Source organism: Planomicrobium okeanokoites (assembly GCF_003428875.1).
Classification (GTDB): domain Bacteria; phylum Bacillota; class Bacilli; order Bacillales_A; family Planococcaceae; genus Planococcus; species Planococcus okeanokoites.
Window position 1 is genome coordinate 1 of record NZ_QQRS01000013.1, and the last position, 45,785, is coordinate 45,785.

Annotated in this window: 22 protein-coding genes; 4 read left to right on the forward strand and 18 right to left on the reverse strand. The window is 46.4% G+C overall.

What is annotated here, in order from left to right; translation table 11 throughout:
- Positions 1–91: 91 nt before the first annotated feature.
- From D2910_RS15490 to D2910_RS15500, 3 genes are all read right to left on the reverse strand, one after another.
- Entirely contained in the window at positions 92–1,111 is a 1,020-nt protein-coding gene (locus D2910_RS15490; RefSeq protein WP_117314114.1) for an acyltransferase, read from the reverse strand.
- Positions 1,112–1,233: 122 nt separating this feature from the next.
- Entirely contained in the window at positions 1,234–2,619 is a 1,386-nt protein-coding gene (locus D2910_RS15495; protein WP_165850196.1) for a S1C family serine protease, read from the reverse strand.
- Positions 2,620–3,184: 565 nt separating this feature from the next.
- Positions 3,185–7,456, reverse strand: a complete 4,272-nt coding sequence (locus D2910_RS15500) for a S8 family serine peptidase (RefSeq protein WP_377280284.1) — start codon at positions 7,454–7,456, stop codon at positions 3,185–3,187.
- 2,041 nt (positions 7,457–9,497) lie between these two features.
- On the opposite strand from D2910_RS15500, the gene D2910_RS15505 reads away from it, so the two are divergent.
- Positions 9,498–11,378 (forward strand): LTA synthase family protein, encoded by a 1,881-nt coding sequence (locus tag D2910_RS15505; protein WP_165850197.1) that lies wholly within the window; start codon positions 9,498–9,500, stop codon positions 11,376–11,378.
- Positions 11,379–11,856: 478 nt separating this feature from the next.
- Here the strand turns inward: D2910_RS15505 and D2910_RS15510 are convergent, their stop codons facing one another.
- On the reverse strand, positions 11,857–15,393 hold the full coding sequence (locus D2910_RS15510) for a DUF6359 domain-containing protein (protein WP_165850198.1): 3,537 nt from the start codon (positions 15,391–15,393) through the stop codon (positions 11,857–11,859).
- A 138-nt stretch (positions 15,394–15,531) separates the two neighbouring features.
- Positions 15,532–17,724: a 5'-nucleotidase C-terminal domain-containing protein gene (locus tag D2910_RS15515; RefSeq protein WP_117314118.1), complete on the reverse strand. Its 2,193-nt coding sequence runs from the start codon at positions 17,722–17,724 to the stop codon at positions 15,532–15,534.
- Positions 17,725–18,084: 360 nt separating this feature from the next.
- Between D2910_RS15515 and D2910_RS15520 the strand changes: the two genes are divergently transcribed.
- Positions 18,085–19,248 carry an acyltransferase gene (locus D2910_RS15520; protein WP_117314119.1) on the forward strand — a complete coding sequence of 388 codons (1,164 nt, stop codon included), beginning with the start codon at positions 18,085–18,087 and terminating at the stop codon, positions 19,246–19,248.
- 270 nt (positions 19,249–19,518) lie between these two features.
- On the opposite strand, the gene csaB is transcribed toward D2910_RS15520, so the two are convergent.
- The 5 genes from csaB to D2910_RS15545 form a co-directional block, all read right to left on the reverse strand.
- On the reverse strand, positions 19,519–20,655 hold the full coding sequence (gene csaB / locus D2910_RS15525) for a polysaccharide pyruvyl transferase CsaB (protein WP_117314120.1): 1,137 nt from the start codon (positions 20,653–20,655) through the stop codon (positions 19,519–19,521).
- On the reverse strand, positions 20,652–22,520 hold the full coding sequence (locus D2910_RS15530) for a DUF5693 family protein (RefSeq protein WP_117314121.1): 1,869 nt from the start codon (positions 22,518–22,520) through the stop codon (positions 20,652–20,654). Before D2910_RS15530 ends, csaB begins: the two co-directional genes overlap by 4 nt.
- A gap of 525 nt (positions 22,521–23,045) precedes the next feature.
- The gene (locus tag D2910_RS15535) at positions 23,046–24,599 is read right to left on the reverse strand and encodes a putative polysaccharide biosynthesis protein (RefSeq protein WP_117314122.1); all 1,554 of its coding nucleotides are present in this window, start codon (positions 24,597–24,599) and stop codon (positions 23,046–23,048) included.
- Entirely contained in the window at positions 24,596–25,333 is a 738-nt protein-coding gene (locus D2910_RS15540) for a WecB/TagA/CpsF family glycosyltransferase (RefSeq protein ID WP_117314123.1), read from the reverse strand. Before D2910_RS15540 ends, D2910_RS15535 begins: the two co-directional genes overlap by 4 nt.
- 113 nt (positions 25,334–25,446) lie before the next feature.
- The gene (locus D2910_RS15545) at positions 25,447–27,423 is read right to left on the reverse strand and encodes an S-layer homology domain-containing protein (protein WP_117314124.1); all 1,977 of its coding nucleotides are present in this window, start codon (positions 27,421–27,423) and stop codon (positions 25,447–25,449) included.
- 456 nt (positions 27,424–27,879) lie between these two features.
- Here D2910_RS15545 and D2910_RS15550 point away from each other — a divergent pair, with 456 nt between their 5' ends.
- On the forward strand, positions 27,880–29,259 hold the full coding sequence (locus D2910_RS15550; protein WP_117314125.1) for an N-acetylmuramoyl-L-alanine amidase: 1,380 nt from the start codon (positions 27,880–27,882) through the stop codon (positions 29,257–29,259).
- Between the two features lie 97 nt (positions 29,260–29,356).
- Positions 29,357–31,036: a S8 family peptidase gene (locus D2910_RS15555; protein WP_117314126.1), complete on the forward strand. Its 1,680-nt coding sequence runs from the start codon at positions 29,357–29,359 to the stop codon at positions 31,034–31,036.
- Positions 31,037–32,506: 1,470 nt separating this feature from the next.
- Here the strand turns inward: D2910_RS15555 and ltrA are convergent.
- The 8 genes from ltrA to D2910_RS15605 all read right to left on the reverse strand — a co-directional run bounded on the left by ltrA (position 32,507) and on the right by D2910_RS15605 (position 44,866).
- A complete protein-coding gene (gene ltrA, locus D2910_RS15570; protein WP_117314129.1) occupies positions 32,507–33,769 on the reverse strand; it encodes a group II intron reverse transcriptase/maturase in 1,263 nt (420 codons plus the stop codon).
- Positions 33,770–34,365: 596 nt separating this feature from the next.
- Positions 34,366–35,424, reverse strand: a complete 1,059-nt coding sequence (locus D2910_RS15575; protein ID WP_240633634.1) for a C40 family peptidase — start codon at positions 35,422–35,424, stop codon at positions 34,366–34,368.
- Positions 35,425–35,718: 294 nt separating this feature from the next.
- The gene (locus D2910_RS15580) at positions 35,719–37,128 is read right to left on the reverse strand and encodes an alanine/glycine:cation symporter family protein (protein WP_101802380.1); all 1,410 of its coding nucleotides are present in this window, start codon (positions 37,126–37,128) and stop codon (positions 35,719–35,721) included.
- Positions 37,129–37,375: 247 nt separating this feature from the next.
- A complete protein-coding gene (locus tag D2910_RS15585) occupies positions 37,376–38,467 on the reverse strand; it encodes an amidohydrolase (RefSeq protein ID WP_117314130.1) in 1,092 nt (363 codons plus the stop codon).
- 5 nt (positions 38,468–38,472) lie between these two features.
- Positions 38,473–39,588 (reverse strand): mandelate racemase/muconate lactonizing enzyme family protein, encoded by a 1,116-nt coding sequence (locus tag D2910_RS15590; RefSeq protein WP_117314131.1) that lies wholly within the window; start codon positions 39,586–39,588, stop codon positions 38,473–38,475.
- A 742-nt stretch (positions 39,589–40,330) separates the two neighbouring features.
- Positions 40,331–41,305, reverse strand: a complete 975-nt coding sequence (locus tag D2910_RS15595; RefSeq protein WP_117314132.1) for a nuclease-related domain-containing protein — start codon at positions 41,303–41,305, stop codon at positions 40,331–40,333.
- Between the two features lie 771 nt (positions 41,306–42,076).
- Entirely contained in the window at positions 42,077–43,690 is a 1,614-nt protein-coding gene (locus D2910_RS15600) for a M20/M25/M40 family metallo-hydrolase (RefSeq protein ID WP_084244306.1), read from the reverse strand.
- A 3-nt stretch (positions 43,691–43,693) separates the two neighbouring features.
- Positions 43,694–44,866, reverse strand: coding sequence for an aminotransferase class I/II-fold pyridoxal phosphate-dependent enzyme (locus tag D2910_RS15605; RefSeq protein ID WP_117314135.1), 1,173 nt, complete (start codon positions 44,864–44,866; stop codon positions 43,694–43,696).
- Positions 44,867–45,785: the final 919 nt, after the last annotated feature.

Below are 45,785 nucleotides of genomic sequence, written 5' to 3' on the forward strand. Positions count from 1 at the left end.
TCCGTCTTTTAAAAGATAAGAACTCACGGAAAAACCTCTTTGAAAATGATTAAAAACTATTGACTAATCGTAAGAAAACACACCACCCCTCTCAAGGAATGATGTGCTTCGCGCCAGGCACTTTCTTGAGTGTCCAGACGATCAGGAATGAGATTGTAAAGATCAGCACCCAGACGACTGGCACGCCCACTATCGGATTCACCATGGTTTCATTGATGCCAAAGAATTTATTGAGATAGAACTGCACTAATGGGTGGATCACGTAGATGCCGAGGGTGGCGAGGCTCAGCTGGGTGATGAGCGGGTTCGGCTTGATGCGCGGCCCGAGATGCTGGAATAAGGCGAATACGAAGATGCTGATAACGATTTGGGTCGGGCGGTAATGTTCGTAATAGAATTCATCGAGTTCGCCGTTTTTGACGGTCAGGTTATGCGTGCCGTAGACGGTCGCCAGGTAGGCGATGAATGACAGGCCGAGCAGCGGCCAGATCGCTTTTTTCGGGAGCGGATAGCGCACGAGATAAGCCCCTAACAGGAAGTAGCCGATATAAGGCTGGAACAGGCCGGCGACGAGGGCCGGTTCAAAGCCGTACATTTTCTGCACGAATGGCAGGATGCCGGAGAAAAAGAACCAGATGCCGAGAAAATAGAGAAAGGTTTTCTGGTCCATGTTCTTGACGAGTATTTTCAGGAACGGCGCCATGATGTAGAGGCCGATGATGACGTACATGAACCATAAATGGTAGTAGACATCGTCTGTCAGAAACAGCACGACCATTTCCCACGCCGTGAACGATTCACCTTGCTCAAATACTTTATAGGCGATGTAGACGCCGCTCCAGAACAGGAGCGGGATGATGACTTTGGTCAGCCGCCGTTTGAGGAATTCGCCGATGGGATCTTCCCGTTTCAGGTTGAGCAGCAGCGCGCCGCTCAGCATGAAGAAGACCGGCACACACCAGCGCAGGGCCGAATCGATCCAGTTGGCGAGCTGCCATTCCCATTCGCTGGCGTCGCCGGTATTGATGATTTTAGAAACCACGTGGACGCCGACTACCGTGAAAATCGCCAGCACCCGCAGCCAGTCCATATAATCGTAACGTTTTGCCATAGTGGACTCCTTCAATGTGATTAAAATTTTTATTCGAGTTTATTGCAATATTCCCTCAGCAATAAAACCTGAAACTCCGCATAAAAAGAAGCGCCGGAAGGCATTGAGCCCCGGCGCTGGTTTTATTGTTCCTGATTGTTGATCGCTGAGATCTGGTAATCGCCGAAACGGTCGATGACGATGGTGTAGATGACCGCGTGGCTGATGGAGACGAGTTTATCGTCTTCCTGGTCGTGGAACGTGAAAGTCGCGTTGGCCGTGATGTAGGCTTCTTTTTCACCAATTTCAACATCCGTGATGATCGGCTCAACCGCCTGGAACACACGCTGCTCGCCCTTCAACCCTTCAACCATTTCGGTGCCGGCCATTTCGCCTTGGCTGCCTGGCAGCAGGAAGAATTGATAGAACGTGACTTCGTCGTCGTTGAGTGAATATGGAACCAGTTCATAGAAATCCGAGATGAATCCGCGCAGTGCTTCTTCTTCAAAGCTGACATCCGGAACTTCCGGCTGCCACGCATCGCTGTCGGCCGGCAGCGGATTTGCCGCCCATTCCTGCAACTGGTCGTTGACTGTGTAAATCGGAATCGAGTAGCCGATATCCGGATTGTCAGTCAAAACGATCGAGTTGATGCCGAGGATCTTGCCGGTTTCCGCTGAAATCAATGGTCCACCGCTCGATCCCTGTTTGATCTTCGCAGTCATTTCATATAGATCGTCGTATTTATAGCCATCGAAGAAGTCCATCCCTGTAGCGGTGATTTCGCCTTCTGTCGATGTATTATTGATGTTTTCCGGACTGCCGAGCGCGAACACTTTCGTTCCCGCCGATACCGGTGACATTTCCATTTCCATCGGCGCTTTGCCTGCAATTTCCGGCACGCGGATCAAAGCGATGTCCGCCGTTCTGGAAAAGCCGATGACCTGGCCATTGAATTCCTGGCCGTTGCTGTTTTTAACGGTTACGTATTGTGAGTCTTTGACGACATGCGCATTGGTAAGGATGTCGCCTTTATTGTTGAATAAAAATCCTGATCCCTGATCAAGATCGGTGTATAACGTGTAAACGTACGATTTGGCATTAGCGATCATCGATGAAAGGTCGGGCTCCGGAACCACTACCATACTGTCGTCCGGCTGCTCCACTTCTTCCACTGTTTCGTTCTTGATCGCGTCGCTGCTTTCTTCTGTATCCGGGGCTTCTTCTTCCACTTCTGCTGTTTCTTCATCTTGTTCGGTCTGGTCCGTGACTGTGCCCGGTTCGATTGTCTCCGGTTCTTCTTCTTCTTCTTTATCTATCGCGACACTGACGCCGCCTCCACCTTGGTATTCACGCTCTGAGAAAGAGGTCTTTTCCAGTGATTCTGTTGCCTGCTGCTCTTCCGGACCGGCGATCATCAAGTAGACGCCTGCGCCGACTGCCGCCAAAAACAGAATTGTGACCAGCGTAATCAGCCAGTTCTTTTTCTTGGGTGTATTATTATTTCTATTGTCCATTCGTCTGTTCAATAAAATCAGCTCACTTTTTTTGATTCATTGCATCACTGCTCATTATATAGACGGATGAACCCTATGTATAGTTTCATTAAGATTGCAGAAATATTACCATTCTTACCTTTGACAGATATTATAGTATAGAAAGCCTATCACCTCTCTTTAGTCATTTCGCTCTAGCCGGACGCTTTCCGCAGGGAGCGGCCTAAGCCTCCTCATCCGCTGCGCTCCTTGCGGGGTCTCAGGACTCGCTCTAGGTCCTGCAGGAGTCGCCGGCTGACGCTGCATTTAAGCTATTCGAGAAATTTATATATCTGCCTTCTCAATTGAACAAAACTAAAATGTACCATCCTATTACAGAAAGCAATCTGAGATATGAAGCAAAACTGCTGAGACTCCCAGGCGACCAAGCGAAGTGCTGAGATCCACTCGGGCGAAGTGGAACGAGCACGAGTTAGCTCAGCGCAAGCAGCCAGGAAAGCGAAGCAGTTTTGCGTAATATAGTTTAAAACATTTCTAAACACATCTAAACATAAGAAAAAAGCCGAGAGCATCCGCTCCCGGCTTTCCTCATTTTATTCTATTCCAGTTCCCCGTACATCAACTCAAGAGCACGGTAAACAACTACTGCTGTTTCGCCGCGTTTGATGTCATCTTTCGGAGCAAAGACGTTGTTGTTGCGTCCTGTCATCAAGCCAAGTGCGTAAGCTTGTGAAACTGCTTCTTTTGCATAAGATGAAACTTTGCTTTGATCTGCATATTTGTGCGAAAGATCAAGGCCTTCAAGAAGTGAAGCATCTTCGTATTCAACTGCGCGGATTACCATAACCGCAGTGTCCTGGCGAGAGATGTCAGTGTTCGGTTTGAACGTGCCATCCGGGTTGCCAAGTACGATTCCAGCGCGTGCAGCCGCTTCGATGTATTGTGCAGCCCAATGTTTAGCTGATACATCTGTGAATGTTCCTTCGTAGTCCTCAACCGGAAGGTCAAGTGTACGAACTAGAAGCGTTGCATACTCAGCGCGAGTAAGGTCTGCTTCTGGAGCGAATAGGTCAGCTGTTTTACCTTGGATGATGCCAAGTGTTGCAAGAGCTTCAATTTGTTCTTGAGCCCAGTGTCCTTGGATATCAGCAAATGTTACAACTTCCGCTTCGCCTTTGAAGATTGAGAATTCAGCTGCTGCTTCGTTTCCAGCTACATCGACTACTGTTACGACATAGTCGTTTTGGCCTTCATCAAGAACAGGCACAGTGAATGTGATGTCTTTGTCGAACGCATACATGCCGTATGGCTCTGTGATTACTTTACGGAATACTTCAGAACCGTCAACATAAACTGCGATTTCGTCGAAGTTATCTTGTACGTTTACTGTTACTTCCGCTTCTTCTGTTGCAAGGTCTACAGATTCAGGAGCTTCTGTAACTTCAACTGTTGGAGCTGTTGTATCAACCAGAACCTGGCGTTGGATTTCCATTTCGTTGTTGAACTCATCAACCGCTTTGACTTTGATCGGGTGAACGCCATCTGCCAAAGTGATTGTGTGTTCGAAGTTCACGCCATCGAATGTGTCAACTTCTTCACCGTTTACTGTTACAGAGACAACGTTTGAAGCGTCTTCAACTGTACCAGCAACTGTTACTTCATTCGAATCAAGGTATTCCATAACTTCAGGTGTTTCGATGAAGATTACTGGATGTGTTGATTCTTCAGCTGTAACACGCAATTCAACTTCAGTTGCGTTGCCTGCTACATCGTAGAATACAGCAACCAATTCATCTGTTTTCTTAACATCTGCAGTTACTGCAAATTGAGTTGTTGAAGGAGCCAATGACTCATCTTCATCTTCAGTTGTTGCATCTTCAGTGATTTCTTCGCCGTTCAAGTAAACTTCCCAGCGGTCTGCGCCAGTGTTGTCAGTGAACGATGAAACTTCAACTGTTTTCGTTGCAGCATTGTAAGTTGCTGCTGCTTCAGGAGCTACCGTATCCACCGTGATCGGGAATTCGATTGACTGCCATTCAGCATCAGGGAAATCAATTACAGCGCGAAGCTGGATTTGATAGTCGCCGTCTGCAACCACTTTACCGCGGGCTTTACCGTCCCAAGCGAAATCAGGGTTGTATGTGTACGAAGCTGTACCATCATAATGCTTAACGAGGTTGTCAGCTGTACGGATCGTGCGGATTACTGTACCCGCTTCGTTCAGGATATTCACTTCGAATTCCTTCGCGTTACGGATTAATGAATAAACAGGGATTACTGAGTCAACCGATCCGTCACCGTTTGGTGAGAATGCGAATTTCTCTGGGTCATAACCATCAAGGTGTGTTCCGCCGTTAAGGATGTTGCCATCGCCATCAGCAAGAAGAGTCATACCGTAATAAGTCATAACTTCGTCCCATGCAAAGTAGTCAAAGATTCTTGCATCGTCCCACTCGCCGTTAAAGCCGAAGTAAGGAACTACTAGAGAAGTATTGCCAGTGATTTCTTCATTTACGTCAGTCAAAGTGACAAAGCCGTCAACGAAGAATCCGTTTTTGAAGTATGCGTCAAGTTCAGCGCTGACATCAGAGATATCAACAGTTACCGGGATTTCAACAGAACCGTTAGCAGGAACTGTTACAGTTTCCGGAGCTGCAATTGAAGCATCTTCCGTAATTACAAGTGAACCGTAATCGTTTGGAATTGTTACGAAGTAATCGCCAGCGTTAACTGGAGTATCAACTTGTACTGCTACGTCAACCACGTATTCAGCTGCTTCATCAGAGAAGTTCTCTGCTGTCAATGTGAATGTGTATTGATCGTTCGCGATTTCTTTCAAAGCAACCTTCGCTTCGCCAGTCGCTTTATTCGTTACCATTACATCAGTTGAAAGTGCATCGTGCAATTGCATCAGACCAGCACCTTGACGGCGTGGAGATACGAATTCACCTTCAGCAAGTTCAACAGGGTTAGCTGTGTTCATCATCAAGTTTTTCGCGAATTGAACGCGGTCAGCGCCTGACAATCCGAATTCTGCGTCAACTCGTTGGTAAACAAGTGCAGTACCGCCGGCTACGTGTGGAGCCGCCATAGACGTTCCGCTCATCAAGCCGTACTCATCGTTGTTCAATGTAGAGAAGATGTTTCCGCCCGGAGCAGTGATTTCAGGTTTGAAATCAAGGTTCGGAGTTGGACCCCATGAAGTGAAATCACTCATAAGACCTGCGTTCGGGTTTGGTGTTTCAACATTATCGCCTTCGAACGATACAGTAACATTGTTTCCTGCATCGATTTCCGCTTTCATCGCCAATCCATCAGCCTGCAATGTAGACATGTATGGAATTTTGATAGCCGCGTCAGAAGCCATGTTGATCGTGCCAGTTGTGTTGTTGTATACGATAACACCAGCAGCGCCAGCCGCTTGTGCATTCAAGCCTTTTTCAACGAAAGCAATTTCGCCGCGTGAAATAAGAGCGAATTTACCAGTGAAATCTTTTCCTTCAAAATCAGCCGGGTTACCGAAGCCTGCGAACTCAACTTCATACGAAGCGTTCGGCAATTCGATCGGGTCAGCGTCATTTGCAAGAAGGTACATTACTTGTCCAGCTTCTTCACCATTTACATGGTAATTAAAGCCGTAGCCAGTAACGATCGTGTTTTCGAATGATGCTACACCGAATGAATCTTCAGATACACTTGGTGCGCCAGTCAAACCGTAATCCTGGTTCTCTGCGTACGGATACCAAGTACCAGATCCGAACATATCAGAGTTACCAGCAGAGATTGCTACAAGGATTCCGTTTTCAGTTGAACGTTCAACTGCCATTTGTTCAGGGTTAGTTGAATCAACATAGCCAGCAGTGGATCCCAGAGACATATTGATGACATCTGCGCCAAGTTTGATGGAATCATCAATTGCTTTAACATAGATATCGCCGTAAGTTGAAGCAAAGTTCGGGTCGTTGCCGAAAACTTTCAAAGCCAATAATTGTGTTTCAGGAGCTACACCTTTAAGGCCAGGGTTTTCAGCATCCTCATCACCATTAGCGCCTACTGTACCGGCAACGTGCATACCGTGCATAGAAGCATCTGGTCCAAGGTCAAGGATCTGGTTGTTATTGTCCATGTAGTTCCAACCGAATGGAACTTTTGCAGTGAAGTATTCACCGTGTTCAATAGAACCGTCAGCAAGCAATGCCTGCACTTCGTCTTTCGTGATGTCTCCAGTAGAGTCATCAGTCAAAACCATGTCTTTGTGGGAAGGATCGATACCAGTGTCGATGACACCAACAACCATTCCTTCACCTTTGTAGCCGTAATCGCCCCAAGCTTGCTGCGCTTGAACCAATTCTTTAGAGTATTTCATTTCAGGCTGTACAGAAGGACGTGTGTATTCAGTCGCTTCGTATACTTTCTTAACGCCTGCAGTGTTCGCGATTTTTTCAACTTGTCCAGCTGCTACATTAGCAGAGAAACCGTTGAAAACAGTCGTGAAGTTTTCAAGATATGTAACGCTTGGCGCAGCCATTTTCACAGCCGACTGGACAGACGCCTGATCAGATTCTACAGCCGCTTCCAGACTTGCTTTTTCTGACTCAGGAAGATCTTTGTAAAGAACTCCTTTTTGAGTCGCCGTTTCGATTGTTGGAGCTTTTTCAAGTTCCACAATCACACGGACTGTTTTGGATGGATCTTCCGGGTTCACGAATTTTTCCGGTACTTTGACAGCTGGTTTTTCAGCATTCAAAGTCGGAAGGTCCGATACGGACTTGGTCGTCGCCGCGGATACGCCGGTCAAACCGAAGACAGCAGAGCTGAGCGTCATCATTACGACTAACATCGTAACTAACGCTGTTTTAAACTTCTTCAATGTTTTTCCCCCTTTTATTGGTTTAGAATTGTGCAATTATTCCTAATTGCATAACACTATTAATTTACCATAAATTTTCAATATTGCAAACGTATTCTTAATATTTTTTTGAATATTTGGCGATTTTGTTGTGAAATTGGGTTTAGGGATGGGTGGTGGTACGGGGTATTTGGAGTTGCAAGAAATTTAGGATGGTAGGTGATAATTGGAAACTCTTTTGAAGGTATTGAGTGGATTTTCGTTTTTCCTAGTGTAAAGCAATTGTATAAGAAGTTCTTAATAATTGATATTCCGCAAAACAGCTTCGCTTTCCTGGCTGCTTGCACTGAGCTAACTCGTGCTCGTTCCACTTCGCCCGAGTGGATCTCAGCACTTCGCCTAGTCGCCTGGGAGTCTCAGCTGTTTTGCTCCATATCTCAGATAGTTCAGTAATAAGATAAGTGTGGAGTGACGCAGTTCGAAATTTGCGTCGCTCTTTTTTGGTGGATGGTTTCAGGAGAGGGATTGGGATAGGTGGCTAGTGGGTTGAATTTGTTAGATGAAGGTTTGGTGACGTATGAACGGGAGATGGTGTCGTATAGATAGTTTTTGTTGTCCTATAGATGTGAGTTGGTGTCGTATAGCGAGTTTTACTTAACGTGACGATTTTTGATGCGGGTTTTTCCGAAAGAAAAGTGCATAGAGATGGAAAGCAGTCCGCTGCTGGAGGACTGCCCAGTGGGCGGCGGTTGCCGCCCGTTCTTGACTAATAGTTGGTTGACTCGCATGGTCTAGTTCTATCTTATGGTTTTGGCTGAGTGTCTTATGATTTAGCATTTCTATCTTTCAGTTTTCGAGTTTTATCTTACGGCTTTCCGTTTTCATCTCACGAACGCACCTCTCCTCCGTCTCTCACCCAAGAGAAAAGTGCATTCATATGGAAAGCAGTCCGCCTGCGGACTGCCCAGTGGGCGGCCGTTGCCGCCCGATCTATTCATGAAGTGGTTTAACTCTCATAGGTGGAGTTCTATCTTATGATTTTGGGCGTCTATCTTATAATTTCACATTTCTATCTTACGGTTTTCGAGTTTTATCTTACGGTTTTCGGTTTTCATCTCACGAACGCACCTCTCCTCCGGCTCTCACCCAAGAGAAAAGTGCATTCATATGGAAAGCAGTCCGCCTGCGGACTGCCCAGTGGGCGGCAAGTGCCGCCCGATCCATTCTTGAAGTGGGTTAATTCTTATAGGTGAAGTTCTATCTTATGACTTTGGCCCGCTATCTTATGATTTCGCATTTCTATCTTACGTTTTTCGAGTTCTATCTTACGGTTTTCGATTTCCATCTCACGAACGCATCTCTCCTCCGGCTCTCATCCAAGAGAAAAGTGCATTCATATGGAAAGCAGTCCGCCCGCGGACTGCCCAGTGGGCGGCAACCGCCGCCCGATCCAATCATGAAGTGGGTTTACTCTCATAGGTGGAGTTCTATCTTATGATTTTGGCCCGCTATCTTATGTTTTAGCATTTCTTTCTTTCGGTTTTCGAATTCTATCTTACAGTTTTCGGTTTTCATCTCACGAACACATCTCTCCTCCGCCTCTCACCATAAGAAAAGTGCATTCATATGGAAAGCAGTCCGCCCGCGGACTGACCAGTGGGCGGCACTCGCCGCCCGATCCATTCATGAAGTGGGTTTACTCTCATAGGTGGAGTTCTATCTTATGATTTTGGGCGTCTATCTTATGATTTAGCATTTCTATCTTACGGTTTTCGGTTCTCATCTCACGAATGCACCTCTCCTCCGCCTCTCACCCAAGAGAACTTAACATTTATAAGGAAAGCTATCCCATAACCACGCCACACCCCAAATTTCTCTTCTATATAAATAGATACTTCCCCACCTTAAAACTCTCTTCATAATCAAACTCCCCGAAACTGAAAATATTTCCCGGGAAATAAGATGCCAACTAAATCTTCACCCCATCTTTACCTTGACTTTACATATTATTTACAGAAGAATATAAATAGATAAAAATAATGAGATTCCTAGGTGGGTAATGATGAAAAAAGAGCATATTACAAAGTTTTTGACGAGTCACTTGTTTATTGTCACGGCAATTCTGATATTGAAAATCATCTTCCTTCGCTACCTGCTGTTCGGCGAGGCGGATATTACGCGGGCGCTCGTGCTCGAGTTGAGTTATATTCTTATTTTCACCACGCTGATTGAGCTGATTGCCGGCAAGTGGAAGCCCGGCGCTTTTCTTTTGCTTAATCTGATTTTCTCGACACTGTTTCTGGCGGTTGTCATGTACCATGCGTTCTTTGGCCGTATCGTTACATATTTCGCGCTGTTCCAATTGGGGCAGGTCGGCACAATCAACGAAAGTGTAAGCGCGCTGATCAAGCCGATTTATTTCCTGTTCTTCGCGGAGATTGTGGTGCTGATCATTCTCTTGCTGGTCCGCAAGTATCCGATTGGCAATTATTCGCTGAACAAGAAATTCCTTGTGCTTCCACTTCTTTTATTAGCGGTTATCGTTTCATTCGTTAATTTCCAGGCGCATAAAGATGAAGCCATTTCGAATAATGTGCTGGCGGCGCAGGAAAAAGGCATTTTGAATTATGAGGCGCTGGAGATTTATCTTGGGCCTGAGGGGCAGACGGCAATCGAGACGGATATATCGGTCGAGAATTCCGCTGAGTTGATGGAAGAAGTCCGCAGCCTGAAGGGCTTGGAATACATCCCGCCGAAAGAGCGGAAGTTTTTCGGCGCCGCTGAAGGCCGCAACCTGATTGTGATTCAAGTCGAATCGATGCAGAGTTTCCCGATTGGGCTTGAACTGGACGGCAAAGAAGTTACGCCGAACTTCAACAAATTGATAGAAGACAGTTTCTATTTCCCGAATACCGCGCAGCAAACGGGACCGGGCAACACGTCCGACGCTGAATTCATCGTCAATACGTCGCTTTATCCGACCGCTTTCAATCCGACTTCCCAGACGTTCGCCGACCGGGCGTTTCCGAGTCTGCCTCGCCTGCTGAAAGGCGAAGGTTATACGACTTCGACATTCCACGCCGACGATATCAGTTTCTGGAACCGCAACGAATTGTATCCGGCGCTCGGCATCGAGAAATATTATTACGGTGAATTTTTCGGCAATGAAGATGTGATCGGCATCGGGCCATCCGATGAAGTCATGTTCAACAAGGCGATGCCGGTTCTGCGGGAATCGCATATGAAGAACGAGCCATTTTATGCTCAGCTTATCGGCTTGACTAGCCATCACCCATTCCACTTGCCGAAAGAGCATCAGGAATACGAACTTCCTGAAGAGTTCGAAGGCTCATTGACTGGCGAGTATCTGGTTTCCATCAATTATATGGACCGCGTCATCAATGATTTTATTGAACAATTGAAAAAAGAAGGCATTTATGAGAACTCGGTCATTGCGATCTACGGGGACCATTTCGGTCTCCAGCAAAGCGCCATTGAACAGCGCGATGTGGATCTGGTAACTGAACTTCTCGGCAATGAATACCAGACTATCGACCGCCTGAAGGTTCCGTTCATCCTTCATGCACCGGGCATCACCGATGAAGGCGAGACTTTCGAACAGCAGATTGGCCAGCTTGATATGATGCCGACCATCGCCAACTTGTTGGGCTTGCCGCTCGATGATATGGTCATTTTCGGGCAGGATGTACTGAACCATCAGGAAACGCTTCTCGGCGCGCGTTATTACCTGCCGGTCGGCTCATTCTGGAATGAAGAAATCCTTTTCATCCCGGAAAAAGGCTTTGAAGACGGAACGGCGTATGATCTCGAAACCGAAGAAGTCATTCCTGATTTCGAACAATACCGTGAAGATTACGACCGCGTGCTGCATCTTGAATACTTGTCGGATGCGTATATGAAGACGTTGCCTGTAAGAGATTGATGTGAAAACCCGCTCCCCGCCTAGTTTGGCTGGAAGCGGGTTTTTGCTTTATGTGACGTAACGTCATAGTTTCTCACTTGCTATACACACCATGCTAATTAAAGGTGCCCTCTCTGCTTATCTAGGTTTTCTTGTCGGTTTTTCGCTTTTCGCCTGCGAAAAGCATCCATCTAAGCGGTTTTTTTATAGAAGGAAACTTATGAAGGGTGTTGTTTTGCCTAGCAATTAAAGAATATCAGGCAGATCCGCGATTGAGGCATGCCTCTTTTGGCAGATATCGGCGCTCAGGAGAATATATCGGCGCTCAAGAATTTATATCGGCGTTCAAAAGTTTATATCGGCGCTCAAGGAAATATATCGGCGTTCGCTCAATTTGTCTTCATTCTCCCCCCTCAGATCGTATAAGAACCTAAAATAACCCATAAAAAAGCGAGGCCCCCATCTCCCGGGAGCCTCGCTTTTTATTTAGCTTATATTATTACTTAGATGCGTATGGCAGGAACAGCGAGAACATTTTCGCTGCTTCTTGGCGTGATGTTGAACGGAACGGGTTGAATTTGCCGTTGTATCCTTCAACGATTTTTTTGTCGTGCAGCAATGTGATTGCCAGTTTCTCATCGTTAGTCAGGTTCTTGATGTCGCTGTACGGAGCCAGTTTGGCAATTCTGTAATCGCCATTGACTTTCGTATAGACGCGGTCAAGCAGCAACGCGAAGTGGGCGCGTGAGATATACTCGTTCGGCTTGAATTCAGTTGCTGTTTTACCTGTGATCAATCCTGCAGCGTATGCAGCATTGATTTCGTTTTGACGATCCTGATGAAGTCTTGAGATATCCGTGAATGGAGATTTTGGTGCGTTAGCAGTATCCATTTCAAGGATGCGAGTCAAGATTGTAACTGCCTGGTAGCGAGTCAGGCTGCTCTCCGGCGAATACAAAGTTTCCGACGTACCGTTTACAATTCCTCTGTCGAACAGGTCTTTGATGTAAACGTATGACCAGTCCGTCACTTTAACATCAGTGAACGGCATTTCTTTAACTGGTACTTCAGGAGTGAAATCAACTTGGATCAATAACGGATCATGGTCGGATGCACGGCCGTGCTCTTCCATGAACATCGCATTGATGTGCAGCATATCGATTTCTGTCTGATCAGCGATGTTGTTTGTTACAAGCGCATGATCAAGAACCTGCGAGTTGCCTTGGTAGTAATAAGAATAACGGTCTTCCAACGGCACATCTTCGACTTTATTTGTCAGAATATCGCCTTTCAATGCTGCAAGAGCCGGTGTGAATTCGAAATCGTTCATGTCGCCATTAACGATGACTTTCAAATCCGGATCCTGTTTCTGGCCTTCTGCAATAAAGTTATTGATCATTTTCGCCAATTCGATGCGCTCTGCTTCCGACTTAAGGAATGGAGGCTGATTCTGTCCGAATAAAGGCTGGTCGCCGCCTTTCGAGTTCAAGTGAGCTGCGATGACAACGAATTTCTCACCTTGGAATTCAAACTGAGCGGCAAGCGGTTTGCGTGTGCCCGGCTGATTTTCAGGTTCAATACGTCCTGGGTTCAACGCCAATTCGCCTTCCACCCACGTGTTCGCTTCATTGAATGCACCTTTGGTACCTTCAGCAAGTGTTACACGCTCAGGGTTGTAAAGGAATCCAACGCGGATGTTGCCGTCCGGCTGTCCGCCGTCTTTATTGTTTTCTGGTGCAATGTCTGTCCATTTATAAGTCGGTCCACCTGCAGCTTCGATTGCTGCAATCAGACGCTCATAGCTCTGTGAGGCATCCGTATTGCCTGAAGCAATCGGACCATCGTTGTCCTGAACTTCCACTAATGAAACTACATCTGGAGAGTTCAAGTTTTCTACAAACGATTCACCAAGACGAGCTGCTTTTTCGTTTGAAGTGTGAGCTGGATCAGCTGAGAAGTTTTCCATGTTATATGCAGCAACTGTCAATTTATCTTCAGCAGCCGTAATCCATGTTTCTTCAGGAACTGTGTCTCCAATTACGAATGCCGGAAGATTTTCTTCCTTAGTCCAAAGTTTGTAATTACCGAAACCAAAGCCCATAACACCAGTGATTGTGCCGTTGAAAGAATCGCCCGCTTTTGCGACGAAGTTTTCATTGTCAAAATCTACGATGATGCGTTCCGGATTGTAATCATTTTCAGAAATCAGAATTCCGCCTTGCTTGTTGAAAACTGTGTTTGGAGAATTTCCAGCGACTACAACCACTTCGCCGTATTTCTGTGGCCCAACAACTTTCGCGTTCGGCACTGCCAGATGCATCAATTCAAGGGATTCCCAGAAATCAATTCCATCTTCAGCCGGGTCGAATGAAGTCAAACCATCATTGTCGATGATTTGGGATGGCGGCATCACGTCTTCACCAATTACGATCGGTGCAGGCAAGTCAGCTGTGCCACCTTTTACTACCTCAGTCGCACGGATGCGTGTGATCGGCATATCATTGTCGCGCATATCCGAATAGCCTTCCTGGAAATGCTCTTCAACCGTACCAGCAACAGTGACAAGATCACCAACAACTACTCCATTTGAAGACATGTTGACCATGATTGCTTCAGAAGTCGTCAGATCTTCATCCGGATTGATATCCTGGATGACAAAGTTTGAAGAGTTGTACGTGTGTGTTACTACGCCAACGATTTCGTTGACAACAACACCTTCATAATCCGAATAATGGCCATCGCCTTGGATGTCGCGGATTTTCAGGTCAGCAGTTTTCAATACTGTGTATTCAAATGAAAACACATCAGATGTTTCAGTTCCTACAGCGATCGCTTTGATCGTTGTATCAGCTGTAAGCGTGATTGGAGCAGTGTATTCTGTGCTTGAAGCTGTCGGCATGCTGCCGTCAACTGTGTAATAGATTTTTGCAGATTCCCAGCCGGACTGAAGTGCGATTTCTGTGCCTTCAGAAACGATTCCTGGGAAAGTCGTTGTGTAAACTTCAGGTTTGTTCACAAGGTCAAAACTATCAAGACCCAATGTTTTCACCTGGAAAGCATCGTAATATTTTGAAGCGATCCCTGTTACGTTGATCAGGTCGCCCTCTTTGTACTGTTGCGTAAAACGTTCGAACGTCAGGCCATTGCGGTTGTCGTTGCGGACAACGACAGCGTTGCCGTCTGCATCAGTTGCAGTAAATTCGAAAGTTCCGTAATCATTTACAGATTCCAAACCTGTGATTGTAACATTATTCATTTCGATTAATTCGCCTTGCGCGTCCATATCGACACCTGCAGGCGTGATTGATTGAACAGCCGGCAATGCGTTTCCAGAAGACACGACTTCAATCGTATTCGGCTGCAATTGCAATTCGCCGTTATACTCGGAAACCGAACCTGTCAGACTGACGATATCGCCAGGCGCTACGTCAGCGTTGCTTGTGTAAACGTAAAGTCCGGCAGTTTCGTCTTGGACGTAGAAAGCTTTGCCGCCCCAGAATCCTGTTCCTGTCGTAACTGTCGCTTCCACTTGGATCAATTCACCGACAGAATTGCGTGCTTCCAATACAGAATTGACGACAGTCGCTTCTGGTGGGGCTTCGCCCTCGGAAAGGATTTCAAAAGCAGTTGGTGATTTAAGGCCTGGTGTTGAAAAATATGCAGTCAATGTTCCTGTAATAGTAACTTCGCCTTTGAACATATGTGGGTTATCCACTAAGTTCAATGCTTTTCTTGTGTCAGAACCTGAAGTTAACTGGACCGGAATAATTTTAGCCGGATCTGTTTCATCAGCAGAATCTGCTAGCCCAAGATTACTTGGCGCTGTAAAAGGTGCTTCCTGATCGTAGTTTGTGCCTGAAATTGCTACGCCAACAATAAACCCTTTAACTGTTGCAGTACCACTGTTATTCGCGATTGCTTCAGCAACCGAAATAGTTGTTGTTTCAGCACTTGCCTGCGTCGCCGCATATGGCAGAACCGCGGAAATAACTAATAGAAAACTTAAGAATAATTTACCAAAAGAACTTTTCGTCAATGAATTCCACTCCTCAATAGTTGGGACAGATAAAAACATTTAACTAATAACTAACAAAAAAGTAATAAAATGCTGTAAAGCCAGTAAAAGGCAGCCTCTCCTTATCGAAGAGGCTGCTATTCACTTGATTTGATTAGATTATTGAGCTGTGTAAGGCATGAACAATGAGAACATCTTAGCCGCTTCAGCGCGAGTCGCGTTTTTGCTTGGCATGAAGTTGCCATTGTAGCCAGTTGCAATGCTGTGGTAGTAAAGCATTGTAACAGCTTCCTGCTCTTCAGCAGTCAATTTAGCTGTGTCTTTGTACGGAGCATTTTCATCATATTCGAAATCACCATTGATGTTTTCGAATACACGGTTGATCAACAATGCGAAATGCTTACGTGAGATGTTAGCATTCGGGTTGAATTTCGTTGCACTTGCACCTTGGATCAATCCTGCTGCATAAGCTGCATGGATTTCATCCTGGCGAACTTGCGGCAAGTGTGAGATATCAGTGAACGGTGAATCTTCAATAACCATTTCTTCGTCGATCAATCCTGGAATACGCGTCAGGATTGTAACAGCCTGCCAGCGAGTCAGGTTCTGGTCTGGAGAGAATGTATCCAATTCAGTTCCGTTCATGATTCCGCGGTAGTACAAATCTTTAACGTATGGGTATTCCCAGTCTTTCATGTTGATATCTTTGAATGGAATTGTCGGGTTGATGCGGTTTTCAAGCATCGGTGAGATGACTTCCAATTCAGAGATATAGTCGATGAACATTTCATAGTCGATTGTTCCAGGCTCACTTACACGCCCGTCAGCATACACGTCAGCGAATACTTTATAGCCGTCACCGCCAGCAGCAGTGAATGTGTTTGTCGCAACTTTATAACGTGTTGTGTTTTCGATCTTCGTGCGTACACCGTCTTCAGAAATCAAGTTTGCTGAAGTTACACGGCTGCCTACTGGCTGAGATGGATCAAACGAGAATTCCATTCCAGCTACGTGAAGGAACCCGCCGCTTTCTTTCGGGAATTCTTTTACGCTGTGTTCAAGTGCAGTTTTAAGCTCTGCACCAGTCAAGTCCATGATTGCCAAAGAGTTACCGAATGGCATAACTGTCAATACTTCACCGATCGTGATTTCACCCACATCGATTGAAGAACGGATACCGCCGCCATTTTGCAAAGCGATTACAGTATCAGGATCGATTTGTTTCGCTGCATTCAGCATACCGTCAGTGATGACGTTCCCAAGGTTTGTTTCAGAAGTACGGACTCCGCCTTCATTGCGTCCACCGTTAAGGAATACTTCAGTGTAAGCGCCAGCTGATTCGTTTTTCACTTCGTCAACTTCCGCTTTAAAAGGTGCAAGCAATGCTGCCGCTTCAGTGTCAACTGCCGCGTCAGAAACTTTGTGCAATGTTACAGGGTGTGTTTCACCTACAGTTGATGTGATGACACCTTCAGCGTTGAAAGTTACGTCAAGTTGACCAAGGTTGCTGTTGTATTGGCCAGTCTGTACGATGACAACCGGCTCGCCGTTGTTATCAATAACTTGGCCTTCAGTTAATGCTGTATGTGTGTGGCCGCCAACGATTACGTCGATGCCAGCAACGCCTTCAGCCAACAAACGGTCGTTGTCGAATTGTGCAGAATCGTTATAGCCGATGTGTGTCAAAGCAATAATTTTGTTTACGCCTTCCGCTTCAAAAGCAGCAACCGCTTCTTCTGCAGCAGCAAGGTAATTAGTGAATTCAATTGCATCCGGGCTGGAGATTTGCGCTGTTTCTTCAGTCGTCAAACCAAAGATACCAACTTTTTCGCCGTTGATTGTTTTGATGATGCCATCGTAGATTTCGCCCTTGCCGAAATCAGCTGTGTAAACATTCTTTTGTAAATCAGTGAACAACGGATCGCCAGAAAAATCAACGTTTGATGATACGAACGGGAATTCAGCGTTTGTTACGAAATCAGCCAATGACTGATGTCCAAATTCACTGCTTCCAAGGTCAAACTCGTGGTTACCGAAAGTCATTGCATCGTAACCCATATAATTCATAAGTTCCAAGTCAGCCATACCTTCAAACAAGTTGAAGTACAGGCTTCCAGAGAAAACGTCACCAGCGTCAAGCAACAGGCTATTCGGGTTTGCGGCACGAAGCTGTTTGACGAGCGTCGCACGTTTTGGAGCGTTCTCCAAGTTTGCATGCGTGTCATTCGTGTGCATGATCGTTAAATTGAAATCCCCTTCAGCTGCTTCTGCAGCCAGCGGCGCTTGCAAGCCTACCATACTCACTGTCATTGCAGCGGCAATTGAGGCTTTAAACATCTTATTACCTTTCATTCGGCACCATCCTTTGGTTTATTGGTTAGACTGCTTTTTCATTTTATGGGAATAAATTATGTAATCTTATGCTGTGGGTGATCTTTTGTTCCCATTTGTGAAAGCGCAATCATACGTTTTAAGTTTAGCATGGATGGAATATTTCAACAATATATTATTCGGAAAATTAACAAATTAACAAAGCTTTTACAAACCAAAGTCCCATCAGAGTCCTTCTACCCACGAACTCCTGGTTCGCAATTCCTTATTTCAGTAAAGTAAACTGCGTTATTGTTCGTGTTTTGTAAATTCTGCAGGCTGAGGGTTTAACTCTTGGCGAGTTAGTATATATGATAGTAGAAGAAAGTAAGGTGAATTTCATTGAACATCAACAGAAAACATTTGGATGAGATTCAATTTGCACGCGCAATCGCCATTTTCGCCGTGCTTGCCGTCCATGCATCCTCAACCGGAGTCGGCTTTACCGAACATTCATCTCCGGCATTCAGCATTTATACATTTTTCAATTACGCAGGAAAGCTCGGTACGCCGACCTTCATTTTCCTGAGCAGCTTCATCTTGTTCTATACGTATTACCCCCGCAAACTGACGCTGGATCTGTTCAAGAAGTTCTATAAAAAACGCATGCTTTATATCCTGGTCCCTTATCTTGTCTTTTCAATTTTCTATTTCGGAATTGCGAGTTATATGAACACGACCGTCGGCGTCCCTTTTGTGCCCGCCGAAGCTTTGCCGAATTTCCTGAAAGATTTCTTTACGGGTGATGCGTATTTCCATCTGTATTTTGTCTTCGTCAGCGTGCAATTGTATCTCATGTTCCCGCTGATCCTTTATCTATTCCAAAAATCAGCATTCATCCGGCGCTTCGCCATCCCGATCGGTATCGTGATCCAGTGGACATGGGTCTTCGCCAATTCGGAAATCTTCCAGGTGGCCAATAAAGGATCAGTCTCGCTGTCGTATTTCATGTTTTATTTCTTCGGAGCATTCCTGGGCGTCTATTACGAAAAAATCACTGCCTGGATACTCAATTGGCGTAAGAGCTGGCCGGGGCTTGCTGCGGTATTTGCCGCTTACCTGTCAATGGTCGCCTTATATGTCAGCATCAATTACCTGACACTGACCAGCCAGGCCAGCTTCCACAGCAAGCTGCACGAATTCGCCTGGAGCACGCACGCGTTCACGGCTGCGGCAACGCTGTTCATCCTGGTGCATCTGATGCGATTCTGGAACATGCCGCGCATCAAAAACTTCCTGACGGAAATCGGAACAGTGTCTTTCGGATTCTACCTGATCCATCCCTTGTTCCTGCTCATACTCAGACAGATGCTCCCAAGCGGCGACGGCATGCTGTTCCATGCGTGGCAGTTAGCCACTATGGTCATCACCTTCTTCGGCAGCTGGTTCATCGTCCGCTTCTTCTTCGACTTCGTCCCGCACAGCTGGATCGTCTTCGGGAAGGGCAATAAAATATTCGGTCAGGTGAAGACGGGTAAGGTGTATAACAATAACAAAGGTTATTAATGTGTTAAGCGGCTGATAAGCAGCACAGAAATTTCTTCCATAAATTTCCTCCTGGCAGTATTTTCCGTCTGCGGATAGTATTTTCCGTCTGCGGACAGTATTTTCATTCTCCGGACAGTATTTTGGCTGTTCCGGACAGTATATCCAAATAATTGGAAATTAACACTTCTCTAAATTAAATAAATACCAGAAATAAAGCGAATTGAACCCTTAAATCCACCTATATTAAAAAACCGGCAGACGATGCACGCATCGTCTGCCGGTTTTCGTTTATCTGTTTTTCGTTTTCGGTGAAGCTACAATGTATTCGCGCTGTTTCTCAACTTTAGCGCCTGTCAGCAAAAAATCGATTACTTGTTTTGCCGTGTCATTCGCTTTTTGCTGCAGCGGGATGACGCTTTCTTCAAGTTTCTTGATTTCCTTCGGGTAATTCGCAAGGATCTCTTCGATGGAAGACACGATGTCATCCGCGCTCCAATCGTCTGAGCTGACATTGCCGAGCACTTTCTGGTCAACAATTTCCGCGAACGAATCAATCTTCGGATCGTATGACAACGCCACAAATGGCGTATTGCCGACGCTTGCGAAAATTAATGCATGCAGGCGCATGCCCAACAGGACATCCGACTCTTTGACTGCTGCCATTTTTTCTTCTATTGAACTGTCGTACGGGAAGATTTCAACTTTATTCGTCATCATGCCCGCGACATTCTTGGATGTGTCATGATCATACTTGCCGTGCATCGGAACCATCAAGATTTCATGTCCATTGTCAGCGAGCTGATCGAGCCCCGCCGCCACCTTATTCAAATAGGACAAATCTTCAGTCCAGTTGCGTATGGAAACGGAAATCACGCGTTTATTCGAATCAGTACCGGTCGTCAAACCGCTTGAGAAGCCGGTCGCATCAATGCCCATGACCGGATCTGGTACCAACTGGATCGGTTTTGAAACGCCGATCGACTGAAGAAAGCTTTTCGAATGCTTATCGCGCACCGTGATCATTTCCGAACGCTGCAGCACATGTTTCATGATTTGGCGGTTGATCTTACTCTTAACAGGACCCATCCCCTGCGCATAGATGAACACGGGTTTCTTCAGAAACTGGGCGATTTTCATGACGCCCGAGTAATAAGAGATGCTCTTCATGCCGGTCTCATCCTGCAGCAGGCTGCCGCCTCCGCTGATCAGGCAATCCGATTCTTTCAACGCTTTCCTGACTTCATTGATATTCCATCTATTCACTGCATCGACCTTATAGGAAGCTGCTGTTTTTTCAGGGTTATTGGACAGGACTGTGAGATTCACTCCTGGATGATACTCTTTCAATGACTGGATGATGGCAAAAAGGATAGCTTCGTCCCCTACATTGTCAAAGCCGTAATATCCGGATAAAACGATTCTCATCTCTGCCACCTCCTGTTCAGCTCTGTGATAATTTTTTGACTTGCCCATCTATACAAGAATACCAGAATCAGCCCGATTAACAAGCCCAAAACTACGCTGTATCCTGTACGCAATAAAGAAATGGACAGTGGAATATGGAAATGCGTGAATGTATTGACCATCGACAGGAAGCCGATGACGGCTGGGATCAGTAAATAATAGCTGATGGTTTTGTACTTTTTAGCCATTTCCAATGCCAGCAAGAAAATCGGCAAGCCAATCAGAAACTCTTTGGTCCGTGGGCGCACATATAAAACCTCTTCCAGGAACATGCGGAATTGCAATTCATATGGAAGTACTGAGCCTTCATTGCCGGTCCGGCCAAGATAGAATACCACAATAACCCCTACCAGTCCGATGACGATCAAATGGCCAAAAGTGACATTCGCTTTTATGAATTTCTCCATATTCCCCCACAACGCATACAGCACAAGAAAAGCGATTGGAAGGAAATAAACCAATTTAACACCTTTGAAGGCATCTATTCCGAGAATAAAAGCATTTCCGTTCAATAGTACGACAATCAGCCATATGCCGATTAATGTTATGCCCACTGCCTTGAAATAAGAAGAAATAAGGTAATATTTTGATTCTGTATCTTTTTTCAAAAGTACGGCGAAAACTGGTGTCGTTACAGCCAAACCGAGTGCAAATGCTTTAAGGATCAGCGTCATGTCTGTAACCAGATAAGCAAGTGCCAACAGTGTCAGTCCGCCAATTGCAGCATAGGTAAGTTTGCGGTTACCGAAAACAGTTTGGGCAGCCCAGGCAAGAAATGCGATGGAACCAATCAGTCCCACGGCAATCTGCCATAAAGGCACACCGATTTCCTCATATAATTTAGATTGTCCGCGCTGGAATGACGCCGGCAATTGCTTCTCAATTTCTTTATTCAATTCCTCAAAGGCAAGTTCTGCATCTGCATATTCACTAATATTTGCATTGACGAAAAATGCACGGATATTCCGCTCTTTTGCACCTCTTGTAAATTTATCGGCAATATCAAAAGCATTATCTGCAGTCAGTGACTGGCTGTGCAAACGGACAACATCCATATCCATCGTATAGGCAGCTGTCTCAAAACCTTTCAGGTCTGCAAACTCCACATTGAATATCGAATAGCCTGCATCAGCGAGGCGTGTACTGAATTCCTTCAGTCTTTCCGGTTCAGTACTGAAAGGTGCCGCTGTTCCTGAGAACAGGACTTTTTCAATTCCAGGCTGTTTCAACTCAAGCAATTCTTCAGCCATTCTCTCAGTATCTTCGATGTTTTTCGAATCAGCCATTCTTGGCACCAGATCCATTCCGGAATCCAATACGGCATCTACGACATTCAAATCATATCCGACTGGAATCTCCAAAATATCATCTGGCGGCCCCGGTACAAATGTGTAGTCGACACCTTCAACAGTAATTTGTCTGGTTTCTTCAAATACATTCCTGGTTAAATCATCAAAAGAAGAGTCTCCATAAGAATGGATGAAAACTCCTTGTTTATCAAAAGGATGCCTTAATGGTTCCATCTGATTGAATATCAGCAATTCACTCATCCGGGGAACACTGATGACTGTAAGTTCCCCTTTTTGTTGAAGGCTGCGTAAAGTATCAGGCTCCATGCTGATCGTATCGATGCCATAGTCCTGCAATTGGCTCAAAATACGTTCCTGGTCCAATTCCGGATCTTTGATCATCCATTCCATTATATATTTATAAGGCACGATTGTTTCGACTGTCTTGTTCGATTCCTCCACCTGTACACGGTTATATATAGAAGGAATCGTTAAAATCATCGCGGCCAGGATTATTCCGATTAACACTTTCTGCACTTGCCTACACACCCTTACAATTACTTTGAATTCTTACGTCCAGTGGCGATGCTGTTGGGATGTAAATATAAATAATATTAATTAACTTTATATATTCGATATTCCGCAAAACAGCTTCGAAGACATTAGCCGAAGCATGCGAGGCTAAGTCTTTGCGACGAAGCAGCGCAGCGATGCAGGAGCACGTTTTTACCCTGTTCCTCTGGGAGTCTTCGCTGTTTTGCTCCATATCTTTAGAGATTTCTCTCAGCAAAGGCGCGGTTCAGGAGCAGGCGAATGCCGATGGAGCATAAAACGAGTGCTCTTCTCGGCTTATTGCGGGAGCTAAGGTGCGCCATGAACTTGCGGCGCCTCCTTTGCGACGAGCAGTGCGCAGGAGCATAATCTTCGCACTGCCCATAGCGCCGAAGCGATTTATAAACAATGTTTTATTGATTAAACTTAAATATATTTACTAACTTCCTTCTATTATATAAGCAAATGCCCATGTAAATCGTCGCTTTGCGAAAAATTAACATAACTGTATTATTTAAAGATTTTATTTACCAAAGGCAATCCGCTCAATAATTCCTTGTCGACTGCTTTTCCGGCAAACAGCAATACGGCGTAAACTACCGCGCCGAATGCGATTGCAGCAATCAGGTAAAGCAGTGCGAATCCTCGTGAAGCCGCTTCGAAATCCATAAACAGCGTCGGAATCCCGATTACCGCTCCCATCACCAGCGAAGCGAACAGGATGACAATCGTTCTTTTATTGAAGGAAACGAACTTCACATGCTTTTGGATAAAGTACAGATTAGCCACAAACAGCAGCAAATACACAAGAGCTGTCGAAATCGCCGCTCCGTCGAGACCGAGCAGATTAACAAAAATGATATTAAGTATCACTTTCACCCCTACTCCCGCAACAATGACCCATGCGGCAAGACGCGCTTTATCGATTCCCTGCAAAACACCCGTGCTGAGGATCGTCAATGACGTGAACAGCGAGCTGAGTGAAATGATGGCCAGCACACTGCTGCCCGCGAGGTCCGTAAAGAGGCCAAGGTTGATCGGATAAGTCAGCGCAAACAGGCCGATTGCTGCCGGCACTGACAGCAGATAGGTCAGGAAAAAGGTCTTTTCGATGACTTTCTGCGTGCCGAGGCGGTCGTTTTGCGCCAGTTTCGCCGAGATATTCGGAATCAGCGGCAGTATGACGGAGCTTGCGAAAACCGTGACGATCTGCACGAGCGCCAGGCCGCGGCCGTAGATTCCATACAGATAATTGACGTTTTCCGATGTATTTTCATAAGCCTTCAAGGCACCTGGAATCGTGATGGAATCCACAAGATTCAATAATGCCATGGTGATGGCTCCGAAAGCAATCGGTATGGATATGAAAAGGATGCGTTTTGCGGTCCTTTTAAAATGGCTGAAGTTATAAGGAATCGATTTTTTGACGCGCACTTCCGAACGCGAATAAAGAACACGGAGATAGATCAATGAAGCCAGTGCCCCGAAGATGGAGCCGATCATGATTCCGCCTGCCACTTCACTGTCCGAATATAGGTTCTGGACGAGATAGGCAGCCACCAGAAGAATCAGGCCGACCCGTATGAATTGTTCTATCACCTGCGAAACGGCAGTCGGGGTCATCCTTTCATGCCCTTGGAAATAACCGCGATACACCGCCATATATGGCGCAATCAATAATGTTGCGGAAACGATGATCAATGCGGGGCGTGTAGAACTTCCGCCCAGGATTTCGGCGATCTGGTAAGAGAACAGATACAGCAGCAAAAAACTGCCGATGCCGAACAAGGCCGCAAGGATTCCGGAAGTCATGAAGATATCTTTGACTTCCTGTTCATCACCGCGCGCCCTCGATTCCGCGATCAATTTCGAAATGGCGATCGGGATGCCGGCAACTGACAGGATCAAAGCCACCATATAGACCGGGTAGACTAAAGTAAAAATTCCGAGCACCTCGTCCCCCGCTATGTTCTGCAGCGGGATGCGGAAGAGGCTGCCCAGAATCTTCGACAGCAATGCAGCTGCCGACAGGATGATGGTGCTTTTGAGTAATGTATTCTTCATCGTTTGTTCAAGGCTTTCTTTTGGATGACCGTCAAGGCGAATTTCGGCAATACCAGCATGCGTCTCCAGCGCGAAGGCTGTTTGACCAAACGGTAGAACCATTCCAGATTGAGTTTCACCCAGGCATCCGGTGCCCGTTTGACATTTCCGGAGAACACATCAAAGCTCCCACCGATGCCGATGAAAACGCCTTGGTTGAATTGGCCGATATGGCCGCCGATCCAGTTTTCCTGTCTCGGAAAACCGAGCGCCACGAAAACAAGGTCCGGCTTGGAGTCTTTGATCATCTGCGGCAGCACTGGATCTTTCCAGTCGAAAAAGCCGTTTTGTGCTCCAGCAATCTGGATGCCCGGATAATCGGATTTCACTTTCGCCAATGTTTCCTGCAGCACATGGTCCGCCGCTCCCAGGAAGAAAATGCGGTAATGCTTGTCATTCGCCACTTGCAGCAAATCCAACATCATATCGAATCCGCTGACACGTTCCGGCAATGGCTGTCCGACCAGTTGGGCCGCTTTGACTATGCCAATGCCGTCCGCTGTAATGAAATCGGCTTTTTCGAGTGTCTTTTTATAAACCGGATCATTCAATGAGGCCATGACGATTTCAGGATTGGCAGTGACAACGAACGTCTTTTCTTTCTTTTCTATTCTATTTTGCAGAGTCTGGATGAATGCAGCTCTCGTCGTGTTAATAAACGGTACGTCCAATATTTTTACGAATTGTGGGGTCATATGTATTCTCCTTATAATGAGGCAAAATATCTCATCATAATATAACACAAAAAAAGGGTGCTGTGTTAAGGAGAAAAGACCCTTAAACAGCACCCTGCCTGCATATTCGGTTGTTATTTTGCGAGTGGTAACAGTTTGATATAAGTGCCAAGTGAACCAGCGCCATAAGCGAATGCCTCAGTATAGGCCTTATCCTCAGAAACTACTTTATACCATTTAGCACCTGAAACGGTTGTCTCACCAAGAATGACAACAGGAATCCCTGCCAGCGGTGTTTTATAAAGAACTGTATCAGCTCCTGTTGCACCTGCTGCATTACGGAAGTTCAATCCAGGAGTATTCGTGATTCCAAGATTATAAGCATACAGATCTTTTTTTCCGAGGAATTTGTCAGCTCGGTACATGTGGCCTGCAATTTTCTCGCCCCACAGATGATCGGATGCATAACGGACGTTCATGCCCATCCCTTTGTTTCCTAGGAAAGAACCGTTATAGTTCGTGCCCGTCACTTTCTGGTAGCTGCCGTTTACATGCTGAGCAGCGTGAATGATCGAATCTTTATAACTCGCATAGATCTTAGCGCCGTTATAAGCATCGCCATCAACGGCGTTCAATCCGAATAAATTCTTTTTATCCTGTGCGATCAAGCTTGTGCCCCATTGGCTTTCATGCAAAGCGTGCGCCAATAGATAGAAAGCATTCACTTTGTATTCTGCTTCGACGGCTTTGAAGAATTCGCCTGTACCCACCAGCGGGCTTTCAGTCCATACTTTGCCGTGCACTTGTCTGTTGTAATAAGGGAAGGCTTCTTTCAGGTAACGATCCAGTTCTTCAGCTGTATAATTCGTTTTTGTCGCAAGTTGCAATTTGTTGAAATACTGATGGGATTCCGTCACTTTCTTGCCAGTGGCATCAGTGAAGTTTGCCCCATCCCAGCTGTAATACTTCGCGCCGGCCTGGAAAGCTTCCGGTGCAACGCCGATGACTCCGGCAGTCGCATATGCTTTAGTGTTGTGGTTGTAAATATAATGAATCAATTCGCCATTAGTTGTCATTTGATAATAAGACTGGCCTGTCAGCAATTGCTTTGGAAGCAAGTTCACTGTATTTGCAGGCACATAGCCTACTTTACCAGCCAATTCAACTTTCACGTACTTGTCAGTTGCGCCGAGGTATTTCATTTCAGCGTTCGCTGTCACGTACGGACGGTACTTCGTGTTCCAGTCTGTTTTCAAGGTTTCCGTAGGGAAAACTTCTGTGAATTTGTTGGCTACTGCCAAGCCTTCACCTTTCATGTACAAAATCTGGCTGCTGCGCTCAACCAATTGGGCTGTGCTGCTGCCAGCAACATATTTTTGCGCTTCCGCAAAAGTATCAAACTCTTCCACAACAACAGTTGCTCCATCTTTTATGGAAGAAGCCTGAAATTCTTTCGGAACTGGAGGAAACACGATTTCACGGCCTCTTAGCATAAGCAAAGCCACCATCCAACGTTCGGATTCCCCTTTCGGAGCAAACGTATTATTTTCATTACCTTTGATGATTCCAAGATGCGTCAGGATTCTGACGTCTTCTTTATGATCGTTATGGATCAATGCCGTATCTGCAAAAGCAAGTTGCGGAACTTCTTTCAAGTCGGTAACAATCCCTTTGGCCTTCATAGCACGGGCTACCATACTGGCCATCTGTTCACGGGTGATCAGTGCATCCGGTTTGAATGTATCATTCGGATAACCGTTTACAATCCCGGCTTTTACTGCGTCCAGGATTGGAACAGCGTACCATTTATCCATCGGTACATCCGTGAAAGTCATTTCAGTTGCTGCAGCACTCGTAAATTCAGCGCTTTGCACCTGTGATTCCAGTTCAAATGATTTTACAACCATTTTTGCAAATTCTGCTCGTGTCACTTTGCGCTTCGGCTGGTAGGTACCATCCGGATAACCGTTCAATACGCCAAGTTCGATCAATTCGCGCATTTCCTTCTCATATACATAACCTGTTAAATCATCTGCCGCACTTGTTTGCAGCTGTGTCAGCGACGAAAGGACCAGAAGCATTGCTAAGATAAAAATTACTGTTTTCTTCATTCTCTGATGAATCCCCCTTTTTTCTGTATGAAACTAGTAATCGGCATTTTAAGTGTTTCCTTAATAGCCTGTTAACACTTTATATCATTTTTCTGCGGCAAACTATACATCTATATATCTAAATTTAACCATTTATTCATATAGATATGACCAATGCCTAGAAAAGAGTATACCATCTAAAAGTCTCCTAAAGATGATAAAATGTCGATTTTTTTATTAGAAATGAAAATTTCCATCCCTTTATGGAAGGAAATTTTTTCATTATTGGAGAATGTATAAAAACCGGGTATTTAATGATAAAATAGTCTTACTCCCCATAATCGGTTTTTTATAATTGACTTTTAAACCAGACTTGTTGCTTATTTTATAAAAAAATACATAAAATAGCATAAAAACGTGCTAATATCATCAGAGATAGAAAAATTACAAGAACCGAAAGGGGAAAATGAGAGACAAATGAATAGTTTTGCAAGCAAGGTCATGTTATTTCTAGTCGCTGCTGTTTTAGTGATTTCCAGTATAGGGTTGAGTCCCGCGTCCGCATGGACACCATTTAAGGATGTATCATCAAGTGATGTGGAGATTGATTACTTATACGATAGAGGACTTATCAAAGGAATATCCAGTAACCAATTCGGACCTGACTATTCAGTAACACGCGAACAAGCGGCTACATTGATCGGCCGTGCACTCGGATTAAGTGGAACAGAGAGAAAAACCAAATTTTCCGATGTGAGTTCGTCAAGCTACAGCTCCGGCTACATCCAGTCAGCGGTAGATAAAGGGATCATCACCGGATATCCTGATGGCACTTTCAAGCCGAAACAAACCATGACCCGCGGTGAGATGGCTTACCTATTAAGCCGCGCATTCAATCTCACGAAAACGAGCACTGTGTTCTTTACCGACATCAAACAAGATTCAAGCAGCACAAGCCTTTATACAGCAGTGAACAAAATTGCGACTGCCGGCATCTCAAACGGAACCGGCGGAGGAAGTTATTCTCCGAACAAAGAGTTGATCCGAGAAGAATTTGCAATCTTCCTGGCACGTGCATTGGAACCGAAATTCAAAGTAGCTTTCCAAAATGCGACGATCGCCAAATTATATTCAACTACTGATAACTTAAATGTCCGTTCAGGCCCATCCACAAGCTATAAAGTGATCGGCCAAATCCACACAAACAATGAAGTTCAAGTTTACGGCTACAGCGGCAACTGGGTTTACGGTAAGTCTGGAAGCCTTACAGGTTACTTCAGCCTTTCATACCTGGCAAAAGCTACATCTAAGCCATCCCGTGTAATGGTCATTGATGCCGGACACGGCGGAAGTGATCCAGGAGCGGTTGCAAATGGCCTGGTTGAAAAAGAAGTGAACCTTGATGTATCCCTTCGCGTCGAAAGAATGTTGAAAGCGAAAGGCATCAACGTATTGATGATCCGCAGAACGGATGTTTTCTACACACTTGATTACCGCGCTGCTTACGGCGTGAAAAATGGCGCAGACGCTTTCGTCAGCATCCACGCCAATGCTTATACACCAGGAACAAGCGGTTCTGAAACGTTCTATTCTGCATCTGTTGCGAATGACAGCAAACAGCTTGCAACATTTATCCAAAATCGCCTGTACAAAGCGATGGAGCACAATAACCGCGGCGTAAAAGAATACGATTACCGTGTTCTTGCAGCCAACCCGCTTCCAGCGGCTCTTGTAGAACTAGGATTCCTGACAAACTCTGGTGATGCTGCCAAGTTGGCAACATCCACATACAGAGAACGTGCAGCTTCAGCGATTGCTGAAGGAATCGAAGATTATTATGACTGGAAACAACAATAAAAAAATATTATTTTTTCAAAAAACGGACTTTTAAAGTCCGTTTTTTTTGGGAATTATTATATACTGTACATACATAACATGTTTAGGAGGAAGTTAATTGAAGAAAACAGCGATCACTTTTATTTTATTGGTGTTGCTTACATCCATGAGCATCACGCCTGCATTTGCAGCAACTTCAGAAAATGACCTTGAAAAAGTGATCATCTCGTTTGAAGACAGCATTGACTACCAGGCCCTCGAGGACATGGGCGCTGAAATACATAGCGAACTGGACGCCATCTCATCTGTCATTGCAACGATTCCTTCTGCAACAGTCATGAAAGCTGATACAGAAGTATCGGTGAAGAACATTCCAGAAGGACCGATTTTTAAAGCAGCAGCCCAGCAACCTTCCTGGGGCTACCAGCATATCAAAGCGCCAAGTGCATTGAAGCTCGGCTATACTGGCAAAGGCGTGAAAATCGCTGTCATCGACTCAGGGATCAATTCCAAACATCCTGACTTGAGTGTCGCAGGCGGCGCATCGATGATCGACAATACATCGCCATTTACAGATGGCGCCGGACACGGCACACACGTTGCAGGCGTAATCGCTGCCTTGAATAACTCAATCGGTGTTGTCGGCGCAGCACCTGACGCAGAAATCTATTCAGTCAAAGTATTGGCAAGCAGCGGCGCCGGGACATTGGAAGACGTTTTGGAAGGTATCCAATGGGCGATCGACCAGGATATGGACATCATCAACCTGAGCCTGACAACCGACTTTAACATTCCCGAATTGGAGGCCTTGCTGAAAAAAGCTAACGAGCTGGGCATCATCGTCGTTGCCGCAGCAGGCAATATCGAAATAGTGGATACCCGCGGCAATTACGTCCAAAACACGGCAGACGTGCTGTATCCTGCCCGTTATCCATCAGTAATCGCTGTTGGTTCGACTGATACGAACAACCGCTTGTCCGGCTTCTCCTATCGCGGACCTTCTGTCGAAATAGTTGCACCAGGACAAGGCATCTACAGCACCTTCTCTACTATTGCGACTTCTGGCCACGACGATTACAAATCGAGTGAAGGCACTTCTGTTTCAACGCCATTCGTTTCTGCAGTGTTCGCACAATATAAAGAAGCCTATCCTCACCTGACAAATGCTCAATTGCGCGCAAGCGTTAAACGTGCCGTAATCGACTTGGGTGTAAAAGGCAAAGACAATCTATACGGCCACGGGCTTGTTCAATCACTTCAATCGAAAGTCGCATTGTTCCCGGATCTCCGCACGGATTACTGGTACAGCGAATCGATCCAGTACATCTTTGACCGCGGCATCGTCACCGGCTTCCCGGACGGCACTTACCGCCCCGAATCGACAATCACGCGCGCTGAAGCCATGACCATGATCGGCCGTGCGCTCGGATTGAAGACAGATGCCACCAAGCATTACTTCAAAGACGTCAAGACTGACTCTTACGCCGCTGGCTATATCAATAAAGCCTATGAGCTCGGCTACATCAAAGGAGTCACAAGCACCAGTTTCCATCCCGAATCACCGATTAAACGCGGCGACATGGCCGTCATCATGAAACGCGTATTCGAACTCACTTCATCAGGCGGCAGCACATTCTCTGATGTCGATGCTTCAAAATACTACGCTGACGCCGTCCAAGCCACTTACGAAAACGGCATCGTCCAAGGCTATAAAATCGACAACACCTTCCGTCCCGAAGCTTCCATCACGCGGGCCGAGAACGCTGAAATCTTAAGCAAATCATTAAAACTGCAATAAAATATGGAGTCATGGAGAGAGCCGCGCTGGTGTGCGGCTCTCTCTTTTTGTTGAATTTGGAGATGATGTGTAGGGGGCTTGTGGGGATGTGTTAGGTAAATGGCGTCATACGATAGCATATTTGCTCTATACGACAGTAAGCTGGCCCTATATGACACCAAATAGATTCTATACGACACTTAATTACCGCTATACGACATCATATCTCGTTCCAAGTGAGTTGACCCGCTAGTACACGAGGTTGCACAATCCGTTCTGCGGACAGCTTTTCATCCGAATGCACTTTTCTTTTGATGAGAGTCGGAGGAAATGTGGATTCGTAGGATAAGAATCGCAAACCGTAAGATAAAGTACTAAAAACGTAAGATAGAAATGCAAAATCATAAGATAGTCGCCCACAATCATAAGATAGAATTTCACCCCTATGAGTCAAGCCCCTATTACCCAAGTTCGGGCGGCATGTCTGCCGCCCACTGGGCAGTCCACTGGCGGACTGCTTTCCATTCCAATGCACTTTTCTTTCGTGAGAGTCGGAGAAAATTTGGATTCGTAAGATAAGAATCATAAACCGTAAGATAGAACTCAAAAACCATAAGATAGAATTGCGAAATCATAAGATATTCGCCCACAATTATAAGATAGAACTTCACCCATATGAGTCAACCCCCTATTACCCAAGTTCGGGCGGCCACCGAAGCGCCGCCCCTTGGGAAGTCCGCGGGCGGACTGCTTTCCATTCCAATGCACTTTTCTTTCGTGAGAGTCGGAGAAAATTTGGATTCGTAAGATAAGAATCGTAAACCGTAAGATAGAACTCAAAAACCGTAAGATAGAATTGCGAAATCTTAAGATAGTCGCCCACAATTATAAGATAGAACTTCACCCATATGAGTCAACCCCCTATTACCCAATTTCGGGCGGCCACCGCCGCCCCCTGGGTAGTCCGCTGGCGGACTACTTTCCATTCCAATGCACCTTTCTTTCGATGAGAGTCGGAGAAAATATGGATTCGTAAGATAAGAATCTTAAACCGTAAGATACAACTCAAAAACCGTAAGATAGAATTGCGAAATCATAAGATACCCATCCACAATCATTAGATTGAACTTCACCTAAGCAATCCAACCCCCTATTACCTAAGTTCGGGCGGCGGCCGAAGCACCGCCCACTGGGCAGTCCGCCCGCGGACTGCTTTCCACTCATATGCCTTTTCCTTCGATGAAACCCGTATTTAAAATCAACACGTTAACTAAATTCCCCTATACGTCAGCAACTCCCCACCATACGACACTAAACAGAACCTATACGACACCAAAAACAAGCTATACGACACAAATACCCCGCTATCCGTCAACATCCCAACTCCAACCAACCAACTAACTACCCTTCCCAAAAAATCGAGTAGGAGGGAGTGATTAACTCCCGACCTCTCACACCACCGTACGTACCGTTCGGTATACGGCGGTTCAATTAAGATGCGTAACGCAAAGTTTCATAACGTGCTATCAGACTTTTGAGCCCTTGGGAACTCCAGTAGGAGTTTCCGAGGGCTCTATGCAATACCGGACTGTTTGAAATCCGCCAATAGCTTTTGCGTGAATTGCCCCATTCGTACGCCTTTCCTTTCGGAATGCCTAGTCCAGTGAGCTTTCGCACTTTTGTGCTCGACTTCTTCCAATCCTTCCACATGCACATGCGGAGTCTTCTTCGAATCCACTTCTCGAGTTTTACAAATACAGTAGGCGTATCTGCTAGCGAAAAATACCCGCACCAGCCCGTCAGGTACTGGTTCAGCTTCGCGATTCGCTGTTCCATCGAATACGGTTTGCTTCGTGAGGTGATGTCCCGGATTTTGTCTTTCATCCGGTTCATGCTCGTTTTCGCAATCCGCACCTTCGGTTCTTTGTGAGGCGTAAAGCTGAATCCAAGGAATTTCCGCTTCCACGGTCGGTCTACAGCTGATTTGCTGGTATTCACTTTCAGCTTCAGCTTTCCTTCTATAAATGAAGTCACCGACTTCATGACCCGGTTGCCTGCTTTCGGTGTTTTCACGTAGATGTTGCAGTCATCGGCGTAGCGGACAAACGAGTGACCACGCTTTTCGAGCTCTTTGTCCAGTTCATCCAGGACAATGTTCGAGAGCAGCGGGCTGAGAGGACCTCCTTGCGGAGTGCCTTCCTCACTGTTCATCACGACTCCGTTTATCATGATGCCAGTTTTCAGATACTTGTGGATGAGCTGAAGCAGGTGCTTGTCCTCGATTCGCTTCGCCAGAAGCCCCATGAGCTTGTCATGGTTCACCCGGTCGAAGAATTTCTCCAAGTCGATATCGACCACCCAGCGATTGCCTTCTGTGATAAACCTTTTCGCTTTCTTCACTGCGTCATGAGCGCTCCGTTTTGGTCGGAACCCATAACTATGTTCAGAAAACGTCGGGTCATAAATAGAAGACAAAACCTGGGCAATCGCCTGTTGAATAAACCGATCAATCACGGTTGGGATGCCAAGCAGGCGCACGCCGCCATCAGGTTTCGGGATTTCGACCCTGCGGACCGGCTGCGGCTGATAGGTTCCCGACAGAAGTTCCATTTTCATGGTGTCCCAATGTTCGATGACATGCGCTCGCAGGTTTTGTACGGGCATTTCGTCGACACCGTGGCTTCCTTTATTACGAACCACTCGGTTCAGGGCACGTATTAAATTTTCCCGTGAGAGAATCTGTTCCATTAACATTCGTTATGCCTCTTTCCGTGAACAACGGTTCTTCTTTATCCAGTTTCTGCTCCACCCTCTTGATGTCCCCAGTGGAATTCACCACGTCCTCCAGTCAAGTAAGCCCTAACGGGTTGTCTGTGTTCAACGCAGAAACTGCCTGCCAAGATGTTGTTCTCTCTTAATTGTTCAGCCCTTCCCCCCCGTCTCGAGACGAGATGGTACTATGGCTTCTGCTGACTTCTGGTTGTTCAGCTGCCCATCACTGGGCAGGTTACCAAGGGTACTTGGCGTTCCAACCAGACCTCCCCGGGTAAGAACGCAATCTTTCCCTCCACCTATCTGCTTCATTTACTGCATGCGACCTTCGGCAGAAAGGGCTTTGCCTTGTTTGGCAGGCTCACCCAATCGCACATAGCCTTCTATGAAGTTCGTGTTCCTCAGACCGGAGGTTTGCCGCCCGCTTCCTTCAGATTCCACGTCGCCGTGGACACCCTTGCGCTTGGCTAACTGTTACTTCTGCCTTCACAGTTCGGGACTTGCACCCTATAGATTACGCCCATGCCGGGCACACCAAAAAAACCGCCTGCCCCACTAGGGACAGGCGGTTCGCTATTTTATTGGTTGATTGAGTTGTAGATGAATTGAGCGAATTCTGCTCTTGTTGCGTTAGCGTTCGGTTTGAATGATCCATCATCGTAGCCTTTAGCCAAGTTGCTTGATGCAACTTTGATGATTGAAGATTCAGCCCAGTGGCCGCTGATATCAGTGAATGACACTGAAGTGTTTGATGCTTTCATTGCGTATGCTTTTGTCAGCAATGCGCTGATTTCAGCACGCGTGATTTTAGCGTCCGGTGCATAGTTGCCGTTGCCGCGTCCATCGATGATGCCTTTTTTGTAGACAGCGTTGATGTAGCCTGCTGCCCAGTGTTTAGAAGAGACATCGTTGAAAGATGTGCCTGCAACTGGTGCGATTCCAAGTGATTTAGCGATCATTGTTGCCGCTTCAGCTCTTGTTACAGAGTTGTTCGGTTTGAATTCGCTGTGATCGTAACCTGTGATGATGTTTTTCATGCTCAATTCCGTGATTGGTGCGTAAGCCCAGAATGATTTAGAGACATCATAGTACTGGCCTTTTGGAAGATCCGGTTTTGGCGCTGGTGCCGGAGCAGGCGCTGGTGCCGGTTTTGAAACTGTAGTTACTGCTTCTTTGACGCTTGATAGACGCTTAGCGCCTGCATATTTAGGAGCCCAATATGGGTTAGTGTTGATGTTTGAGATCGAAATTCCTTGGCTTTCAGCTGAAATGACATTGCCATTTCCGATGTAGATTCCTGTATGTGAGATTCCCGGCTTATATGTATTTGCGAAAAATACTAGATCGCCTTTTTTAAGGTTACTCTTGGAAACTGCTGTACCTACGTTAAATTGTTCTGCTGAAGTTCTTGGCAAGCTGATGCCGAAGTTACCATAAACATATCTGATATATCCTGAGCAATCGAATCCTGAAGGTGTTGTCCCGCCCCATTGGTATGGAACGCCTTTAAATTTAAGAGCATATTCTGCAATTTGGTCTGGTGTTGCTCCACTGGCTGCGTCGGCTTCACTAGTCATCATTGGTGCTGCTGAAATTAATAGTACAGCAATCATCATAAGCATTATACGTTTCTTCAAATCGTCACCTCTATAAGTTAGTGGATTCTGGATGCTGATCAGACACCGAATCAAATTTCTTTTTTGAAATACCTTTCTTGCATATTTAGATACTAACAGAATAAACATCATAAGTAGGTTACAGTTATATTACAGTTATGTAACAAGTGCTATTTCTATGTTTATTATTGGAAGAGCAGGGTAATTATAAATGTTTAAAAGCCCATTCTACGTACATATATCCATGTTTTATTGCAGTAAAAAAAGCCCTTCAGACGTTGCTCTGAAGGGCTTTCTCTATACAAATATTATAATTTAATCCCGGTCTTCTCCCCAGCATTCCGTATTTTTCAATCCTGGAATATCTTTTGCGTAAAATTCGGGATTTTTTCCTGCTTTACGTTGTTTCGTGTAATCATCCAGCACTTTGAAGGCTGTGTTACCTAACAGTGCTATAACAACTAAGTTGAGCACCGCCATGAGACCCATGAACAGATCGGCCATATTCCAGACCAGGCTGACTTGAGCCAAAGCACCGAACATGACCATCGCCAATACGCCAAAACGATAAGCTGTCAACCAGCCACTGTGGGCATTGATGAATTCGATGTTCGTTTCGCCGTAGTAATAGTTACCGATGATCGAACTGAATGCGAAGAACAGAATCGCAACAGCCAGGAAGTACGGAGCCCAGTCGCCTACGTGCACGCCAAGGGACGCCTGTGTAAGCAGGATGCCTTCCTGTTCACTTGTGTTATAAAGGTCGGCAAGGATAATGATGAAAGCAGTTGCCGAACAGATGACGATCGTATCGAAGAACACACCCAGACTCTGTACAAGCCCTTGTTTTGCAGGGTGGGAAACGTTAGCTGATGCAGCCGCGTTCGGAACAGAACCCATACCGGCTTCGTTCGAGAACAAGCCGCGGCGCACGCCTTGCATGATGGCTGCACCGATACCGCCGCCGACTGCTTCTTCAAGGCCGAAAGCATTTTCGATGATCAGCATGAAGACTGCTGGAATTTCCGTAATATTCATGATGACAATATAGATAGCCACTAGTAGATAAAGGATCGCCATGACCGGCACAACTACTTGAGTAACTTTCGCGATCCGTTTGACACCGCCGAAGATTACGACAGCCGCCAACAGCACCAATCCTAATCCGACCGTCCAATCCGGAATATTGAAGACATCCCCGAACGATTGCGCGATGGTATTCGATTGTACAGAGTTGAAGATGAAGCCGAATGCGAGGGTCAATAGAATGGCAAAAACGATGCCTAATTTCCGGTTGCCCAGCGCTTTCTCCATATAATAAGCGGGTCCTCCGCGGAACTGCTCGCCGTCGCGCACTTTATATACCTGCGCCAATGTGCTTTCGATGAAAGCTGTCGCCATACCGATCAGCGCAACCATCCACATCCAGAACACAGCGCCTGGTCCACCAATGGCAACCGCCAATGCTACACCTGTAATATTCCCTGTCCCAACGCGTGATGCCGTTGAAATGGTGAATGCCTGGAAAGCCGAAACCCCTTTTTCCCCATCTTTCTTTTCACTGATGACGCGGAACATTTCGCCAAAAAGCCTTACTTGCACAAATTTTGTGCGGATCGTGAAGTAGACGCCCAATCCTAACAATAGAGCGATCAATATGTATGTCCATAATAAGTTATTCCCTTCGTCAACGATCCACGTCAACGCGTCTAAAATTGCATCCATTCAAAAAATCCTCCTCTAAGTTGAGCAAACTTATTCTCTATACCCGCAGCAACTGTTGAGAAAACCTGTTGCAGGCGATGTATCCTGCAGAAGGAAATCATTAAAAATTCAAACTTTTTTGAGTCCAAATTAATAAAACCCTCTTTTTCAAGAGGGTTTCCTTCTGCTCATTTCACTGTATCATATTGAAGATTACTACGTTAGTGTCATAAGCATTAATTCCATGCTCTATTTCCCGGGAAATGTTTTAGGCGTTTTTCAGTGTTTCCGCCAACACGCGCGCCCCAATATCGAGTGCTTCAGGATCGAACTTCATATCGGGGTGATGAAGTCCGGGTGTAAGATCTGCTCCGACACCGACCATCGCCGCCTTCAGTTCCGATTTCCGGATCGTATAGAAATGAAAATCGTCCGCGCCAGGCGTATGCAGCGGATCGGCTGTATTTTCTTCGCCAACCACATTCCGGATTGCAGTCCGCGCAATTTCCATCGCTTCATCCGACACTTCCGCTGCTGGGGTATAATCGGTCCATTCCCAGTCGATGGCGACATTATAAAGTTTGGATAGTGAGGCAAAACCGTCATCAATGCGTTTCCGCAATTCATCCATCAAATCATTCGACTGCGAACGGACATCGAGCGCAAACGTCGCGCTGCCCGGAATGATATTCAAGCTTTCGCCGCCCATTTGAACATTCGTCAGCTTAGCCGAATAGGATTCGAACGGCGAAAAATAAACCGATTTCACGAACTGGTGAATCGCTGCAATGACATCCATCGCATTCCTGCCTTGATGCGGGCGTGCACCATGCGCGTCTTCTCCCGTAATTTTCCCTCTCAGGAAAATTCCTGCTCCGTGATGCAGTGCCGGCGACACTTTGCCGAGCGGCAATTCTTCTGCCGGACGAAGATGGACACCGAACAGTTGGCTCACGCCTTCCACCGCTCCCCGCTCAATCATCGACAGCGAACCATTGCCTTGTTCTTCCGCTGGCTGAAAGATAAAACGCACACGTTTCGTCAGTGTTTCATTCCGCAGGTACAATAAGGCACCCAGCACCATCGCCATATTGGCATCGTGCCCACATGAATGGTTCGCCTGCATCGTCCCGCCGACTTCCTGCCAAAGAGCATCGATGTCTGCACGCACCGCGACAATCTCCTCACCTTCCCCAATTTCCGCAATCAACCCGGTGAGGTCGTCGAAAATATTGGAGCGGACACCCAGTTCATTCATAATTTCCTGCAACTTCTCGGTCGTTTTGAATTCTTTCCAGCTCACTTCCGGATTCGCATGGAAGTGATTAAAATATTCCTGGATCTGCTGTTTAATTTCCATTCCGTTCACCCTTCCACTTTCGCCGATTTAATCGTAAGTTTTTCCAATTTGGCCATATCGACATCCACTCCAAGCCCCGGCTTGCCGCTCAATTTCACATAAGGCAGTTCATACTGGAGATTTCCGATCTCTTCCGCGAATAAAAGCGGTCCGGTCAGCTCGGCTGTTTGGATATTCTTGCGTGACATCACCGCGTGATAGCCTGCCGCGGACCCGACAGAAGACTCAACCATCGATCCGATCTGTGCAATGATTCCCGCCGCTTCAGCCGCTTTGGCCATTTGTATCGCCGGGAAGATGCCGCCTGCTTTCATCAATTTGATGTTGATGTAATCCGCTGCCTCCAAACGGATGATCTCCAGCACATCTTCCATCGTCTGCACGCTTTCATCCGCCATAATCGGTGTCGACACTTTTCGCCGCACTTCCGCCAAACCGCGGATATTTCCCATTCGGATCGGCTGTTCAATCCATGTCAGATTGGCGCCTTCAAGATAATTGATCGTTTGCACAGCGAGCCCGACCGTTTTCCACCCCTGATTCACATCAATCCGGATCGGCATCTCTTCGCCCACCGCTTCACGCACGGCATAGATCCGCTCAATATCGAGTGCGGCATCGTCCAAGCCGACTTTCAGCTTCAAACTGGAGAATCCCTGGGCCACCGCTTTTTTCGCTTTGTCCGCCATAATTTCCGGCGCTTCAATGCTCAGCACTTTCGGATACTGCAGATGTTCATGCGCCTTGCCGCCAATTAAATTATAGACCGGCTGCCCCGTCGCTTTTCCCATCAAGTCATAACAGGCAATATCGATAGCGGCTTTCGCTGCCGGATTGCCGGAAATGGCGGCATCCATTTGGTGGTGAATCTGCTCTATATCGAACGGACTTTGGCCGATAACATGCGGCACCAGCACATGCTTCAAAATCTCAAACGCCGCATCCACCTGCTCCCCGGTCACATGCTCATCCGGCACGGCCTCGCCGTAGCCTACGAGCCCATCGTCCGTTTGGAGCCTGACAATAATCGCCGCCATACTCGGATAGCTGGCATACGAAATAATGAACGGCTCTTTCAATGGAAAGTTCACCGCATAAATCTCTGCTTTGCTGATTTTCATGTGGTTCCGCTCCTTTGGTGGTGTGATTATATATGATTGTATCTTTATTTGTGGGGGGTTGCTAGGGTGGGGGTGGCACATGGGGTGGGGGTGCTGTCGTATAACTTTGTTTTGGTATCGTATAGATGCTGGTTGTTATCGTATAGCGACGAGTTGTTGTCGTATAGCGACGAGTTGTTGCTGTATAGCGCATTTTACTTAACACGCCCGACTTTTCATACAATTCTCATCGAAAGAAAAGTGCATAGGATTGGAAAGCAGCCCGCCGCCAGCGCGGGCTGCCCAGTGGGCGGCGCTTCGGCCGCCGCCCGATCTGGCTAATAGTGGGTTGAGTTGCTTGGGTGGAGGTGATGGTGTCGTATAGCGGCGATTTAGTGTCGTATAGATTCTGTTTAGTGTCGTATAGCGAAGATATGCTGACGTATAGCATATTTTACTTAACGTGCCGGCTTTTCATCCGGCTCTCATCAAGAGAAAAGGGCATTTGTATGGAAAGCAGCCCACCGCCAGCGCGGGCTGCCCAGTGGGCGGCGCTTCGGCCGCCGCCCGATTTAGGCTATTAGTGGGTTGAGTTGCTTGGGTGGAGGTTATGGTGTCGTATAACTTTGATTTAGTGTCGTATAGATGCTGGTTGTTGTCGTATAGCGAAGTTTAGCTGGCAAATATCTCATTTTGCATCATATATCGACTTATCCTGGATCGCTACTAGAAAGTGGCTCTCAAAAAACAAAAAAGACATTCATTATTTATGAATGTCCACTTGCATGTCCAAATAATATTTTCTTGTTTTATTGTCTCCGACCTTCTTATATAACGGATTTTTAAGTATCCTTCTAACGGTCGAGGGAAACTCTAACTCCAAAAAGTCCTTGCACTCCGCAACAGTAATGCTGGGTTTCATTAGCATGAACCATTCTTGGATTGCTTGGTGATGGGCCTCCGGATTTGTGACTCTACAAGACTGGCACATCCAGGTACGCTTGATTTTATTCATTTTCGAAGATTTACAGTCTGGACAAAATACGCCTTTACTAATTTCGTTTGGAGCGATATTGTTCTTCGGTGCAAGTGGAAACGGATTAAACTCAGAATAGAGACTGAGCAATTGCTGTCCGAGTTTATGCAACTCATCGATGGAGAGGATTTTCGGAGGCATATTGAAATTCTGCAAACGGATCATTACTTCATCTGCACTCCAAATAACAGAACCAGGAGGCGAATCTTCGACGATCTGATTCGGATAAGCAATCACCAGAAACGCATGAATTGGGAGAGCTACATCGAGGCTGTTCACCAGCTTTTCAAACTTCCACTTTGCCATTTCCATCTGCACCAACGGACTTTTAAGGCCACGCTCCACCCCGGATGCCGTCGTTTGATGCAGTGTGCTTGGGTTTATAGTGAACCGAAGACGCCCCGATATATTTTTAACTTCCAATAAAATCACGCAGGACTGGGTTAATAAAATCGTATCGACCTGCAACTCGATATTTGAGGAAATTGAGTAATCCTGGATAATTAAATACGGATAATCAGGATCAAAGTATTTCATCAGCTGGTCGAGTCGTTCTTCTCCTCCATAACCCGCATTGGCAGATTTGAGTAGATCTTCAATAACCTCTCTTTTCGGATGATAAATGGATAATCTTTTCAACAATGCTTCATACCCAGCAATTTTAGCTGGCTTTTTTCGGTACTTGATAATTATTGTGGCCACCCCTCCATCAATAGTAGCACAGCTTATCAAGTTATTCCATATTTATCCAAATTTGAATTTTGAAGGCTCATATAGCTTCAAAAATGAGATTTGATTCTGATATTAAGTGGTATTTGATGATTTTTTGATGAGAAGGATGTGCTTGGGTAGAACGCTATTAACGTATAGCCGTGCTTTGGTGTCGTATAGATTCTGTTTGGTGTCGTATAACTGCGTTTTGTTAACGTATAGCACATTTTACTTAACGTGCCTGCTTTTCGAATGGCTTTCACTAAATAAAAAGTTCACTCATATTGGAAAGCAGCCCGCCACGCGGGCTGCCCAGTGGGCGGCGCTTCGGCCGCCGCCCGAGCATTTCAGAGAGTGGGTTGACTCGTTTGGGTGGAGGTTTGCTATCGTATAGCTGTGATTTGGTGTCGTATAGATGCTGGTTGGTGTCGTATAGCGAAAATATGCTGACGTATAGCGACTTTTACTTAAGGAGCCCAATTTTAGAAAGCTATCAATAAGAGAAAACTGCATTCGATTAGAAAGCAGTCCGCCACCAGCGCGGACTGCCCAGTGGGCGGCGCTTCGGCCGCCGCCCGATCATTTCAGAGAGTGGGTTGACTCATTTGGGTGGAGGTTTGTTATCGTATAGCTGTGATTTGGTGTCGTATAGATTCTATATGGTGTCGTATAGCTTCTATATGGTGACGTATAGCGGATTTTACTTAACGTGCCCACTTTTCATACGACTCTCACCATATCCCCCCACCAAAAAAAGCCCCCTCACAGGCGGCTTTTCACTGGTATTGATAGGATCATCTCTTCGAGCAGCGCTGGCATCTGCTCGAAGGCGTTTTTGATGTGGAGGCGTTCGGTCCGTTTGTGGGCATCCTTGCCGAATTGGCCGATGTTGAGGACCGGCGCTTTCAATTGCGACATGGCCTGGAACGGGATGCTGTAGGAATCGCCGTAGACTGGCGTGTTGCTTTCGTATGTGACCCAGCCTTCTTCCTGGTCGCCATAATTGACGTAGCTGAGATCGGAAATGCCGTTGAAATAATGGATTTGATTGAGCTGATAACCGAATTTCGCCTTGGCGTTATCCGTAATCTGTTCAACCAGATGCTTGACCAGTTCGTCTTCCGATGAATTGACCGCCGGGTAATACGGCGGCGCGAACATGATGACGATCGCCGGCGTGAGTTCCTGACAGTTGAGCAGGAGGATATCGGTGATGTGCATCGATTTTTCGCGCACGTCCCATTCCGGATGCATCAGCGTATCCCGGATCAATTCGTTGAAGTAATCGAGTCCGAATTTTTCAAGCGCGTATTTCACCAGATTTTCATAGCGCATGACCTGAATCTCTCCGACAGGTTCGATGTTTTCATTGCGGCACATTGAACGGTAATCTGCCATACAATGCGCTGCGGCATCTTTTGCGACGCCTTCGAACAGGTCGAATACTTCTTTGGCGCTGTGTTCCATGGTGAATACGTTGTACATCGCATACGTCCGGTACGGCGTTTGGGCTGAATAGGAATGCTTGATGTCACGTTGCGTCAGAGTTACCGGCAGCGGCGTCGTTTCCCCGTAGACGGTTTCTTTGAATGATGGATTCCATTCCATCCGGTGTGTCAGGTATGTCGAGATATAGCTCGATGTGATGCCTGACAGCGGTTCGCCGACATGCGTCTCTTTGCCGTAGAACATGGCGGACGGCATGATTTTGCCGATTGAGCCTGTGTAAATATAATGGTCCTGGTCCCCTGGTTTCTGCGCGAATGAAGGCTCGCCGTTCAGGAATAAAATATATTCGAGTCCGTATTCGCGTTCAAGGTCGAGTAGCTTGCCGACGCTGTAGCGCATGCCCGCGGAATTGACTTCTTCATCCGGAACGGACAACAGCACCAGGTTGATATGCCATTCATTGGCTGCAGCTTTTTCAAGCATCGCCATGTGCATCGCGAGACCCGCTTTCATGTCCATTGTGCCGCGGCCGAAAAGGTATTCACCTGAATCGAGATCTGCTTGGGCGTATTCGTCCAGTTCATCGCGAAAATCCTTCAGCGCTTCCGTCAGTTCGACCGGCTTGCAGGCAAGCGGCTCCAAATCGCCGTATTCCTCCGTTTCAACCGTATCGAAATGGCTCATCAGAACGATGGTGTCGGTGGCCTCCGGATGTTTGTATAAAGCGGTGACGTATTGGCGGTCCCAATTGACTTCACCAAGATAAATCTTTTCAGGATTTTCCTGGAAGTAAGGAATCTGCATCAGCTTTTCCTTCAAGTTATAAGCGAATTCAACTTCCCCTTCAGACAGCGTAATGCTATTCCAGCTGACCATTTCACAAAGCAAGTTTTTCAATTCCTCCGGTGTTCCCCATAACAGACCCATAACTTATCCCCTTTCAGTCACTTGCACAGTTTTCAGCCAATCGGCCATCCGCTCCATCGCCTGTTCCAATGTTGGCATCGCATAAGCATACGAAATACGCAGGAAACCTTCCCCATATGTTGTGAAAGCTGAGCCCGGCACTGCCGCAACGCCCCCCTCTTTCAACAGGCGCGTTGCGAATTCGAATGAAGTCAGCCCGAATTTCTCGATGGATGGAAATATGTAAAAAGCTCCAGTGGGCTTGACGACGTCAAATCCCATTTCGATTAATTTGCCGTAAACATAATCGCGGCGCGTCTTATAGGCATCATTCATTTCATCCGGCACGAAACGGTTGTTGCGCAACGCCTCGATCGCGGCGTGCTGGCTCGGCAATGACGCGCAGACCGTGTTATATTGATGCACTTTCAGCACATGCTGCAAATATTCCTGCGGCCCGAGCAAAAAGCCCATCCGCCAGCCCGTCATCGAATGCGATTTCGAGAGGCCATGCACCAGGAAGGTCCGGTCTTTGATATCGTCATAGCACGCGAATGAAAAATGCTGGCCCTCGAAAACATTCTCCGAATAGATTTCATCCGATATGATGAAGATTTCGTGTTTTTTCAACACTTCGACCAATGCATCCGTTTCTTCTTTATTCAAGCTGACACCCGTCGGATTCGAAGGGAAATTGAATAGCACAGCTTTTGTTTTATTCGTGATGGCCGCTTCCAAACGCTCCGGGTCCGGCACAAGTGCCGTATCCGACGTATCGAGCAGCACCGCTTTGCCGCCGTTCAATTCAATGAGCGGCACGTAGCCCGTGTAGCAAGGCGCCGGGATAATGACTTCGTCGCCTTCTTCAATAATCGTGCGCAGCAGCGAATCCAGCCCTTCGCTGGCACCGTTCGTAATGATGATCTCCGTCTGCGGATTATAGGACAAACCGTATGTGTCGCCGAAAAACGCCGCAACTTCCTGGCGCAGCTCGATCAGCCCCGCATTATGGGAATAGCTCGTCTTATTGGCCGCAATCGCCTCCATGCCGGCCCGCTTCACCGCTTCCGGCGTAGGAAAATCCGGCTGGCCGATCGTCAAATTGATGGCATCCGGATAATCGACCAGCTGGTTGAAAAACTGGCGGATGCCTGATATAACGAGCGCTTCCGCCCGTGGATTAAGGGATAGTGTCATAATGATCTCCGTTCCATTCATGGTTTTCTTCTATTATATTCTTTTCGCGCTGAATAATAACAGGGAGGATACTCATAAAGATTGTTATTTTAGGCAATAAACCCTCGGCTTACGCAACGTTTGCCCTGTTGTCATCATCATAATTAATAATGTGGATTTGGACAAGGGAAAACGGTTGGGTTGGGTTGGGTTGGGTTGGGTTGGGTTGGGTTGGGTTGGGTTGGGTTGGGTTGGGTTGGGGGGAGGATTTTTGATGGGAAATGGAGATGCTATGAATAGTGGATTCGTTAGATAAGAGTGGTAAACCGTAAGATAGAAACCGAAAAACGTAAGATAGAAATGCGTAATCATAAGATAGCTGCCACAGATCATAAGATAGAACTCCACCTGTGTGACTCAAACCACTATCGGCCCAGTGGGCAGTCCGCCGCCAGCGCGGGCTGCTTTCCATTCGAAGGCATTTTTCTTTTGGTGAGAGCCTGCGGAAGTGTGGGTTCGTAAGATAAGAGTGGCAAATCATAAGATAGAACCCAAAAAACGTAAGATAGAAATACAAAACCATAAGATAGACACCCAAAACTATAAGATAGAACTCAACCTTAGCAACTCAATCCACTATCGGCCAAGATCGGACGGCGGCCGAAGCGCCGCCCACTGGGCAGTCCGCCGCCAGCGCGGACTGCTTTCCATTCGAATGCACTTTTCTTTTGGTGAGAGCCGGAAAAAAAGTCGGCTCGTTAAGTAAAATGTGCTATACGTGAGCATATCTTCGCTATACGATAGCAAACAGAATCTATACGGCACTAAATCACAGTTATACGACACTATCACTCCACTCACCCAATCGAGTAGAGGGAAAATAAGCTAACTTATTTCCGCCCCTCTCACAACACCGTACGTACGGTTCGCGTATACGGCG

Excerpts from the sequence above, each read along its gene's own strand:
- D2910_RS15590 (WP_117314131.1), bottom strand. The coding sequence starts at position 39,588 with ATGAAAATCAGCAAAGCAGAGATTTATGCGGTGAACTTTCCATTGAAA.
- D2910_RS15540 (WP_117314123.1), bottom strand. The coding sequence starts at position 25,333 with ATGACCCCACAATTCGTAAAAATATTGGACGTACCGTTTATTAACACG.
- D2910_RS15600 (WP_084244306.1), bottom strand. The coding sequence starts at position 43,690 with ATGGGTCTGTTATGGGGAACACCGGAGGAATTGAAAAACTTGCTTTGT.
- D2910_RS15605 (WP_117314135.1), bottom strand. The coding sequence starts at position 44,866 with ATGACACTATCCCTTAATCCACGGGCGGAAGCGCTCGTTATATCAGGC.
- D2910_RS15515 (WP_117314118.1), bottom strand. The coding sequence starts at position 17,724 with ATGAAAGGTAATAAGATGTTTAAAGCCTCAATTGCCGCTGCAATGACA.
- D2910_RS15580 (WP_101802380.1), bottom strand. The coding sequence starts at position 37,128 with ATGGATGCAATTTTAGACGCGTTGACGTGGATCGTTGACGAAGGGAAT.
- D2910_RS15505 (WP_165850197.1), top strand. The coding sequence starts at position 9,498 with ATGAAAAAAGAGCATATTACAAAGTTTTTGACGAGTCACTTGTTTATT.
- D2910_RS15585 (WP_117314130.1), bottom strand. The coding sequence starts at position 38,467 with ATGGAAATTAAACAGCAGATCCAGGAATATTTTAATCACTTCCATGCG.
- D2910_RS15535 (WP_117314122.1), bottom strand. The coding sequence starts at position 24,599 with ATGAAGAATACATTACTCAAAAGCACCATCATCCTGTCGGCAGCTGCA.
- ltrA (WP_117314129.1), bottom strand. The coding sequence starts at position 33,769 with ATGTTAATGGAACAGATTCTCTCACGGGAAAATTTAATACGTGCCCTG.
- D2910_RS15545 (WP_117314124.1), bottom strand. The coding sequence starts at position 27,423 with ATGAAGAAAACAGTAATTTTTATCTTAGCAATGCTTCTGGTCCTTTCG.
- csaB (WP_117314120.1), bottom strand. The coding sequence starts at position 20,655 with ATGAGAATCGTTTTATCCGGATATTACGGCTTTGACAATGTAGGGGAC.
- D2910_RS15490 (WP_117314114.1), bottom strand. The coding sequence starts at position 1,111 with ATGGCAAAACGTTACGATTATATGGACTGGCTGCGGGTGCTGGCGATT.
- D2910_RS15550 (WP_117314125.1), top strand. The coding sequence starts at position 27,880 with ATGAATAGTTTTGCAAGCAAGGTCATGTTATTTCTAGTCGCTGCTGTT.